A 57,671-nucleotide genomic window follows, 5' to 3' on the forward strand; every position below is an offset into this window, starting at 1 on the left:
GAAGATCTCGGTGGGCGCCGTATGTGTGGCATCATCCCGGGGCGAGCGCACATGGCACGGTTGAAGCTGGGGTACCGGGAGGCTGTGGCGCTGACTGATTCTGTGCTGTGCCCGGTAGGAACGCGCGTGCGCGGTCACGAGTTCCACAAGACAGCCCTCACCGATGACACCGCAAGTGTCGCTGCTGCGGCCGGGTGGCAACCAGCCTGGGGTTGGCGTGGATATCAAGGCGAAACAGTTCGCGACGGCTTCGTTTCCGAGTCTGGGCGGATTCATGCCGGTTACCTGCATGTTCATCCGGCGGGTGCGCCGGGGAACGTCAGTCGCTTTGTCGCTTCGTGCGCCGGGTAAAGTGTTAGCTATGAGTTTGCTTCTCAAAGACTACGGTGTGTTGGTGATTGGCGGTTCCACGGCTGCAGAGCGCGTGATTCCTCGGCTGTTGGACTCTGGCGCTGATGTCACTGTGTGTGAAGGTGGGGAAGTAACAACTGCGATTGAGGCCTGGGCTGCAGACGGCCGTATTACTTTGACCCGCACCGGTTTTACCGAGGCGATGAGCTGGGGCAAGGCTCTCATGGTCTGCTGTGACGAGGCGTTGTTGCGTGAGGTGACTCTAGAGGGACACCGCCGAGGTATTCTCGTCGACGATGAAACCGGGGCTTCCAGCCCGCTTACTCCTGTGGCGCTGACCGGCCGTCGCGCGTCGCGCGCTGGGGACCTCGCTGGTCAGGTCGCACTCGTAGGCGGTGGCCCGGGCGACCCCGGTCTGATTACCGTTGAGGGGCGTCGCTTGCTCCGGCTTGCCGACGTTGTCGTTGCAGACCACCTCGGTCCACTGTCGCTGCTCGGTGACTTGGAGCCGGATGTCGAGATTATTGATGCCGGCAAGCTTCCTTACGGCCGCGCCATGGCTCAGGAGCGCATCAATGAACTGCTAGTTCATCGTGCCCGTGAGGGCTACTTTGTGGTCCGGCTCAAGGGTGGCGATCCGTACATCTTCGGCCGCGGTTTTGAAGAGCTTCAGGAGCTGCAGAAGGCTGGGGTACCGGTTCGCGTTGTGCCGGGTATTACTTCAGCACTGGCGGTACCGGGGACGATTGGCATCCCAGTTACTATGCGTGGCGTCAACCATGAATTCACTGTTGTGTCCGGTCACGTCCCACCGGGGCACAGGAAATCGCTGGTCAATTGGGATGCGCTGGGCCGGATGCACGGCACTATTGCCATCATTATGGGAGTTAAGAACGGGCCAAAGATTGCCGAGGCTCTGATGAAGGCCGGCCGCAGCCCGAAGACTCCGGCTGCGGTCATCCAGGACGGCACGCTGCCGAATCAGAGGTCGCTACGCTGCACACTCGGCGAGCTTGGCGAGAAAATGGTCGAAGAGGCAATCAAGCCGCCCGCGGTTATCGTCATCGGTGAAGTCGCCGGTCTGGATGAGGGCGATGAGTAAGAACAACAAGTTGAGCAACAACAAGTCGAGGAAGCGTGAGCCAGAGCAGCAAAAGGCAGGGCTTGTTACCCGACTGCTTGCCGACGATCAGCTGCGTAGCGCCATCTGGATGGGCGCTGCGACCTTCCTGGTGTTCTACCTCGGAACCATGATCATCTTCCGACTCCTTCTCCTCGGCGGAGAAGGATCGCGATACGACAGCATTTTCATCGCTATTATCGCTCTGATTGCCGCCATTGTGGCAGGCCGAAAGCGCTACAACGACGACATTTAGTTTTCCGGGACGCGGAAGATGAGGGTGTCGTCGTCAAGCGAGACGTCGTATCCTGCGGCGCGTGCGATGTCGACGGCCTCTGTGGGGGAGGTCGGTGTCGTGTCGGAAAGGGCGATGGCGCGGGCAAATAGGCCCTTGTAGTGCTTGTTGAAGTGGCTGACGATTTTGCCCTCGGCGGTGAGCACGGTCATCGTTGTCGCGCTCTTGACTTTGCCCAAATTGGCGTAGGTGCCGGAACGAAGGTCGATGAGGAAGTCGACATCATTGAGAGCCTCGGTGATGGCGGTACCCCAACGGCGCTTCATTGTGGGAGCCGCGTCGGCAGGCTGATCCGCGAAGGGGAGCTTGACCGTACCAGAGAGACGGTAGTGGGGGATGAGGTCGTCCCCGCCAATGACACCGAAGAGCGCTGACCCGATGGCGAGTCGAGCACGGCCGGTTTCCGGCAAATCGCTGGGGGAGAGTGCGTCGTAGAGCACCCCGGTATAACGCTCGAGAGCCGGCATGGTCGGCGACTCTAGGAGCGCGGCATTAGCTGTGACTTCGTCAGCAAGCCGTGGCCCCAGCTTCAGTGTTTCCATCGCGGCTTCCCTGTTCGCACTTAGCGCCACGAGATCGGCTGCAATGCGCTCGCGGATGGGGTTGAGGGAGCCGAAGCTCAGCGAGGAAAAGTCTACTGCGGGATGGCTGCCACCAGTGGCTTTGGTTTCAGAGGGGGGTAGGACTACGAGCATGGGCACCATAGTAATGCCCCGCATGTTGCGAAGAATGATCGACGGGTAAAATCAGCATTCATGATTACGCGAATGTCCCAGCTGTTCCTGCGCACACTGCGCGAGGATCCAGCTGACGCCGAGGTCCCTAGCCACAAGCTGCTCGTCCGTGCCGGCTACATCCGGCGAACTGCCCCTGGTGTGTACTCCTGGCTGCCACTGGGCTTGAAGGTTCTGCGCAACGTAGAGAAGGTTGTGCGCGAGGAGATGGAAGGCATTGGCGCACAGGAGCTGGCATTCCCTGCACTGCTCCCGCGTGAACCGTACGAGGCGACGAATCGGTGGACCGAATACGGCCCCGAGCTGTTCCGTCTGAAGGATCGCAAGGGCGCGGACTACCTGCTGGGGCCGACGCACGAAGAGATGTTCGCGCTGGCTGTCAAGGATCTTTTCAGCTCCTACAAGGATTTCCCGACGACGCTGTTTCAGATTCAGACCAAGTACCGCGACGAGGCTCGCCCGCGCGCTGGTATTCTGCGTGGCCGCGAGTTCGTGATGAAGGACTCTTATTCCTTCGACATGGACGACGAGGGGCTGGAGAATTCTTATCAGCAGCACCGCGGTGCCTACCAGCGAATTTTTGACCGGCTGGGCATTAAGTACGAAATCTGCCACGCCACCTCCGGCGCTATGGGCGGTTCGGCCTCCGAGGAGTTCCTGGCTGTTAGCGAAAGTGGCGAAGACTCCTTCGTAGTCTCCACCGACGGTGAGTACGCCGCCAATGTGGAAGCCGTGAAGATTCCGGCAGTTGAACCGCAGCCGATTGAGGGACAACCGGAGGCGAAGGTTTACGAGTCTCCGAACTGCACCACAATCGCAGCACTTGTTGATTGGGCCAATGGTGCGGACCTCGGACGCGAGGTCACTGCTGCCGATACTTTGAAGTGCGTTCTCGTCGCCGTCGACCCGAAGAAGGTCGATAAGGAGAGCAACGCCCTGCCGGAACAGCTCACCGCAATCCTGGTTCCCGGTGACCGTGAGGTCGATGAAAAGCGTCTTGAAGTCGCATTTGAACCGGGTGAGGCGCGCTTGCTGGAGGACAAGGACTTCGCAGCCAATGACTTCCTGATCAAGGGCTACGTCGGCCCGCAGGGGCTCGCCGATCGCGGTGTGAAGGTCCTAGCTGACCCCCGCGTGGCGGAGGGCACAAATTGGATTACAGGAGCCAACGAGGAAGGCAAGCACATCGTCGATGTGGTCGCTGGTCGCGACTTCCAGATTGATGGTATTTGCGATGTCGCAGAGGTGCGTGACGGCGACCCGGCTCCGGAGGGGCATGGCACGCTAAAGATCGAGCGCGGAATCGAGATCGGTCACATTTTCCAGTTGGGCCGCAAGTACACCAACGCCTTTGAAATCGACATCCTCGATGTCAACGGTAAGCGTGCTCGTCCGACGATGGGGTCCTACGGCATTGGCGTGTCCCGCCTGGTCGCTGTCCTCGCGGAACAGCAGTTGGATGAAAAGGGCCTCAAGTGGCCAGTTGCCGCGGCACCGTACAAGGTTCACATCGCTGTGGCCGGCAAGAACGCCGAAGCAGCTGAGGCCGCTGAACAGCTGGCGGAAGACCTCAGCCAGCAGGGCATTGAGGTGCTTTTCGACGACCGTCCGAAGGTCAGCCCCGGTGTGAAGTTCAAGGACGCCGAGCTGCTGGGTATGCCGTTTGTGGTCATCTTTGGCCGTGGCTACGCGGACGGCAAGGTGGAGCTGCGTAACCGCCTGACCAACGAGACCGACGAGGTCGCCGCTGACGGCATTGCAGCTCACGTCGCGGAGCTGGTTCGCAAGGCTTAGAGCCCGGGCAACGGCTCCAAGTTGTTGCCACCTAGCGCTGCCGCTCCGGCGGCAGCCACGCCAGCTGCCTGCAGCGCGAACATACGCATCCGAGGGTTATTAGCAGCGAGCAATACGTCTTCCCACGCCTGGGCACAATAGCGCTCCAATGCAATCATGTAATCGACGGGTGCCGTATCTGGCGAAGGAGCGCCTTCCGGCATATAGCCAGGTGCGCTCTCCGGCACCTCAACGTCGGAATCCTCCAAAATTAGTCGGGCACGATCGCGCAAAATTCGGTGGCGCTCGCCACGGGCCAAAAGTGCAGTAGTGGTATCGCCTCCGACACGTGGTGCGGCTACGCCGACACCGTAAATCATCATGTATTCGGCTTGCAGTGCCTTAGTCATCTGTTCTTCGGCACCCGAGATTTCATCCCTGTCACTGGGAATCAATGGGACAAGCTCCTCCCACTCAGCGCCCGCAACACGCAGAGCGAGGACGATACCGCCATCGACAGCCGTGGCGAGGCGCGCAGTGTGCTCCTCCCGCAATGCAGTGCGTGAATCCAGGGCATTCGTCAGTACGGGATTGTTTCGCGAGTCCGTGAGCAGTAGCTTCGCGTCGGAACCGGTAACCAGGGATCCTGGGACTGCTACGTCCGAGCCACATTCATCGACAGGTTTACCGTCCTTGTGGGTGCCGCAGGCGCGTGTGATTTCCTTATCCAGTTCGGTAACCTGCGCGGAGCGCACCGCTGCGAGGTCAGGATTGGCGTCGCTAAGCGACTGTGCATCGCGCGCCGCCAGCGCATGGAGAACCTCAATGGCGTAATCGGGGCGCGGTGCCACCAGATGCGAGCACGCGGAAAGCGCAGGAAGTGATCCCACGGCGAGGGCAGCAGCGAGGAAGCCACGGCGCGAGAGAGTACGAGTGCGATGCGATGCGGAAGCAAAACTGGGGGAGGGAGGTTCAACAATCACCTCACTATGGTGCCACGGCGGGCGGCACTTTGTGTCAATGCGGTATGTGGAAAGCGCCCAGGTGCGCAATTCCTAGTACTTGACCTGTAGACTCTACGACTATGGCGATACCCGCACCCGAGAAAATTGAACAGTTTGTGAGCCCGGCGCTCGCACAAATCGGCCTGGATGTGGAAGATGTCAAGGTCGTTCGCGCCGGCGCAAAGTCACAGGTCATTGTGTTAGTTGACGCAGATGAGCGTCCTGACCTCGATGTTCTGGAACAGGCCACGTATGAAGTATCTTCGGCTCTGGATGCCGCGGAGGCACGTGGTGAAGCGGACTTCGGCGCTCAGGGCTACACCTTGGAAGTTTCCACTCCTGGTATTGACGCACCGCTGACCCAGCCTCGGCACTGGCGTCGTAACCGTGGTCGTATTGCGGAGATTTCGCTTGCCGACGGTTCCGCGATTGCAGCCCGCATTGGTGCGCTGTCGCCGGATGAAGAATCCATCATTCTCGTTACCTCTAAGGGGCCAAAGGGACGTTTGAAGGCTGTTGGTCAGCGTGTCCAATTAACCAATGTGGCCCGTGCAGTGGTACAAGTTGAATTCTCTAATCCGCCCGCAGCCGAGAAGGATTTTGCGGGACTAGACTATGACGATGCCTTGACCAGGCTGGAGGATAACAAGTGAAGATTGAACTAGCTGCCCTGCGAACCTTGGAAAAGGAAAAGGGTATTCCTGTCGACGAAATGCTGGGACTGGTCGCCCGAGCATTGCGTGAAAGCTACCGTAGCACCACCGCACCGGCACAGTATGCGCGCGTCGAAATCGACCGTGAGACCGGTGACGTCATAGTCTTTGCCCAGGAGCGAGACGACGAGGGCAATCTCATCTCCGAATGGGACGACACTCCGGAGGACTTCGAGCGTACCGCTGCATTCGCTGTTCGTCAGACCATCCTTTCGCGTCTGCGGGATGCGGAGAGCGATAAGGTTCTCGACGAATACGCAGACCTGTCTAATCAGGTCATTTCCGGCGTGGTCCAGCGCGATGTCTATGCCAATGAAAAGGGCATTGTCGTCGTCCACATCGGTTCGGAGGCCAACGGCCGCGACGGTATTCTGATGCCGGCTGAGCAGCTGCCAGGTGAGGAACTCAAGCACGGTGACCGCATCAAGTGCTACGTCGTCGGTGTGAACAAGACTCCGCGGGGTGTTGCGATTCACCTGTCACGCACGCACCCGGAGCTCATTCGTAAGCTCTTCGAACTTGAAGTTCCGGAAGTTGCCGATGGGGCAGTGGAATTGATTTCCATTGCGCGCGAGGCCGGTCACCGCACCAAGGTTGCTGTACGCCCCACGGTCAAGGGCCTCAACGCTAAGGGCGCCTGCATTGGGCCCCGCGGTCAGCGTGTGAACTCGATTATGAATGAGCTCAAGGGCGAGAAGATCGACATCATCGACTACGACGAGGATCCGGCGAAGTTCGTTGGTAACTCGCTGGCGCCCGCCAAGGTAGTTAGTGTCAAGATTCTGGACATGGACGAGCGCCGTGCACACGTTGTGGTGCCCGACTACCAGCTCTCTCTTGCTATCGGCAAGGAGGGACAGAATGCCCGTCTGGCGGCTCGTCTGACCGGCTGGCGAATCGATATCCACTCCGACGCGGAGTAGACACAACGTCAGCGTCCCAGCGGTTGCGAAAGTGGCGGGAAAGTGCCTAGGGGGTTGGCACTTTCCCGCCTTTTCGGGTTATGCTGGGAGGTGGCCAAACGACAAGGCGTGATTTTCCTATGCGAATTTTCGCGCTGAATTTCTTAGCAGGAAGGTGGGTGCGTCAGGAGTATGACGACTTCGCGGGTGCTAAACCCGAATTCGACAACTCATACGCCTGCACCCACACGTACCTGTATCGCAACTAAGCAGCGCCACAATTGCTCGGAGCTGCTGCGCATTGTCGCCACCACCCGTTCAGATGGCTCAGTAGCCGTCGTTGCTGATCCGCATCGTCGGATGCAGGGGCGAGGTGCCTGGATCACCCCAACACTAAAGGCTTGGGAGATCGCCGACAAGCGCCGTGCATTTGGCCGCGCACTGAAGGTATCTACGCAGGTAGATGCGTTTCCGGTTAAACAGTTTATCGCCACGCACTACGAAGCGGCGGAGGGTTTCGCCCCCGCTGACGATGTGCGTGTCGCTAAGCAGGGAGGCAGGAAAAATGACAACAGAAAGACCTGAACACTGATGAGCACACGATGAAGCATCAGCGATGAACGGCAATAGATAAGAGGGAGCCCTGCAGGCGCTCTCGGTGCGCGGACGAATCCGCCATCGGGCGCTGCTCGGCCCCCACTAGTGAGGAGAGCAGTGTCCGGAAAGCTACGTGTCCATGAGCTCGCTAAGCAGCTCGGGGTCACCAGCAAAGAACTACTCGCCGAGCTGAAGGCTCAGGGCGAGTTTGTTAAGACCGCTTCTTCGACGGTGGAACCACCCGTCGTCAGGAAGATGAAGAAGGTCTACGAAGAGAAGAATGCTGGCGCAGGTGCTGACGCGTCTGCCCAGGCCCCAGCGACCAAGGCTGCAGCTGAGTCTGCTGCTAAGTCGGGTGCCAAGCCAGCAGCTAAGCCAGGCGCTAAGCCTGCTGCACCAGCTGCAGCAAAGCCGGGTGCCAAGCCAGCTGCACCGTCCCGTTCGCCGAAGCCGGGACAGGAAATGCCACGCCCGCCGAAGCCTGCTGGCCCGAAGCCGGGGCCGAAGCCAGGCGCACGCGCACCGCGTGTGGCGAACAACCCATTCTCGACCGGCGGATCCTCCCGCCCGGCACCGCGGCCGTCCAACATGCCGCGTCCGCAGGGCGGAAACGGCCGTCCGGGCCCGAAGCCGGGAGCACGCCAGGGTGGCCCTCGCCCGCAGGGTGGACAGGGCCGCGGTAATAAGCCGAGCGGCAATCGTCCGACTCCGGCAATGATGCCTTCGCACCCGAACCCGGGGCAGATGCCTGCAAAGGCAAGCCGCGGTGGCGGTGGCGGTGGCTTCGGCGGCCGTGGTCGCGGCCCGGGTGGCCCGGGTGGCGGACCGCGCGGTGGCCGCGGCGGACGTCGCGGTGGAACTGCAGGTGCATTCGGGCGACCAGGAGGCGCCCCGCGTCGCGGACGTAAGTCGAAGCGTCAGAAGCGCAACGAGTACGAGGCAATGCAGGCACCATCCGTGGTGGGCGGCGTTAAGCTGCCTAACGGTAAGGGCACGACCATTCGCCTCGCACGTGGTGCATCCCTGTCTGACTTCGCTGAGAAGATTAACGCCGATGCAGCATCGCTGGTCCAGGCGTTGTTCAACCTCGGCGAAATGGTGACGGCAACTGCATCGGTCTCCGACGAGACCCTGCAGCTGCTCGGCGACGAGATGGATTACAAGGTCCAGGTCGTCTCGCCTGAGGATGAGGACCGCGAGCTCCTCGAGTCCTTCGACCTCCAGTTCGGTGAGGACGAGGGCGACGATGAGGACCTGGAGCAGCGCCCGCCAGTGGTAACTGTGATGGGTCACGTCGACCACGGTAAGACGCGCCTGTTGGACACGATTCGTAAGGCCAACGTCGGTGGCCACGAGTCCGGTGGTATTACCCAGCACATCGGTGCCTACCAGGTGCCGGTGGAGCTCGACGGTGAGAAGCGCAAGGTTACCTTCTTGGATACCCCGGGTCACGAGGCGTTTACCGCCATGCGTGCTCGTGGTGCCAAGTCGACCGATATCGCGATTCTGGTTGTTGCAGCTGATGACGGCGTCATGCCGCAGACGGTTGAGGCTATTAACCACGCCAAGGCCGCTGATGTGCCGATTGTCGTTGCAGTCAACAAGATTGATAAGGAAACTGCAGATCCGCAGAAGATTCGTGGTCAGCTGACTGAATACGGTCTCACTGACGAAGAGTGGGGCGGCGACACTATGTTCGTCGATATCTCCGCTAAGCAAGGTCTCAACATCGATCAGCTTCTCGAAGCAGTGCTGTTGACTGCCGATGCTTCGCTGGATCTGCGCGCCAATCCGGATATGGACGCTCAGGGTGTCGCCATTGAGGCTCACCTTGACCGTGGCCGTGGTCCGGTGGCAACCGTTATCGTTCAGCGCGGTACGTTGCGCGTCGGTGATTCCATCGTTGTCGGTGACGCATATGGTCGTGTTCGCCGCATGGTCGATGAGTACGGCAACGACGTCGATGAGGCCGGTCCTTCCCGTCCGGTTCAGGTGCTCGGCCTGACCTCCGTACCGGGTGCTGGTGACAACCTCCTGGTTGTTGACGAGGATCGTACGGCCCGCCAGATTGCAGACCGCCGCGACGCACGTCGTCGTAATGCGCTGCAAGCACGTCGTCGCAAGCGCGTCTCCCTGGAGAACCTGGACGAGATTCTGAAGGAGACCAACACCCTCAACCTGATCCTGAAGGGCGACAACGCCGGTACCGTCGAGGCACTGGAAGAAGCCCTGCTCAAGATCGAGGTCGACGACGAGGTCGCTCTGAACATCATCGACCGTGGTGTCGGTGCTGTCACGCAGACCAACGTCACGCTGGCTGCTGCGTCTGACGCCGTCATCATCGGCTTCAACGTTCGCTCCGAGGGCAAGGCCACCGAGGTTGCCAATGCTGAGGGCGTTGACATCCGCTACTACACGGTGATCTACCGTGCTATCGAGGATGTCGAGGCTGCTCTGAAGGGCATGCTCAAGCCGGTCTATGAGGAGAAGGAGATTGGTCGTGCAGAGATTCGCGCCATCTTCAAGTCCTCCGCAGTTGGCCTCATTGCCGGCTGTATGGTCGAGTCCGGAAAGGTCCGCCGCAACGCGAAGGCTCGCCTGGTTCGTGACGGCAACGTCATTACGGATTCGGCGACTATCGAGTCGCTGAAGCGAGAGAAGGACGATGCCACCGAGGTCGCAGCCGGTTACGAGTGCGGTATGGTGCTGTCCTACCCGGACATCCAGGTGGACGACGTTATCGAGGTCTACGAGATGGTCGAGGTTCCGCGCACGTAGCAACGTAAGCTAAACACTGCGTGAACTTTGATAAGGCGCTCCCTTCGGGGAGCGCCTTTTTGCGTATCGTGTTCGTTATGGGCTTCAAAACTAATCTCTTTGCACTCTCAGATGAACTGCCGCGAACGAATATTTTGAATTATCCTCCTGCGAGCGCAGAGGAGACTCTTGCGCAATTGGACAAGATTTGGCCAGGGAAATTCGCCTTTGATTCCGAAGAAACCATTGAGGATGGTCATAATTGGTACTTCCACGCGGTAGCGTTTGGGCCAACGCTGCTTTTCGGGACCGACGACGTATACGACCTTATTGAGGACCCAGCGTTGGCGAACGATCCTCGCGAAAGTTGGTCACTGTGCATCAATAGTGTTGTCGATTTCTGCCACTATAAGACTCCTACCAGGGAATTAGAAGCAAGCTGCGAAGACTATGATTTTGACATGCAGCGGTTTTTCAGCTCTGGACGACTGTTGGATTTCGAGGTACCGTTCGCTAACGGTGAACACGTCGAGGTACTACATCCGACGGATGTGGCTGAATGGGAACAAACCCATGGCAGTGTGGCGCCCAAGGATAAAAATGGTGAGGTAAGTTACCTTTTCCATCCGCTGGAGCTAGGTAATGCTGCGGTTAAATGGATTTTCGGCATCGAGGGAGAAACACCATTGCAGGACAGTGTGATGGATTCACTGCCTGACTGCTCCCATGTTAATGGGTTACCGATGTACAACTTCGTGGAGCGCCGTTAAGAGCGTACGGGTAGGCTGCGTTTCAGCTGCGCAATTCCGTAGTAGCGACTCCCCATGCCGTCGATGACATCGATGGTGGTGGCAGTGTTGTCGTGATGATTAATGGGTTAATAACAAAGGGCGAGCGTGCGGCGAAGCAATTGACTGCACGCGGTAAACGGGTGCGGGCGAAGTCGCGAAACATGCGGTTCGAAGTTGAGTAGTGTTTTGCGTGTTAGTATTAGCAGTCCTTTGTATTGAACCGTTTTGCCGGATCCCAGATGGGTCTTTGTCAGCGAAGGGGCACTTCAGGCCCCACGCTAAATGGGGTCTAGCTACGAATCGTTACGCACAGGTAGAGATAGATAGGGAGTAGCCAAAAATGGCAGATCCAGCACGCGCGCGCAGGCTGTCCAAGCGTATTCAGGAGATTGTCGCCAGCGCAATTGAGCGTGAGATTAAGGACCGGCGGCTGGAGTTTGTGACTATCACCGACTGCCGCGTCACCGGCGATTTGCACGACGCCACAGTTTTCTACACTGTGCGCGGACGTACGCTCGACGAGGAACCGGACTACGAGTCGGCAGCAGCAGCGCTGGAAAAGGCGAAGGGGCAGCTGCGTTCCCTGGTCGGTCGTGGCACCGGTGTGCACTACACACCGACGCTGGCTTTTGAGGTTGACACGGTGCCGGAGATTTCCGCGCACCTTGAGGAGCTGCTCGATAAGACTCGCGCGCGCGACGCGGAATTGGCTGAGCAGGCTAGAAACGCAAAGCCCGCAGGCGATGCCAACCCATACCGCGACGAGGAGTAAAACTCTCCACCGGCCACATCTATCGATGAAAGGGGCACCCACGTGACCACTTCTCCGCAGGCTCAGGAGCAGGCAGCTCACCAGCTTTCCCAGGCGATTAATCGCCGCATGTCCAAGCCGATTCAGCAGATGCAGGATATGCTTGCCGACGCCAAGAAGGTCGGCGTCATTGCCCATGTTCACCCCGATGCGGATGCGATTGGTGCTGCATCTGCGATGGTCATGGCACTTGTACAGCGTGGCATTTCGGCTGTAGCCAGCTACGGTGAGAGCGATTTGCCAGCCAAGTCGCTGCTGACCATCCCCGGATGGGAGCGATTTGTCGAGTACACGGACTTGGATGAAGACATTGACACGTGGGTGACTGTCGACTGCGCAAGCCCGGGGCGCCTCGGTGCGCTGGAAGATCGCGTGATGGCCTCCGACCGCGTTATCAATGTTGACCATCACGCGACCAACACTCGCTTTGGGTCCGTCAACATGGTTGACGAACGCGCAGAGTCCTCGACCATGGTGCTCCTGGACTTCTTTGGTGTCTGGGGTATCAAGCTGACCACGCCGATGGCTCATGCTCTCTATGCAGGGCTGTTGACGGACACCGCATCGTTCCAGTTCGGCCATTCCCGCATGCACACTGCAGCGGCGCGCCTGCTGGATAAGGGGCTCAATCCGCGCACGATTGGTGCACAGCTGCTGGAAGAACATCCGTTTGCCTACCTTCCATTCCTGGGCAAGGTGCTTTCCACCGCGACATTGGTGCCCGAGTGGGGCGACGGCGCTGGCCTAATCCACGTCGTCATTGAGCACGACCAGACCGCCGAAGTTGGCCACGATGAGATTGAATCGGTCGTGGACATTGTGCGTACGACTAATGCGGCCGACGTCTGTGCCGTGCTTAAGGAGTATGAGCCAAACCAGTGGGCCGTCTCGCTGCGTTCTCGCGAGCTTGTCGATGTCTCCCAGGTCGCCCTGGAAATTGGCGGCGGTGGCCACGAGCGTGCCGCCGGTCTGACTCGGGAGTGCAGCAAGGATGAGCTGCTGCAGGCCATCCTGGACACCAGCGATGTCGCAGCCCAGGCACGCCGAGGCACGAGCGAGGCCTAGGGGATTGTCGGACTCGCGAGAAACTCAGGAGCGCACTGAGATTGAGCGAACCGGCATAGAGCGAACCGGGCACAGTGCGAAGTCAGATGTCAGCCTTCGCGCAATCGTTTCGCTTGCGCTGCCAGCGTTGGGTGTTCTTGCCGCGCCCGCACTCTATGTGCTGCTGGATACGGCTGTCATCGGTCGGCTTGGAGCTGTTCAGCTTGCGGCGCTTGCCGCTGGTTCGACGGTTTTTTCTGTGGTAACTACGCAGCTTACTTTCTTGGCTTACGGCACGACCGCCCGATCAGCGCGAGCCTTTGGCAGGGGCAACGTGGACGAGGCGGTTGAAGAGGGACTGCAAGCGACGTGGGTCGCCATCTTTGTGGGCCTTAGCCTCTTTGCCATCATCGTGGGGTTGGCACCAGTATTTACCGGTTGGTTAGCTCCTCATCCGGAGGTCGCTCATGATGCCGGGCAGTGGTTGCGAGTTGCTGCCTTCGCCATTCCGCTGACGTTGATTGCGCAGGCTGGAAATGGTTGGTTGCGCGGTATCCAAAACACCCGCGCGCCGCTGCTATTTGTGCTCTCAGGCCTTGTTCCGGCCGCCATTGTGATTGTGCCGCTGGTCCGCGCCTTCGGTCTCGAGGGCTCTGCGCTGGCCGTTCTCTTCGGCGAATTGATTACCGGCGGACTGTTCCTCCGCAGTCTTTTCAAAGAGTGCTCTAGCCGCAAGCTTTCCATGCGCCCGAATGGCGCCATTATCAAAAGCCAGCTGGTCCTCGGCCGCGATCTCATCGTTCGCTCCTTGTCCTTCCAGGTAGCGTTCCTCTCCGCCGCAGCGGTTGCTGGCCGCGTTGGGCCGACCACGCTCGGTGGGCACCAGGTCATGCTGCAACTGTGGAATCTGATTTCGTTGGTGCTCGACTCGCTAGCGATTGCTGCACAGACGCTCGTCGGTGCAGCGTTGGGCGGTAGCTCCACGGCCGTTGCCCGCTGGACTGGCAAGCGCGTGACGGTCTGGTCAAGCGTCATTGCCCTCGGCCTAGCGGCTGTTTTCGCAGTAGGTAATGCCAGCATCGTCCGCATTTTTACCGACGCAACAGGCGTGATTGACGCAGTCACCGCCGGACCATGGTGGATTCTTGTCGCAATGATTCCTATCGGCGGTGTCGTCTTCGCGCTCGATGGCGTGTTGCTCGGCGCCGGCGACGCAGCCTTCCTCCGTAACGCCACCGTTAGCGCGGTCCTGTGCGGATTCCTCCCACCGGTCTGGCTGGCGCAGGCATTTGGCTGGGGGCTGACCGGCGTGTGGTGCGGTCTCTTGGCCTTCATGATTCTGCGACTAATCTTTGTCGCTACCCGTTTCCGTGGAGAGAAATGGTACGGCATCAGCGCATGAGTGTGCTTGCCGACGTCCAGGAGTATCTGGCCAGGCATTTGCCCGCCGGTAGCCGGCTAGTTATTGACTCCAATGCCGAGCGTCCGTTTAGTGATGCGGAATTGCAGCAGCTCCGTAGCGCTGAGTTGAGGCTGTCTGATAGTGCAGCACCTGTTCGAATCCGTGATTTCACCCGAGGGCGCCTCGCTGCGCATGAGGCGGTGCAACGGCTAGGAGAGCCTGCCCCACATGGGATTGGCATGTCGACCACCGGAGCGCCGCTGTGGCCGCGAGGAGTCGTGGGGTCAATTAGCCATTGCGACGGGGCCGTGGCAGCCGTGTCCGCGAGCGCTGAACAGCTGCAGGGGATTGGCATCGATGTCGAGGTCGAGCAGACTCTAGAGTTAGGAATCATCGAGGCAGTCTTGCGCACTGACGAAGCACGCCTTGACCCGCTGGTGCAATTTAGCGCCAAGGAATCAATGTACAAACTCTGGGAGCCGATAGTCGGGCAGTGGCTGGACTTCGACGAAGTCTCCGTGCAACCGAGGAAGAAACGGATAGCAGCGCGAGGTTTTTCCCGAGGACTCACAGGGGGACCTTTACAGCTAACGTTTCACCGTGAGATTCCCGGCGCCTTCCGCGGAGTAAAGGGCTTCTGGGCTCGCGGTGCAGGCATCGTTGCAACCGCGGTGTGGCTCGAGCAGTCTTAAAATCCTTGAGAGGTAGTCATAGCGTGGCCGGGCGCACCACGAAGACCGTCTTAGCCCGTTTGCCAGATTCTGTGAGTAGCGCCGGAACCTTTCCCGTTGGTGACACCGCCGCATAGACTCCAGGTTTTCCGATCGGCTCCAGCCACTTGCCCTGAGCCAAATCAGCCGCCTGCTGTTCAGTAATTTCGCGGGTATCAAAGCAACGCAGGCAGGCCTCGTCCAGACTCATCGGCAGCAAGGAAGCGGCGCGCTCCGGGACTGGGCGTCGCATCTCCACAATTTCTGGATGGGCGGTGTCGAACTGCTCGGCCTTCGCCGTGAGCTCGTCGATAGTCAACGCCTCATCAATAGTGAAAACGCCGGCGGCAGTACGCCGCAGAGCAGTGAGATGACCACCGACTCTCAGTGCATCCCCCAAGTCACGAGCTAGGGCGCGGATGAAAGTGCCGGCAGAGCAGTCGACCTCCACGTCGATATCGATGCACTCCCCGGGGCGCGAAGGATCGGAGTCGTGGCGGATGTCCAGAACCTCATAGCGGGTGATTGTCACTGGGCGCGCAGGGATATCGACCTTCTCACCACGGCGGATGCGCTCGTAGGCGCGGACACCGTCAATCTTCACCGCTGATACCGCCGCGGGTTTTTGCATGATTGTGCCGGTGAACTTCGCAATTTCCGCTCGAACCATTTCATCAGTCACCGATGCCGCCGAGGATTCGGAGAGCAACTCGCCCTCGGCGTCGTCGGTAAGCGTGGCAGCGCCGAGTCGAATGGTGGCTTGGTAGGACTTCGTGTCGGCGTGGACATGTGGCAGGAAACGGGTGCCGCGGCCGATGCCGAGGACGAGCACACCGGTGGCCATTGGGTCGAGGGTACCGGAGTGGCCGACCTTCTTGGTGCGGAAGATGCGACGGAGTTTGCCCACTACATCGTGGCTTGTCCAGCCTTGGGGCTTGTCGACGATGACAATGCCGGAGTCTGCAATCGGATCGAAGTCGGTCATAGACGCAATCCTATGTTGCGCTATATGCGGTGTGTTAAACGGTGACCAGTTACACTGGCTCTCTGTGGAGATTTGGTATGGCTTGGACAATGCACCCGAAGACCTGGGGGACACGGTCGTAACCATCGGAGTGTTCGATGGTATTCATCTTGGGCATAAGCGCCTGATAGCTGCTGCGGTCAGTGACGCTCGCGCTCGTGGCGTGAAGTCGCTGTTGATGACTTTCGATCCCAATCCCGTAGCGCTGTTTGCCCCGGATAAGGTGCCGCCGGCACTGTCCACCGTGTCCCGTCGCGCCGAGCTGGCAGAAGCGGAGGGAATCGATGCCATGCTTGTCGTGCCTTTCGACAAGAACTTCTCCAGCATCCCCGCAGAAGACTTTGTACGCACCGTTGTCCGCGACAAGCTGAATGCTCAGGCCGTCTTCGTTGGCCAGAACTTCACCTATGGGCAGAAGGCCGCAGGTACCGCCGAGACTATGCCGGAGCACGGCCGTAAGTGTGGGGTCGACGTCACCATCGTCGACCTTCTCGACGTCACTGCCGCGGACTCGACCGAACGTGTTTCGTCGACACGTATTCGCGGTTTGCTTGCCGACGGTGCGGTGTCCGCAGCCGCCTCGTGTCTCGGGTACTTCTACCGTGTCGATGGTGATGTTATTCCAGGTCAGGGGCGTGGGGGAGTGCAGCTGGGCTTTCCGACCGCCAATATTGACTTCGCTGAGGGCCTAGCAATCCCGGCTGATGGTGTCTACGCGGCATGGTTCACGGTTCAGCCGACGGCAGCCCGCCCGGAGCCGGACCCGAAGGGCGATATCGAGTTTGGGGTGCGCTACCCAGCGGCCGTGTCGGTGGGCACTAATGTGACCTTTGGAGACACTGATCGAACGGTCGAGGCCTACGTGATTGACCGTCATGCGGACCTCTACGGCACCGCCGGGCAGGTTGAGTTTGTCGACCGGATTCGCGGAATGGAGAAGTTCGACTCGGTCGAGGAGCTCATTGACCGGATGAGCCAGGACGTGGCAGACACCGAGGCCATTTTGGCTAAGACCGATTAGCTGTTAGAGTAAAACGTCGGCTGTGACTGCGGTCCACAAGCAGTTGCGAGGAACCAGCTGCCAGACGCTGTTTGGTTCCGGAAAAGCCGAGAATGTGGACTGAAAAAACGACCATAATTTGATTCAAGGAGTTAGATTTACATGGCTTTGAACACTGCAGAAAAGGCTGAGATTCTCAAGGAGTTCGGCCTGCACGAGACCGACACCGGTTCCCCGGAGGCTCAGGTTGCACTGCTGACCGCACGTATTCGTCAGCTGACCGAGCACCTGAAGTTCCACAAGCACGATCACCACTCCCGTCGTGGTCTGCTGCTGCTGGTCGGTCGCCGCAAGGGCCTGCTGCAGTACCTGCAGGACAACGATGTTGAGCGCTACCGTAAGCTGATCGAGCGCCTGGGGCTGCGTCGCTAAGGTTCTCCTTAAGGTCCTGTTTGACAGAGCTTCATTGGTGTAAGTTGCTCTGTTAATTCAAGGCTTTTAAGCTTTTTAGACCCGCCGTTTGGGTTTCCATTGGATGGAAGCTCACGGCGGGTCTTTTTTTGATCACTTGTCGTTGTGGTATTCACTCATCGATGCGCTGTAGCGTGGCCACAAGTGAATCCCTCATCGACATGTGGAGGGGCTGATCGAAAGCGTGCGCACAAGTGCCGGGCACCATCGATAAGACACGGTAATTCGTCGATAAGACACGGTAAACCATCGATGAGTCAAGAAAAGTCATCGATAAGTGCCCCCCCCCGCCCCGCAAACTCCTAGAACCCCGCGTAGGTGCAAGAACCCAGATGCAGTGAGAGATCTCCGATCCGTCCAATACAAGAACTTTCCGCGTTAGCTGGTAGAATGCGTGACGCAAACGAAGTTCATTCGATCTTTTACAGGCGACATCGATGATCGCCGCTATTTCTAGGAGTAAGAAACCTATGGCCAACAGCAAGGCTGTTGAATTTTTCTTTGATGAGGATTTCGGTATTACCGAGGCCGTTGCCACCATCGACAATGGTGATTTCGGCACCCGCACCATTCGCTTTGAAACGGGCCAACTGGCTCGTCAGGCCGATGGTTCGGTGACCACCTACTTGGACGAGGAGACCATGCTCCTGTCCACCGTCACCGCTTCCAACCAGCCCCGCGAGGGCTTTGATTTCTTTCCGCTGACCGTCGACGTTGAAGAGCGTATGTACGCCGCGGGCAAGATTCCGGGTTCGTTCTTCCGCCGTGAGGGCCGCCCGTCCACCGACGCCATCCTGGCATGTCGTCTGATTGACCGTCCGCTGCGTCCGACCTTCGTCAAGGGCCTTCGCAACGAGGTACAGGTTGTCGTCACCGTCATGTCCTGGGATCCGAAGGACCGTTATGACGTTGTCGCAATCAACGGCGCGTCAGCTGCAACTCAGCTTTCCGGGCTGCCGGTTTCCGGCGCTGTCGGTGGCGTCCGCATCGCGCTCGTTGCTGATGACAAGCACCCAGAGGGTGCATGGGTCGCTTTCCCGACCGAGGAGCAGCACGAGCAGGCTCTGTTCGAGATGGTCGTCGCTGGCCGTATCGTCACCCGCAAGCGTCGCGGCAAGAACGTCGAAGATGTCGCCATCATGATGGTGGAGGCCGGAGCAGGGGAGACCGTCGTCAAGCGTATTGCTGACGGTGCACCGGCGCCGACCGAGGACATCGTCGCCGCTGGCCTCGAGGCAGCAAAGCCGCACATCAAGGTTCTGTGTGAGGCACAGAAGGGTCTGGCTGAGCGCGCAGCGAAGGAAACGCAGGAGTTCCCGCTGTTCCCGGCATACGGCGATGAGATTTTTAACGCAGTCGAGAAGAAGTCCGCTAAGAAGCTGGCCAAGCTGCTCACCATTCCGGGTAAGCAGGAACGAGATGACGTCACCAATGAGTACATGGAGGACGTCGAGGGGCAGCTGCTGGAGCGCTTCGTATCCGATGATGTCGACGAGCAAGCTGCATCTAAGCAGATTCGCGCTGCATACAACGCAGTGATGAAGCAGATTGTCCGTGAGAAGATTCTCGCTGAGGGCTTCCGCATCGATGGTCGCGGTGTCACCGACATTCGTGACTTGGGCGTTGAGGTCGGCTTGATTCCGCGTGCCCACGGCTCTTCGCTGTTTGAGCGCGGCGAGACCCAGATTCTGGGTGTCACCACTTTGGACATGCTGAAGATGGAGCAGCAGATTGACTCGCTGACTCCTGTTACCTCCAAGCGCTACATCCACCACTACAACTTCCCGCCGTACTCCACCGGCGAGACCGGTCGTGTTGGCTCTCCGAAGCGCCGCGAGATTGGTCACGGGGCACTGGCTGAGCGCGCTTTGCTGCCGGTCGTGCCGTCCCGCGAGGAGTTCCCGTACACCATTCGCCAGGTCTCCGAGGCGCTTGGATCCAATGGTTCGACCTCCATGGGCTCGGTCTGTGCTTCGACTCTGTCGCTGTACAACGCCGGTGTGCCGCTGAAGGCTCCGGTTGCCGGTATCGCCATGGGCCTGGTTTCCGGCGAGGTTGACGGTGAGAACCGCTTCGTCGCACTGACCGATATTCTCGGTGCCGAAGACGCATTCGGTGACATGGACTTCAAGGTCGCTGGTACTGCGGACTTCATTACCGCACTGCAGCTGGACACCAAGCTCGACGGTATTCCGTCGAAGGTTCTGGCCGATGCTCTGTCCCAGGCTCGTGATGCACGTCTGGCCATCCTGTCCACCATGGCTGAGGTCATCGAGTCTCCGGACGAGATGAGTGGTCTCGCTCCGAAGATCACCACCGTTAAGGTTCCGGCTTCGAAGATCGGTGAGCTCATCGGTCCGAAGGGCAAGACCATCAACGGCATCACCGAGGAAACCGGTGCTGATATCTCTATCGAGGACGACGGCACCGTATTTGTCTCGGCAACTTCCGGTAAGGCCGCGGACGCTGCAATCGAGCAGATTAATGCCATTGCTAACCCGCAGCTGCCGAAGGTCGGCGAACGCTACCTGGGCACTGTCGTGAAGACTGTCGCTTTCGGTGCTTTCGTCTCCCTGACTCCGGGCCGTGACGGTCTGATCCACATCTCCAAGCTCGGTGGCGACAAGCGCATCGAGAAGGTCGAGGATGTCATCAACGTCGGCGACAAGATTCAGGTCGAAATCGCTGATATCGACAACCGCGGCAAGATCTCGCTGGTTCCGGTCGAAGACGACTAATGCTTGGCGACGGAGGATGTGCTGTAGGTAGCCTCTGACAACGCGTGTAGCGATGGCGCGGTTAGGTCACAAATTGACCTAACCGCGCTTTTGTTTTGGGTTAATCTCGGGTTTCGAAGGGATTAATTTTCGAACCCACGTGGAAGGTAATTTGCGCATGCAACTTGTCGCGCACGATCATGAATTCATCGACATTGCGGCCGGTGGCTATGTCGCAAGTATTTCCCAGTTCGGTGGTGGACCGAGATCACTGGAGTACTGTGGCCTGCCACTGCTGACTGACTATCCCAAAGGGTTCAATCCACCGTTGTCCGCAGGTACGCTCCTGGCTCCGTGGCCGAACAGGGTCGCTGACGGAGTATTCATCTTTGATGGGGAAGTACATCGGCTAGATATTTCGGAGCCGTCCCGGGCGAATGCTATTCACGGGTTTGTTGCAGATCGCGTTTGGTCTGTGGTCGATTCTGATGACAGCAGCGTCACCTTGGGCGTGGAAGTTGAGCCGCAACCGGGCTGGCCTTGGGAACTCGGTATGACCGTGCGCTGGCAAGTCACGTCTGCAGATGGCCTATCGGCGGAGTTCACAGTGCATAATCGCAGCGATAGGGAGTGCCCGTTTGGTCTGGGCTGGCATCCCTATTTAAGCGCGTTGGGCGCTGACTTCGGCAGTTGCACACTACGGTTGCCCGTTGATAACAACCTGCCACTGGAGCCAATTCGAAACTTGCCCGCCGGCCCAGCGGTGCCAGCCGAGACGGTGGTTCCCAGCCTTCGAGAGGGAGTATCCCTGGATGGACTGTGGCTGGATCACTGCTTCTTTGCTGCCGAGGAGACAGCGGGGAGTGACTCGCCGCGCCGTCGTGAAGCGCATTTGGTTGGGCCAAATGGCAAGGGTGCTGTGCTCTGGGCCGATGATGAATTCCGGTTCTTCCAGGTCTATGTTGCGGACGCCGGACGACGAGAAGGATTTCCTGGGCACGGGAATGCGATTGCGGTGGAGCCAATGACATGTCCGCCGGATGCGCTACGCTCCGGTACCGGTTTGCTGCGAGTTCAGGCTGGAGAGACAACAACTCTTGCCATGGGGCTGCGCGCGGAAACGGGCGGAAAATAGTTTTCCCAGCGCAGAAGAGTGCAGCCCCCTCAATGGAAATCCCGGGCCGGGAGCAAGCCGCCTAGTTTAGGCGGTATTCCCCCCCCCGGTCTTGGGGGGGGCTACTGTAATGCAATCTTCTTCCGCTGCGGCTTGAGCAGCGTGGTGAGGAAGATTAGCACCACGGCAAATCCCGCGGCGGTAAACATCGCAATGCTATAGCCACGAATCAAGTCGTCGGCGGCAGGAGCTGCTGCACCAGTGCCGGACAGGCCAGTGGCAATAACAGCTGACAGCGCCACAAACAGTGCGGTACCGACAGCGCCGGCAACCTGCTGTAGCGTGTTCATGATTGCTGAGCCATCCGGGTAGAGGCGCTTCGGAAGATCACCAAGACCGAATGTGAACAGCGGAGTAAACAGCAGCCCCAGGCCAATCTCAAGGACGATGTGGCAGGCGACAATCCACCATAGCGGAGTCGATGCTGAGATGAAGCCGAGCCCGAAAAGACCGAGGGCAAGGACAATGGAGCCGGGAATTGCCAGTGGGCGCGGACCATAGCTGTCAAAGAGCCGGCCGACAGCCGGTCCCATCAGACCCATAACCAGTGGACCAGGCATCACAATCAAACCAATAGTCTTGACGTCGACACCTCGCAGATTGAGGTAGAGCGGCAAAATGATGATCACACCGAACATCAGCATGAAACCAATGGTCAGAATGATTGTGGACAGCCTAAAGCTCTTTGTGCGGAAGGTTCGAAGATCCAGCAGAGCTCGGTTGTGCGGTGCCAAACGGCGCTGGCGCATGATGAAGAACACCAACAGCACGATGCCGACTGCGCACAGGATTCCGTCGATAAGCGAAAACTCTGCGCCTACGCGGCTCAGCGCGTACACCAGCGGGCCGAATGCGCCGGCACTGAGGAACACCGAGAGGATATCGATGGGCTTCGCGGAGTTTTCCTCAATATTGGGAACGAGGATGACGCCCACTACCAGCACAATTAGGCCGAGCGGCAACATCGTGTCGAAAAGCGCATGCCAATTGTTATTGGCAATCTCCAGAATGAGACCGGAGATGGTCGGTCCGATAGCAGGCGCGACAGCGATGACCACGCTCATTCGTCCCATCATGCGCCCGCGCTCATGCTCCGGTACTACGTTGAGCACCGTGGTCATCAGCAGCGGCAGCAGCACTGCGGTACCGGACGCTTGGACAATGCGTGCGAGCAGAACGATCGCGAAGTTTGGCGCGAAAGCACCGATGAGAGTGCCCACGACGAATAGTCCTTGACTGACCGCGAAAAGAATGCGGAACGGCACTGCCGAAATGAGAAATCCAGTGACCGGAATGACAACTGCCATGGTCAGTAGGAACGATGTTGTCAGCCAGCCTGCGGTAGCTGCGCTGATTCCGAGGTCCGCCTTGACGACGGGAATTGCGACGCTCATGACCGTCTCGTTCAAGATAGCCATGAATGCCGCAGCTAGTAGCACGTAAATGGCCATATAAGCACTTTTGGGCGCATCGGCCTGTGGTGCCTCCGAACTTGGGCTGAGTTCGGAATCTTCAGATTCAGAAACCAATTGAAGTCTCTTTCTATATATCGGTACAGAAATAGGTAATTGTCGAAGATATGGAATCTTAGCGCAACAAAAACCCCGTCGTAAGTCGACAAAAAGGCAAAGCGGACGGGGGCATTGGCACACAAGTTGGCCAACACATTCTAAGGTAAGGGAGAAAGATAAACCCGTTGGGAAAGGACAATAGCTGTGAGCAATATCAAGGTCGGCGTACTTGGCGCCAAGGGCAAGGTAGGGTCCACCATCTGCGAGGCAGTCGAAGCCGCCGACGATTTGGAGCTGGCAGCGGGTCTCGACTCTGGCGATGACCTGAATGAACTTGTCACCGCTGGTGTGCAGACCATTGTTGACTTTACTCAGCCCGACGCTGTGATGGGCAATCTTGAGTTCTGCATTAAGAATGGCATCAACGCCGTCGTGGGTACTACGGGTTTTACCAAGGAGCGCCTCGATCAGGTGCAGCGCTGGCTTGACGACGCCGCCGGTGAGGCCAATGTTCTTATTGCACCGAACTTCGCAATCTCCGCGGTACTGACGATGAAGATGGCGGAGCTAGCCGCTCCGTACTTCGATTCCGCTGAAGTTATCGAAATGCACCACCCTTTTAAGAAGGATGCCCCCTCGGGCACCGCTATCCACACTGCTGAGGCTATTGCTCGTGCTCGCAAGGAAGCCGGCATGGGGGAGCAGCCGGACGCCACTGAGCAAACTCTCGATGGTGCTCGCGGTGCTGAGGTCGAGGGCATTCCGGTGCACGCAGTCCGTATGACCGGTTCGGTGGCTCACGAGACCGTTATCTTTGGTGCAGAAGGGCAGTCGCTCACCATCAAGCAGGACTCCTACTCGCGCACCAGCTTCGTACCAGGCGTTCTGCTGGGTGTGCGCAAGATTGAGGATTTTCCGGGCCTGACTGTGGGACTGGAGCCGTTCCTGGGACTTTAATGGCCGGGAGTTAACTGAAAATGTCTGAAAATGTCACTCTCAAGGCGCAGCTAATCGCCGCGACCAACTTCTTCCCGCCGGAGGACATCGACTTTGATACCGATGCCGATGGTGGGGAAGCATTGATTGAGTTCTCCGGCAGGGCTTGTTATGAAACGTGGGACAAGCCCAATCCACGAACGGCGACGAATAGGGGATATCTGCGACATGTGCTTGAGGTAGGCCACACCTCACTTTTTGAACACGCAAGTGCAAGCATCTATGTTCGTGGGCTGTCGCGCTCGTGTGCACATGAACTCACACGGCACCGCCACTTTTCCTTTTCGCAGTTGTCGCAGCGGTTTGTGCCGGCCAGTTCCAACAATGTTGTGGTTCCTCCCGCAATTGCGGAGGACCCGGATCTGTTGCGAGTTTTCGAAAGCGCGGTTGATCAGTCCCGTTTCGCCTATGGTGAGTTATTAGACGCACTGGAAGAGAAGTGGGCCGACGAGCCCAACGCTATCTTGCGGCGAAAGCAGGCACGCCAGGCAGCCCGGGCGGTTTTGCCCAATGCCACCGAAACTCGAATCGTGGTTACTGGTAATTTCCGGTCTTGGCGCCACTTCATTTCGATGCGTGCGACTGAGCATGCCGATGCTGAAATTCGGGAGTTGGCAGTGGCTTGCCTGCGGGAGCTGCAGCGCTGTGCTCCTGTTGCTTTTGGGGATTTTGAGATTAACACTCTGAAGGATGGGTCGGTCGTCGCGTCGAGTCCTTACGCCTTCGAGGGGTAATCGCACGTACAGTGTGAAGATATAGTCGATTGAGATTTTTAAGAAAAGGTAGTCAACAATGAGCACAGGAATTGCGTCAACTCGCGGTGCTGACATTTTCGGCACCGTCGCCGTAGCTATGGTGACCCCTTTTGATAAGGACGGAAACCTCGATGTCAAGGCGGGTGTGCAGCTCGCTGGTCATCTTGTAGACGGTGGCTGCGATGCACTCATTCTGGCCGGTACTACCGGCGAGTCGCCTACTACGACGGTTGAGGAAAAGCTTGAGCTTCTCCGAGCTGTCCGTGCAGAGATGGGTGACGAGGTTAAGCTCGTGGCCGGTGCCGGCACCAATGACACGGCCGGGTCCATCGAGCTGGCAAAGGCTTCTGTGGAGGCGGGCGCGGATGCGCTGCTCGTCGTCACGCCGTATTACTCCAAGCCGTCCCAGGAGGGGCTGTACCGTCACTTTACGGCAGTGGCTGACGCAACCGAGGCGCCGGTGTGTCTGTATGACATTCCACCGCGTTCGGTTATTCCGATTGAAGTTGATACCATTTACCGGTTGGCGGAGCACCCGAGAATCCAGGCTGTTAAGGACGCCAAGGGGGATTTGGGAGCTGCCGCCGGCATTATCGCTAATACTGATTTGGCGTGGTACTCCGGTGACGATGTGCTGAACCTTCCGTGGCTGTCTATTGGCGCCACCGGGTTTATTTCCGTTATTGGACATGCAGCCCCGCAGCTGCTGGCTGAGGTGCGCTCTTGCTTTGACAAGGGAGACCTTGCTGGTGCGCAGGCTGCCCACGCGAAGATGACTCCGCTGTTTGCCGCTCAGGCTGCACTTGGCGGTGTAAGTTTTGCTAAATCCGCTCTGCGTCTGCAGGGCATTGAGATAGGAGATCCACGCTTGCCGCAAATTGCAGCAAATGACCAGCAGCTTGAGGTGCTTGAAGAAGCTATGCGGAAGGCAGGTGTTCTGTAGTGGCTGAAGGACGCAATCGCGCCCGCAAGGTAACTCGTAAGGCTGGTCCGCCTTCCGAGTCCGACGTGGCTGCAGCAGAGCAGTCCAATAACTCTGCATCCAAGGGTTCCGACAAGGGTGGAGCTAAATCCAACGGCTCGAAGTCCTCGCAGCGTTCCGGTGAGCGTAAGAACTCCGGTAACGCTAAGAAGTCCCAAGGTTCCTCGAATTCTTCCAACCGCGGTTCCCGCGGTGGTCGCGGTGGCCGTGGAGGTAATCGCGGAAATAGTTCGAGGGATGGCCGTGGCGGACGCGGTGGCAACCGTCGTAACGTAGTCCAGTCGATGCAGGGTGCGGACTTGACCCAGCGTCTTCCTGCACCGCCGAAGGCCCCCAAGGACGGCCTGCGCGTGGTTGCACTGGGCGGTATTTCCGAAATCGGTCGCAATATGACCGTGTTGGAGTACAAGAACCGCCTGATCATCGTCGACTGCGGCGTGCTGTTCCCGAGCTCGGATGAGCCGGGTGTTGACCTGATCCTGCCTGACTTCTCCTACATGGAAGACAAGTGGGATCGCGTGGAAGCTCTCGTGGTCACCCACGGTCACGAGGACCACATCGGTGCTATCCCTTGGTTGCTCAAGCAGCGCGCGGACATCCCGATTATTGCTTCTCGCTTTACCCTGGCACTGATTCAGGCCAAGACACAGGAACACCGTCAGCGCCCGAAGGTCATCGAGGTCAACGACACCAGCCACATTCAGCGTGGCCCGTTCGATCTGCGTTTCTTCAATGTCAACCACTCGATTCCGGAGTGCCTTGGCATCGTCATTAAGACCGGAGCCGGCATGGTCGTCCACACCGGTGACGTGAAGATGGATCAGACCCCGCCGGACGGAAAGCCGACTGACCTGCCGGCGCTGAGCCGCTACGGTGATGAGGGAATCGACCTCTTCTTGTGTGAGTCCACCAACGCTACGATTCCGGGCTTCTCGGGATCCGAGGCGGAGCTGGCTCCAACTCTGCGCCGTCTGATTATGGATGCCAAGCAGCGCGTTATCGTCGCGGCCTTCGCATCGAATGTTTACCGCGTGCAGGCGGTCATCGACGCAGCTGTTAAGGCTGGCCGCAAGGTTGCCTTCAACGGTCGCTCTATGATTCGCAACATGCGCATCGCGCAGGAATTGGGGCTGCTGACCGCTCCGGAAAATACCATTGTGGAAATGAACGAGGCCGCTCGCATGGCGCCCCACAAGGTCGTGCTGGTGACTACCGGTACGCAGGGTGAGCCAATGGCTGCGCTGTCTCGCATGGCCCGCCGTGAGCACCGTCAGATCACCGTCCGTGATGGCGACCTGATTATCCTCAGTTCTTCGCTGGTACCCGGTAACGAAGAGGCAGTCTTCGGCGTTATCAACATGCTGGCCCAAATTGGTGCCACGGTTATCACCGGTAAGGATGCGAAGGTTCACACCTCCGGTCACGGCTTTGCCGGCGAGCTGCTGTTCCTCTACAACGCAGCTCGTCCGTCGAACGTCATGCCGATTCACGGTGAGTGGCGCCACCTCCGTGCCAACAAGGAGCTGGCTGTGTCCACTGGCGTGAAGCCAGAGAACGTTGTCCTGGCTCAGAACGGTGTGGTAGTCGACCTCGTTGATGGCCGCGCTCGTGTAGTTGGCCAGGTTCCGGTCGGTAACCTCTACGTCGATGGCGTCACCATGGGTGACGTCGACGCTGACGTGCTGGCAGACCGTGCTGAAATGCGTGAAGGTGGTCTTATCACCGTCACAGCCGTCATTGATAACCGCACTGGCCGCCCGTTGGAGAAGCCACGGGCTCAGGCTCGCGGTTACTCGGACGACGCCAAGGAAGTGCTCGAAACCGTCGAGCAGGTCGTTGACGATACTCTCTTTGACCTGGCTGGCAGTGGCGAGAACAACCCGTACCGTATGGCTCAGGAAGTTCGTCGCCGCACCGAGCGTGTCATTAACCAGAAGTGGCGTCGCAGCCCGATGGTTGTTCCGACAATCGTGCCGATGTCCTCTGAGGCAGCCGAAGAGGTTACCGATGAGGAAATCCAGGAGTCGCGCGAAAGTATCTAAATTTCTAGAGCGTCTTTTAGCGTAAGAGCCCGCATCCACCTAAAGCCGTGTGGATGCGGGCTTCTCCGTGCCTGGTCTAGTCTGGAGCTATGACTTTTGCTGAACGGGAACGTGAAGACCTAGCTAATCTACTGCTCAGCGTCGGCCCCGACGCACCGACCTTGTGCGAGGGCTGGACAACCCGGGATTTGGCCAACCACCTTTACATTCGCGAAAACCGTCTGGATGCCGCTGGCGGGATGTTCGTCAAGGCGCTTTCGGAACGCCTCGTTGCTGTTACCGCTGAGGTCAATCGAATGCCCTACGTCGAAGTGGTGGGGAAGTGGGGCAGTGGTGCTCCGCGATGGAATCCAATGAACTGGGCAGACCGCTATGTCAACACTGCGGAGAACTTCGTTCACCACGAGGACGTCCGTCGTGCCCAGGAAGGTTGGACCGTTCGTCAGCTGCCACCCTCCGGAGTTTCAGACCTGTGGCGCCTGGTCACTACTGCCGGCCGTATGATGTTGCGCGGTTCGACCTCGACCGTGGTGCTAATGCGCGACGACGGGGTTGCGGTGACCCTAATCGACAACAGTGCTAAGGGTGCTCCGGTTGTGACTGTCCGCGGAAGCGTCGGGGAACTGGTGTTGTGGCTCTATGGCCGTGACGAGGTACGCGTCACCATCGACGGCGATGAATCGGGCATCAAGCGCAACAGCCTTTAAGATCACGTTCTCAGTTCTGGACAGTCGTGGCAGCCCGCCTGTTAAACAATGACACGCGTGTGACTAATGTGAAAACGATCCGGTGTTAGCTGTAAGGTTATGGTCATGTCTGCGACCAGCCGAACCAGAACTGACAATCGTCGTGGATCTTCCCGCTCTGCGGAGACAGATGCCACGCGGCGATACCCCGTGCACAGTGCCACGGAGGAATTCGAGCGCACTCCTAGCGCCATGTCGTTCGTGGGCAATAGCTTGGCCAGCGCCTGGACTGAAACTGCCCGCGGCGTGGCCGGTCTTGCCCGTCGGGTAGGCGGTCGCAAAAATAAGCGAGATGAAGAGGAGAATATGTCGCGGCGCGAAAGTGACGCCGATTTTTCGACGAAGCCCCGTAGGAAGCGTCGTAAAGCAGCTAGTGGCTATGACGATGTAATTGAACCGCCGGCACCGGCCTCCGTGCCAGCTGACGAGTTCGACGCAGACTTCGATGAGGGTGGCGAACCGGGATCGAAGGATGGCCTCGCACTACTCGTGCTGGCGTTGGCGATTGTGCTCGCTGGCTCGACATGGTTCCACCTGGCAGGGCCAGTGGGGGAGTTCATTGAAACGGCAGTGCGCACGCTCATTGGTATCGGCGCTTTTGTACTTCCGGTGCTGCTCGGTGTTGTTTCCGTATTAATGATGCTGGATGCTATGCCGCGCCGTGAACGTCTGACACCTACCATCACTGGAGCTTCGCTGATCGTGGTGGGGCTGCTCGCAATTGTGCATATCGGCTCGGGTCGTCCTGCGGACTGGCAGGGGCGACGTGCAGCTGGTGGCGCAATTGGTGGTTATATCGGTTCGCCGCTAGCAGCCGGGTTTACCTCGTGGGTCGCCGTGGTTTTGTTGCTGGGTATCGTTTTTTACGGCGCTCTGGTGCTCTCTGGCGCGACGGTGCGCCAGCTTATCGATGCCACTAAGGAATACTTCAACTTTTCCGAGTGGTCTTCGCGTCGTGCCGGCGACGAGCCGGAATCGGACGATCCCTACGGCAATGTCGATGACATGCTGGAACGTCGTGCGAGCTGGGATTCCGATACCGCATATGCCGATGAGGACTTTGACCAGCCGACGCAGCTAATTGAGCGTCGCCCAAGCCACAGCAGCCGCACGCAACATTCCTCGTCTCGTTCGACCGGTCGCCCTGCTTACCGAGCGTCCCGCCGTGGCGCGGATAGCCGTATATCCGCACCCGAACCCGCGCCTTACGACGAACCGGATACTGACGGTAACCTCTACGATCTTTTGGACGAAGAGCCGCAGAGGAACCGACAGGCTCCGCGACGTGCCCGTCAGGTTGAGGATGTCGACTACGATTCGGCAAAGACCACAGTGTTCGATGTCCGGAATGGGGCACCGCACTCCAATCGAGTTTCCCCAGTGGAGCCGGCGTTTCCGGCAGCTGAGTACGTGGAGGAAGCTCAGTCGGATGCAGTACATCGCGACACCGCTGAGACAGAATCGACTATTCCAGCTGTCGGGGGCACGAACTACCACGCTGTCGACGAGGATTATGACGAGTACTCCGAGTACCCGACGCAGGAGGCTGCTGCAGCTAATAACAGCGAACGGAATTGTGTTTCCGATTCCCGAGCTCCGAAACAGCCCGCTGTTCAACCTGAGGCCGTAGAGCCGGCGAGCGCGCCGCAGGGCGAGTCGTCTGTCGATGATTCGCGGGATGCAGTGTCTGAGGCTACCCGCCGCACAATGGATGCCATTGCCGCTCGTTCTGGTATCGATGCCTCTAAGATTCCGGCCACAACTCCGAAGTCTGAATTGGAAAAGGATGCCGAGGGTACTTCCGGTTCGTCGGCACGCACGCCGGAATCTGACTACCACCTGCCATCGACTAATTTGTTGATTCCAGGTGAGCGTCCCAAGACACGTACGGCGACGAACGACCGCATGATTGAGGCGATTACTGAAGTATTCGCAGAATTCAAGGTCGATGCTGCGGTGACTGGTTTCTCTCGCGGTCCGACGGTGACTCGCTACGAGGTCGAGCTTGGCCCGGGCGTGAAGGTCTCGAAGATCACGAACCTGCAGTCCAACATTGCCTACGCGGTAGCGACCGACAATGTCCGCTTACTGACTCCGATTCCGGGAAAGTCGGCCGTTGGTATCGAGGTGCCGAACAACGACCGTGAGATGGTTCGGCTTGCCGACGTACTCAACGCGCCCAAGACCGTTGCGAACGATGACCCGATGCTGATCGGTCTCGGTAAGGATATTGAGGGCGAGTTTATCTCGCACTCCATCCAGAAAATGCCGCACCTTCTCGTTGCCGGTTCGACCGGTTCGGGTAAGTCCGCGTTCGTAAATTCGATGTTGGTTTCGCTGCTGACTCGTGCGACCCCGGAGGATGTCCGCCTGATTCTGGTGGACCCGAAGATGGTCGAGCTGACTCCATATGAGGGGATTCCTCACCTGATTACGCCAATCATCACTCAGCCGAAGAAGGCCGCGGCGGCTCTGCAGTGGCTGGTTGAAGAGATGGAACAGCGCTACATGGACATGAAGGCCGCCCGCGTCCGTCACATCAAGGACTTCAACCGTAAGGTCAAGTCCGGTGAGATTACGACCCCACTTGGCTCGGAGCGCGAGTACCGTCCGTACCCGTACATTGTCTGTGTCGTTGACGAGTTGGCAGACCTGATGATGACCGCACCCCGCGATATCGAAGATGCGATTGTGCGCATCACGCAAAAGGCCCGTGCTGCCGGTATCCACTTGGTGCTGGCTACGCAGCGTCCGTCTGTGGATGTGGTCACCGGCTTGATTAAGACGAACGTGCCATCGAGACTGGCATTCGCTACCTCGTCGCTCACGGACTCCCGCGTCATTCTTGACCAGGGCGGTGCTGAAAAGCTCATTGGTATGGGCGATGGCCTGTTCATCCCACAGGGTGCAGGCAAGCCGCGACGTCTTCAGGGGGCCTTCGTCACAGACGAAGAGATTCAGGCAGTAGTCGATGCAGCTAAGGCGCAGGCCGAGCCGGATTACACCGAGGGTGTCACGGAGGATAAGAGTGCTGAGGCTGAGCGCAACATTGACCCCGATATCGGAGATGACCTGGAAGATTTGCTTCAGGCAGTCGAGCTGGTGGTCACCGCACAGCACGGATCGACCTCGATGTTGCAGCGCAAGATGCGAGTCGGTTTCGCCAAGGCCGGTCGACTGATGGATCTGATGGAAACTCGCGGAGTGGTTGGACCGTCAGAGGGATCTAAGGCACGTGAGGTGCTGGTCAAACCAGAGGAGCTCGAAACCATTAAGTGGATGATCAAGGGCGCAAACCCGGAGGATGCTCCTAAGGAAGAAGTAAACGTAGTCGACGCTGATCCGAATCAGTCTATGGCGTAGGACGACCCAGCCTTACCGCCGTTTCTGATTGCGTGTATAGTCGGCACACGTGGAGGGGAGTATCCCCGGTAAAAGTGGATGTTTTCCGCTAGCCCGTGACGGTTATCGTCAGCACGGATTGGACGCACAGACTCGTCTTGCGCACATCGAATCCCGGTGCCGTCACTTTTGCCACTATGGCAGAAGCAGGAGAGACCTCCGGTTCATGTTCGCACGACCGGAGGTCTTTTTTTAATATGCATGTCCCCGCATTGGTATGGATTATCACCATTGTGGTCGTCATGGGTTTTATCGCCTTTGACTTCTATGCACACGTTCGCACGCCGCATAACCCAACTATGAAGGAAGCCGGCATCTGGACCGCTTTCTACGTAGTCTTGGCATTAATTTTCGGCGGAATGGTGTGGTTGTTATGGGATCACCACCGAGGCATTGAGTTTCTATCGGGCTATATCACCGAAAAGGCGCTCAGCGTAGACAATCTATTTGTCTTTGCACTCATCATCGGCGCATTCAAGATTCCGCGCCAGTACCAACAAAAGGTTTTGCTGTTCGGTATTGCGATGGCGCTGGTATTCAGAGGCCTGTTCATTTGGGCTGGTGCGGCAGTTATTGCCAAGTGGTCTGACGTTTTCTACCTGTTTGCAATCTTCCTGATTTACACGGCTATCAAGACGGTGTACGACGAAGCCGTCGATAAGCCGGAACCCGATCCGTCGGATATGAAGCTGATTCAATGGCTGCGTCGAATCGTCCCAATTTCGGACCATTACAACAAGGACAAGCTGACCGTTAAGGAAAACGGCAAGCGTTACTTGACTCCACTTGCCATCGCGCTGGTGTCCATCGGTTTTATCGATGTGATGTTTGCGTTTGACTCTATCCCGGCTATCTACGGCCTGACGGATGAGGCATATATCGTCTTTACTGCAAATGCCCTTGCTCTCATGGGGTTGCGACAGATGTACTTCCTGCTCGACGGTCTGCTGGATCGCTTGGTGTACCTGGCTTATGGCCTGGGTGTCATCCTGGCCTTTATTGGTGTGAAGTTGCTGTTGCACGCACTGCATGAAAACAACCTGCCGTTTATCAACAGCGGTGAGAACGTGTCGGTGCCTGAAGTATCGACCTGGGCGTCGCTGGCGGTCATCGTCATCGTTCTGGTGGTGACTGTCCTGGCATCGTGGCTCAAGAGCAAGCGTGATGAAAACATGGGTGCGATTGCCCTTCCGCGTGTTCACCACGATGATGATGGAAGCCGCGATGGCCTCGGCTCTCACGCCTCCTCTACTTCTGTCAGTGAGGGGTCAACGTCGGCCGGAAGCGAAACTAACGGTTCACACACCGGTAAGAACGAGCCTGGGCGTTAATCGAACACGATTGTGAGATAAGGTAACAACTGTGACTGCTCCAAGTGCTGATACAAGCCGTGTTTCCAACTGGAACTTGCCCAATTTCCTGACCGTGCTTCGCATCCTCGGAGTACCGGTGTTCCTGTGGGTACTTCTTCAGGAGGGCGGCGAAGCCACCAATTGGCGCTGGTGGTCGTTTGTCGTATTCGCGCTTCTGATGGCGACTGACAAGTTGGACGGGCACCTCGCACGTAGCCGTAACCTCATTACCGACTTTGGCAAGATTGCCGATCCGATTGCCGATAAGGCTCTAATGCTGGCTGCGCTGATTGGTATGAACATCATCGACATTCTGCCGTGGTGGGTGACTGTCATCATCGTGATTCGCGAAGGTGGCATCACCATCTGGCGTATGTTCGCCCTGCGTCAGGGGCGTGTTGTTCCGGCTTCTCGGGGCGGCAAGATAAAGACGGTCCTGCAGTCTGTAGCAGTGGGGCTCTTCCTGATGCCAGTGGACTGGTTGTTCTGGCCGTCCTGGATTGTGATGGTTGCCGCCATTGTCGTCACCGTCGGTACTGGTATCCAGTACATTGTGGATGCGCGAAAGGTCTCGTAGAGAAATTAAGTGGAGGGTAAAGCTGTGAACACAGTCGAACGCCTCGCCCAGAGCGACGAAAACGCTGACGGTGTCGATGGCGTTTCGCTTCAACTCGTCCAAACGCTTACGGCTCGTGGCGAGACTTTTGCAGCCGCAGAATCACTTACCGCAGGTCTTCTCTGCGCTACAGTTGCCTCCGTACCGGGAGCCTCCGCCGTTCTCCGCGGTGGCGTGGTCACTTACGCCACTGACACGAAGGCGTTGCTTGCCGACGTGCCAAAGGATGCTTTGGCCGCATATGGCCCCGTGTCCGAGTTGACGGCCCGGTATATGGCACTTGGAGTGGCAAATAAAGCAGTGGCGGACTGGGGGATTTCGCTAACTGGCGTTGCTGGTCCAGCGATGCAGGATGGGCACCCAGTAGGTGAAGTCTGGTGTGGTCTGAAACCGCCGGGAGTTTCGTACCTTGATGGGGTAACCGCTGTTAGGTTGCCGGTGAATAAAGAGGGTTCGCGCGCGGAGATTCGTCGTCAAGCAGTGGTATTGGCGTTAGAACTGTTGTTGCAGAATCTCGACGGTGAGTAGAATTTTTGAATATTGGGAACAGGTCGGCCCTCTAAAGCGTTAGAGAGAGTGATGACCAACAATACTGCACTTATGACCATTCGCTACCCAGAGGTAGATAGCGCTGCCGCTTTGGAGGCTTCCATGGACGCCACAGCACCGTCGGCGCGAGTGGCTGTAGCGGAGCAGCCTGGATCGGTTGCAAAGTTAACGGCACAGGATTTGGCGGAACGCGGAGAATCCCGTGAGCCACTCCTGCGAGAGGCACTGGGGGAGACGCTGCGTGATATCCGTTCGCGCAGTGGACAGACGCTTCGTGAGCTTTCTGAAAATGCGGCTATTAGCCCTGGTTATTTGTCTGAGCTTGAGCGTGGACGGAAAGAAGTCTCATCTGAGCTGCTGGCGTCGGTATGCGCGGCGCTTGGTGTGACGGTGTCGGATTTGATGATGGAAGCAGCCACAGCGATGGCCCTGCATTCGGCGAGCCCAGAATTGGCAGCGATGTAGAAAATGGTTGCGGCGGTGGAATTTCATTCCATTGCCCCGGTACTTAGCACCCGAAGACGCTCGGCTTTAGTTAAGATTGGGTGCGCGATAAGCACAGACCTGCTTTGAGGTAGTTGCAATAAGAAAGGTGTATGGGACGCTATGGCTAATCCATTTGTAAAGCTGTGGAATTACTTGATGGCCGCTTTTGATTCCAAGATTGAGGAAAACGCTGATCCGAAGGTGCAGATTCAGCAGGCTATCGAGGATGCTCAGCGGCAGCACCAGGAACTATCGCAGCAGGCAGCGGCGGTGATTGGTAATCAGCGCCAGCTGGAAATGCGCCTTAACCGTCAGCTCGCTGAGATTGAGAAGCTGCAGGGGAACACTCGTCAGGCATTGCAGCTCGCTGACAAGGCTCGTGCTGAGGGGGATACCGCCAAGGCTACGGAGTATGAGAACGCAGCTGAGGCTTTCGCAGCTCAGTTGGTTACTGCTGAGCAGTCGGTAGAAGATTTGAAGGCTCTGCACGATCAGTCGCTGCAGCAGGCAGCTCAGGCTAAGAAGGCCGTCGAGCGTAATTCCATGCAGCTGCAGCAGAAGGTCGCGGAGCGCGCAAAGCTCCTCAGCCAGCTGGAGCAAGCAAAGATGCAGGAGAAGGTCTCTGAGTCCCTGCAGTCGATGAATCAGATTTCTTCGGGGGCTACACCTAATCTGGATCAGGTTCGTGACAAGATTGAACGTCGTTACGCTAACGCTCTTGGTCAGGCTGAGCTGGCTCAGAACTCGGTTCAGGGGCGTATGGCTGAGGTAGAGGCCGCAGGCGTTCAGCTTGCTGGGCACTCTCGCCTGGAGCAAATCCGCGCAGAAATGAACGGTGGCAACGAGCTCTCTGGTGGCGCGGCTCAGAAGTCCATCGAGGGAAGCGCTGCCTCCAACGTTGACCCTGCTGTTGCTGAGCGCATGCGCCAGCTGCGTGAGGGCAATTAATTCTCCTACTCACCTTCGCCACGTGCGATTAGCGAATCGCCCATTGCCTTCGAGCGATTAATGGTTCGGATGACCACAGGTACGCCGAAGGCAATGATTGAGCCGGTAGCCCCTCGGGCTTTTCGAGCCTCCAGTACCTCGGCAGCGGCCATAACCTGAAGCGGAATCATACGCAGCGTCAGCGATAGTGCGAGCGCGATGGTGTCGACTGGTAGGCCGAAACGGGCGAACGGCTGCATCGCAGCGGTCAAAGTATCCATGATGTCGCTGACGCGGGTCGTCAGCGTTAGCAATATTGCCGCTGCGATTGTGGCGAGAAGTGCGAGGAAGGTCGTCAGCGCTTGCTCACCTCCGGCGCGCCACCACAGGAGAAGCGAAAGCAGCGCCAAAATGACTACGGCTCCACGGAGCTGTCGGAAAGCAACCATGGGTGGCACCTTGGCCACCGCATAAGCGAGGGTGACAATTGCCAGGGCAATCGCCCCGCCTAGCCAGGTATCCACGAGAATCCCGGTGAGCAATAAAAATGCGATGACAATGATGAGTTTGGGGGCCGTCGGGAGCCTGTGCACAGGGGACTTATGGTTTAGGTAAAGCCCTAACGGGACATCGGCTGGATGAATCATGAGCGGCCTTCTTCCGCACGAGTCATATCGCTGACGTATCGGTCAATAACTTCCTTCGGCGCACCGTCGTCGACGATTTCTCCTGCGCTTACACGGATAACTCGGTCGAAGTCCATAAGAAAATCCAGATCATGAGTGACCACGATAATTTGCTGCTCAAGCTGGGCGAAAATATTCCGAATGTGGAGACGATTGCGCAAGTCGAGGAGCGTAGTGGGCTCATCGGCAATAATGGTCGTGGGATTAAGAATTAACACTGCCGCCAGCGCCAGTAGCTGTTTTTGTCCACCCGAGAGCAAGTGTGGCGAGGCGTCAGAATGATTGGCGAGCCCAAATCGCTCAAGAGCTTCCTGCACCAGCTGGTTGCGCTCATCCTTTGGCAGTTTTCGCTTGCGTAGTGAAAAGGCAATGTCCTCTGCGACTGTCGGCATCACAATTTGGTTATCCGCATCAGAAAAGATGAAGCCGACATTCTTGCGAATTGCCTTTGCCTGCTTTGCGACATTCATGCCCTCATACGTGACCGTGCCACCAGTGACCGGGCCCAGGCCGTTAATGAGTCGCACCAGCGTGGACTTACCGCCACCGTTTTCGCCGATAATGCCAATGCGGTTCTCTGTGAGAGTTAGCGTGGTCGGCTTCAGTATCTGGCGTCCCGAATAGGTTGCGGACGCGCGGTCAAAAGCGATGGTGGGCATAGTGCGACTCGAGACCCTTTCTAATTCTGTGGGGTTAATTGCCCGAGGTGGCTGCTTCCTTAACCAAACGACTTTGCTTACGGTTGGCAGCGTCGGGAAGCAAATCAGGGAAAGCCTGCAGTACGGCAGTAGCAATAAGCGCGGCTACGACAACCTTTGCCACGTCGCCTGGGATAAACGGGACGTTGGTAATCAGTGCGTCGGTGAAGCTAAGTCCCATACGCCAAGTCAATCCGACAGATCCGAAGAAGTACTGTAGTAGAACTCCGACGAGGCCTGCGCCGATGAAGACGCTGATTCGTGAAACCTTCGCCCGTGGTGCTTGCTGGGCAATCGCGCCGATTGCGAAACCGGCAATTAAATAGCCGACAATGTAACCCACGGTAGGGCCGGGGAGTGCGGCGAGAAGTGGTTTCCAGCCCGCCATGTTTGGAACACCCACGAGACCAACAGCCAGGAACAGGGTAGTGGCGAGGCCGCCACGTTTGAATCCGAGAATCATCCCGGCCAGTGCGATGCCCATGTTCTGTAGCACGATTGGCACGCCGAGGCCGCCAACGGGAATGGCAATGCCGCCGAGCACGATGATCAGTGCTGCGAAAGCAGCGATAAGAGTGAGGTCATACACCTTGGAATTATTCACAGCTCTCATCTTAAACCCCTGGGTTGAGCACTGTTCAGGCAGGGGACCGGGGATTTGTTTATGCAAAAAGGCGGCCAGGTAGGTATCAGTGACAGGTATCTTGTACGTTGGTCTCATGCGATTGGCCGATTTTCACAACTTCGTCAACCACGAATTTGGGCCTCAGCACGGCCCGTGGCTGTTGCATTCCCACGTACTGATGGAATATGGAAAAACTCCCGCGGAATTGCTCGAAGACGGGGTCGAACCTCGGGATATCTGGTGGGCGCTGTGTAGGGAACACGATATTCCCGAAGACCGCTGGTACGGTCCTGACGAATAGGTTCCGGCGTAGACGACGGTGAATGCTTGCCGACGGCTCTTGCGTGTCGTTGCCATTCGAACAGGGTTTCGCATATTATCGAAAGTGCTGATGAAGTCAATCCGTCTGATTCGGTATAACTTCCGGGTGTAACCGGCAGTAGAGGTGTCGCGGACCAATTTGGAACCGGAACGGCTCGTTTCGCGCCTAATTAAGTGTGAGCGAAGTTTCTGTTTTGGATGAAAATCGGGACACACATTCTCTGAGTACGGCTCCAGAACCCGATACCGTACGCGACAATGACCGCGACAATGACAATGAGGAAGAACAACGAACTATGGCTCGTAAGAAGGCTGCGGCTTCGAACCAGGGCAATGATCGCCTGAAGGCGCTCGATGTAGCTCTGGCGAATATTGAGAAGGACTTTGGTAAGGGTGCAGTTATGCGCCTGGGGGACGACAATCGTCCTCCAATTCAGGTTATTCCCTCCGGCAATATCGCTATCGACGTGGCCTTGGGCCTGGGCGGGTTCCCGCGTGGTCGTATCGTAGAAATCTATGGTCCAGAATCCTCAGGTAAGACCACAGTCGCACTGCATGCTATTGCAGAGGCGCAGCGGCAGGGCGGTATTGCCGCATTTATTGATGCGGAGCATGCGCTGGATCCGGTTTATGCGCGCAAGCTTGGAGTAGATACGGACAACCTTCTGGTATCCCAACCAGATACCGGTGAGCAGGCACTTGAGATTACAGATATGCTGGTGCGTTCCGGTGCTATTGACATCATCGTGGTTGACTCGGTAGCCGCGTTGACTCCGAAGGCTGAAATCGACGGTGAAATGGGCGATTCCCACGTTGGTCTGCAGGCGCGGTTGATGAGTCAGGCGCTGCGAAAGATGACTGGTGCGCTGTCCCACACCGGCACCACTGCCATCTTCATTAACCAGCTGCGTGAAAAGATTGGCGTCATGTTCGGCTCTCCTGAGACCACCACGGGTGGTAAAGCACTGAAGTTCTACGCTTCCGTTCGCTGTGACGTACGCCGAATTCAGACGTTGAAGGACGGCCAGGATGCGGTGGGTAACCGCACGCGCTTGAAGGTAGTCAAGAACAAGGTGTCGCCGCCGTTCAAGCAGGCAGAGTTTGACATCATCTACGGCGAGGGCATTTCGCGTGAGGGCTCGTTGATTGACATGGGCGTTGATAACGGCATTGTCAAGAAGTCCGGTTCGTGGTTTACCTACGAGGGCGATCAGTTGGGTCAGGGCAAGGAAAAGGCTCGTATGCACCTGCGCGAGAATCCAGAAATTGCCCAGGAAATCGAAGTCAAGATCAAGAAGAAGCTCGGTGTCGGGGAATTCGCGGAGGTCGAGGACGAGACCGATATCGATGCCCCTGTCGATGTCGTGCCGGACATCGACTTCGATGATTTGGAAGACTAGCTAGCTCGAGGCGTAGTGCCGCGACACACGAAAAGTGAGGACCGTGGAGGATCGTAACGGCCGCGATGTGCGGGAGACTATCGAAAAGCTTGCTCAGCAAATTGCGGAAGCTGACGGTAGTTCGCTCTACGATGCGGGTCGTGAGGAATCCAAGGCCCCGATTCGTGCTAAGGCACTGCGCTTGCTCGATCAGCGAATGCGTTCCCGCAAGGAACTCGTAGAAAGGCTCGAGGCAGTCGAGGAGTTTCCAACCTCGATGATTGAAGAAGTCGTTGATGACCTGACCCGAAGTGGATTGGTTAACGACGAGCTTTTCGCATCCGAATGGGTGCGGCAGCGCTTTGCCAGTCGTGGCAAGTCGAAGATGGTTTTGAACCGGGAGCTGCAGAAAAAGGGCATTGATGCTTCGCTTCGTGCAGATGCGTTGGAGCAGATTACGCACAACGCGGAAGAAGAAGTCGCCCGGAAGCTAGCGGCGAAGAAAGCGGCCACTATTAAAACAGTGGCGCCTGACTTCAACTCCAAGCAAAAGGATTTACGCAAAGTCGTCGGTGTGCTGGCGCGGCGCGGTTTCCCCTCTGAATTGTCCATGAGCATTGCTCGGGATCAGTTAGAAGAGCGATACCGAGAACTTGAAGAGGACACAGATTAGCGCCGGTGCCACCACACGCCGGATTAGCACGCCGGCTGCGGACCGGTCAGGTTTAAAGGGATCGCTGATTGGGGAAATGGGCCATAAACAGCTAACCTAAACTGCCGTGACTACCCCTTCTTTGAACTCTCAGCAGCAGTCTTCGCCTCGCACATATGAGGTACGTACGTTCGGTTGTCAGATGAACGTCCATGACTCGGAACGACTGTCTGGCTTGCTGGAAGAAAACGGTTATGTAGCGGCTGCAGAAGGCGAGAATCCTGATCTGGTCGTTTTCAACACCTGTGCCGTTCGAGAGAATGCGGACAATCGCCTTTATGGCACGTTGGGACAGCTCAAACCAGTCAAGGATGCTCACCCAGGCATGCAGATTGCCGTCGGTGGCTGCTTGGCCCAGAAGGATAAGGACGTCGTCGTAAAGAAGGCCCCATGGGTGGACGTCGTCTTCGGTACACATAACTTGGGTTCGTTGCCAGCACTGTTGGAACGCGCCGCCCATAATGACCGGGCTGAAGTCGAGATTAAGGATGCTCTGGAAGAATTTCCCTCGGTGCTGCCGGCCAAGCGCGAATCCACTTACGCAGGTTGGGTGAGTATCTCCGTAGGCTGCAATAACACGTGCACCTTCTGCATCGTCCCCAGTTTGCGTGGTAAGGAACGCGATCGTCGTCCAGGCGAGATTCTCGCTGAGGTGCAGGCACTCGTGGAGCAGGGCGTTACTGACGTCACCCTCCTCGGTCAGAATGTCAACGCCTATGGCGTTAACTTCGCCGACCCTGACATGGAACGCGACCGCTCGGCTTTTTCCAAGTTGCTGCGCGCCTGCGGCCAGATTGAAGGGTTGGAACGTGTGCGCTTTACGTCTCCGCACCCAGCTGAGTTCACCGATGATGTCATCGACGCCATGGCGGAGACACCGAACGTGGTTCATCAGTTGCACATGCCACTACAGTCCGGTTCTGACCGAGTGCTGAAAGACATGCGCCGTTCCTACCGCACCAAGAAATTCCTGGGAATTCTGGAGAAGGTTAGGGAAAAAATGCCGGATGCGGCCATTACCACTGACATCATTGTCGGCTTCCCAGGCGAGACTGAAGAGGACTTCCAGCAAACTCTCGACGTGGTGGAAAAGGCTCGCTTTAGCTCGGCTTTCACCTTCCAATACTCGCCTCGCCCGGGAACTCCGGCGGCGACCATGACTGATCAGGTTCCACCAGAGGTTGTGAAGGAACGCTATGGCCGTCTGTTAGCGCTTCAAGAGCGCATTTCCGAGGAAGAAAACGCCAAGCTAGTCGGTAGGGAAGTAGAGCTGCTGGTCAGCCAGTCCGATGGCCGTAAAAATGCGGAGACTCATCGCATGTCAGGTCGGAGTCGGGATGGCCGCCTGGTGCACTTCAGCCCGTCGGAAAGCGAACCAGGCGTCGTCGACCGCAAGATTCGCCCAGGTGATTACGTGACAGTGCGTGTGACCGACTCCGCACCGCACTTCCTCATTGCTGACTCCGGTGTGCTCACACACCGCCGCACTAAGGCGGGGGATAATGTAGAGGTCGGTCAGACTCCGACGACCGCTCCGATTGGAGTTGGTCTGGGCTTGCCAAAAATTGGACGCCCGGAGAAAACGAGTGTAAGTGAGGGATGCGGCTGTGAGTAGTGACAAGGCTTCGCCGGAAAGTGATATGGAATCCACTAGCGAGCAGTCGGTGGAATCCGCGCAGGCGTTGCGGATTCAGGAGCGCAAGGCCGCTGGCGAGCTGGATCTCGGCCGTGCGGTGATTCCGATGATGGTTGCCGTCATCGGCCTCATTACGAGTTTCTTCCTTCCGCACTCTGGCGTCGTTTTGGGCTTTGATGTGTTGCTGGATACGGATGTTGCGCATCAGTACTTCACGACTCGACCGGAGCGAATTTACTCCATTCTCGTGGTGGTAGGTGTCTTGCTAGCTATTGCCACGCTGATTACGCGGACGACGATTCTCGCATTTGTCACCTGGTTTTTTGCCTGTATTCAGATGGTCTACTCAGTCTTCGCTGGCTGGATGCGTCAGTCTCGTCCACAGGAACTGGCCGGCGAGGGTATTTCCTTCGGCCTGATGCTCGGTATTTTCTGCAGTTTTCTACTGGCCATCTCCGTGACTTTCATCGCTTTCCGACGTAGTAAGGAGCAGCTCGCAATCGCGACGAAACGTCGCAAGCACGCTGACACCGATCCGGTACTGCGCGCGCAGCAGGTTTACCTGCGGGCGGGCCTGACACCGAATACGACTACGGATGTTGAGGTCGTCGACGACCGCCGTGAACGTGCTCGCCGACGCAATCGCGGCCAGCAGGGCAGTAGTACGGACAATGTCTCTCAGCAGACCGGCGAACAGGACGAACAGGTCAGCGACGAGTAGTGAGACTTTTTCACTAGCGCAGTAAGTAAAGGGGCTCTCTTCCACTCCGGAAGAGAGCCCCTTTTCGTTTAACCATCGACGCGTTGCCAGCGCCCAGCTGAGCCAGATTCGGTTGAGGAAGCCGGAGAGCGAGAACCTGCTTCCCGACGCAAAACTAGCTTCTGTTAGAGCTCCTTGAGAGTCTCCGCGGCCTGCTCTGCCCACTGTCGCCACTGTTCGGCCTGCTCCCGAGCCTTGGCTGCCTGAGAAGTCTTGCCCTTCGCCTCGAGTTCGGCGGCCTTCTGCTCAAACTCCGCTGCGCGGTCGGCGAACTGCTGGACGCGAGCCTGTGCTTCGGGGTCGGTACGGCGCCACTGCGAATCGGCAGCATCGGAGACGCGCTTTTCCAGTGCGCCAATGCGGTTTTCATACTCACGCACACGACCACGCGGCACAAAGCCGATGGCCTCCCATTTCTCCTGCAACTGACGCAGTTCGTTGCGAGCGTGATCGAGGCCCTTGGACGGATCAATGCGGTCTTCGTATTCAGCCAGCAGTGCGTCCTTGGCCGCAGCGTTTTCCTCGAACTCCCTGTCTCGAGCTTCGTTGACCGCGTTGCGAGCACCAAAGAACTCATCCTGGGCGGCCTTGAACTGCGCCCACAGCTTGTCATCGACCTCGCGTGGGGCTCGACCAGCGGCCTTCCACTCAGCCATCAGGTCACGGAAGGCAGCAGCGGTGCCACCCCAATCAGTGGAGGTCTTCAGGGCCTCAGCTCGCTCAATGATGTCCTCCTTAACGCGGCGAGCAGCCGCACGGTTGCGGTCCAGTTCCGCAAAATGGGCACCGCGGCGGCGGTTGAAAGAATCACGCGCGCGAGAGTAACGGCGCCAGAGTTGATCATCAGTTTTGCGGTCGATGCCGCGAATCTGCTTCCACTCCGTGAGAATCTCGCGGATACGGTCGCCGGCGACCTTCCACTCGGTGGAGTTCTCTGCGAGCTCCTCGGCCTCTGCGGCGAGCTCTTCCTTACGTGCGATGGCGTTCTTACGGCGCTCTGCCTTGTCGTGAGCGACTTTCTCCTCTGCGACGTGGGAGGTGGCAATGACCTCTGCAAGGCGCTTATCCAGCGCATCGATATCGCCGAGAACCGTGGCGGTGGCAAGGCTCTCACGCAGTTCAACTGCGTTGTGAGAAATGGTCTTTGCCTCCTGCGGGTGGGAGACTACACGAGATTCCAGTAGCTCGACCTCGGTGGCCAGATCCTCGTAGCGCTTGCCGTAGTGGGCATAACCCTCTTCTACGGTGCCAGCCTGCCAGGAACCAATATTGCGCTCGCCGGCGCTGGTGACCAGCCAAACAGTGCCGTCTTGATCAATGCGGCCAAACTTCTTTGGATCATTGTGGACGGCATGTGCCACAGCGGCCGACCCCGCAGGCGCTGGAGTAGCTCCAGGGGCCTTACGATGAGCCGGCATTGCGCCTGGTCGAGGTCCCGGACGTGGACCCGGGCGTGGACCTGGCTTAGGGGAATTGCTGGTACCGGTCATAGTGGGTAAACCTCTTCCAATCTTCATGCAGAACTGCCGCGCGACACGGCTGCCATCAAACACTTACGGTATGTGCTCGAGTATCCCAAAAATTTTGGCACAGCGCGCGTAACACCGCCGGAATAAGGCATCGACTAGCCCCTCACGGTAGCGTTGAGGACGTGAATTCGCGTTTGCCTCGGCTTGTTATCGTTCCGCGTGCGCTTCTCATCGTCGAGGAGCTGGGTGGTTTTGCGCCCACCGCCACGGAATTGCGCCGTCATGCCCGTGAAACGGTCGCGACGCTGTGGAGACATGACGAACCCGGGGAGCCCGGCGCGGTCGCTATTATCACTGGCAGGATGCAAGCGAAGTCCCCGCACCAGACCAGCGCACCCGGCAGTTTTTCTCCGTATGGGGTTGATGTCACGGTGTCAGGCGGAACCGAATTACCTGAGCTGCTGGGACGCTGGCTTATCGAAGACTACGCGCGACGGAATTCTGAAGGACCCACTGGCCGCGTCATTCAGGCAACGTGCTTCGACTCTATCGCTGAGGCAATCGCTGCCGGTCACACGCGCCTGCTTGTGCTTGTCGACGGCGCATTCGGCCTTGCGGACGATTCCCCGGTCGGCGTAATTGAAGGTGCAGCGGAGGTTGATGCGCTGTGCAGTCTGATTGCTGGTCAGGACTGCTCAAGCATTAACGTGGAAAATATTGTGTTTCCAGCTCCCGGCGCGTACGCGGCCGAGTTATGGCAGCAGCTGAGTAAAGCTGCTGAAAGCTGGAAGGGGTCTGGAATGACCGTCGTAAAGCGTTCTTACTATGACGGGGCGCCTTATGGAATCGGCTACCACGTGGCCAGCTGGCGGTGTGTTGCGAAGTAAGAGCGCGCGTTTTTAGTTTTTGTGCAGGAGTGTGAACTGGGTAGTGACGGCTTTCGAGAGTGAGAGCTTGCCGGTGCCGATTGCGGTGGTAGGGCCGACGGCGTCGGGAAAGTCGGATTTGGGGCTGGTACTTGCGGAGCAGCTTGGCGGTGAGGTCGTCAATGTTGATTCGATGCAGCTCTATCAAGGAATGGATATCGGAACAGCGAAGCTGTCGGTGGACCAGCGGCGGGGGATTCCGCACCACCAACTCGATGTGCTGAACGTGACGCAGCCGGCGAGTGTGGCGACGTATCAACGTGAGGCGGTCGCGGATGTTGAGGCCATTCGCGCGCGGGGGAAAGTCCCCATCCTTGTCGGCGGGTCGATGATGTATGTGCAGGCGTTGGTGGACGACTGGCAGTTCCCACCTACGGACCCTGAAGTACGTACGAAGTGGGAGACAGTGCAGGACGAGATCGGTCCGGCGGCGTTGCATGATCGGCTGGCAGAGATTGATCCGGATGCGGCGGCAATTATTGAGACCAATGACCCGCGGCGCACCGTCCGCGCCCTGGAGGTCATCGAGCTCACGGGCAAACCTTTTGCAGCGTCGAAGCCGTCGATTGATAAGCCACCGTGGTGGAACACTCGCATATTGGGGTTGCGCACGCAGGCGGAATGGCTAAATCCGCGGATTGAACAGCGTACGCGGGGCATGTTTGCCGCTGGCCTGGTGGAAGAAACTGAGAGTTTGATTGCGCAAGGGTTGCGCGAAGGTGTGACCGCTAGTCGCGCGATCGGCTATGCGCAGGTGTTGGACTACTTCGATGGGGTTTACGACCTGGATACGGCTTGTGAACGCACGATTACTGGTACGCGCAGGTATGTGCGACGTCAGCGCTCCTGGTTCAACCGTGATCATCGGATCATGTGGCTAGACGCTGCCGGTGACGTGCCGGGACAGGCGTTTTCCGCACTTGGTCTGTAAGAGATTCGGACCTCCCGCTAGCATCAAGGGCATGGTTTCATTTGCCAAAGGCCACGGTACGCAAAACGATTTCTTGATTTTTCCAGATGATTTGGTGTCGATTGATTTGACCGAATCACTGGTCGCAGCAGTGTGCGATCGACAGCGAGGTCTTGGCGCTGACGGCGTCCTGCGGGTTGCCCGTGCGGGGAAACTCGTCGATGCCGGTGTTTTGGCGGCATTGCCGGAGGGCGTTAAAGCCGACGATTGGTTTATGGACTACCGCAATAGTGACGGTTCTATTGCCGAGATGTGCGGGAATGGTGTCCGCGTCTTTGCACACTATATTGCCGCGATTCACAGCCCGGACAGTGTCGTCGACGGAGCTTTGCGGGTGGGCACTCGAGCAGGGCTGCGCGCTGTTTCGATTGATGAGCACAGCCGCAGGCACGCGGTCGTTGGGGTGGATATGGGCCAGCCGGAAGTCCTCGGCCTCGCTACTGCGTTCATTGGTTCGGGCAACAATGCCCAGAAATTCGCCGGGATTGGTGTCGACGTGGGAAATCCGCATTTGGCCTGCGTCATGCCTGGCCTAAATGCCGCCGCTCTGGCGGAGCTGGAATTGGAAGCGGCGGGTAGTGTCGCGAAGCCAGTGCGTGCCGACGAAGCCATGTTCCCGAACGGCCTCAATGTGGAAATTGTCACCCCGCTGGATGCCTGTGATTCGGTGTCCATGCGAGTAATTGAACGTGGAGTTGGTGAGACCCGCTCGTGTGGCACCGGTACGGTTGCGGCAGCTATTGCCGCGCTGGCCGATGCCGGCCGGACTGAGGGGGTTGTGACAGTCAAGGTGCCCGGCGGTGTGGTGACTGTGGATGTCCACAAGGCCAGCAATGCGGATGGGGACTTCTCGGCGACCTTGACCGGGCCGAGCGTGATTCACACGCTCGGCGATATTGAGCTGGAAGCCCTGTGACTGGTAGCTAGTGCAGCAGGAGCCCTAGCGGGGTAGTGGAAGCGGTGGGGAGTTAGCGGACTAGTGTCCGCCGCAGCCACCGTCGCCACAACCACAGCCGCCATCGCCACAGCCGCCTCCGCAACCTTGAGGCGGAATGATCTCACCGGTCAGTGAGAAAGTGCCGGAGACGACCATACCTGGCTGGGGAGCTTCGTCGCCGCCGGGGACAAGTACGTCCATGGGGGTCGGAAGAGCAAGGTTGAGCACCCAGAACTTCTTGCCGGTCAGCTCATTGACATGCTTGCGGGAGTTATTGATAACACCAGCCAGTTTGACGGTTGTGCTAGGCGATGCCTTGCCGACCTGATCTCCGACAATTGCCTTAGCACCTTCGAAGTCCAATGTTGTCGGGGTTGCCCCAGTGCGCTTTTCGTACTCCTCAGCGGATGCGTCGAGGGTGAAATCAGTTGCCAGAGCTGATAGCGCGACATGCTCAAAAGTCTGAGTTCCGGCATCAACAATCATTGGCCCCTGTGACAGCAGGCAGGTAGCGACCTCGATGACCTTGTCAAAGTTATCCGAGGAGGGATCATCCTCGACGATTTCCACGAGCGCCAAGACATCGTCCACGCTGGATACATGGGCAGTGACGGTCGGGCTGCCCGCGAAGCCGGCGTAGGTAGAAAATGGTTCAACACCCAGGATGTGCAGACGCGCACCAGAGGAATCTTCGAAACGGACCAGCTGGCCACCGCGGACCTCGCCGATGACCGACAGATTGTCACTGGCAATCGCGGCTTCCATCGCGTCTCGCCAGCTGGGGTAGTCCATGCCAATGCTTCGCAAGTCAGTAGTCATACTTTTCGATGATACTTCCCATATCTTCATCTGCGAACTAACGAATCGCACGTGAGCACATTGTGCTCTGGGGTACCTAGAACCATTCCTCCACGCCGCGGCAACTATTCGGATGGGACTAACAATTCTGCCACGCTAAATAGGCAAATATTAAGTGTGGCATAAATAACTTTCCTTAGGTGTGCCCGGTTTATTCCATTTAGGCATGCCTAAGAGTAAGCTCATCTCCGTAAACACGATTTGCTTAGCTTAATTCTTATCTATATAAGCGAGGTTTCTCATGCTCGGATTGCGGTCTCGAAAACAGTCGGATGACATTCAGTCGCTTGCCGACGTCCCGGTGGGGGTAACCGTCACTCTGGGAGCGTCGCATGTGGATGAGCGCCTGTGCCGCAGGCTTTCGCAACTGGGGCTTCGCCCTGGAATGAGTGTCACTGTGGGACGGAGCACCAGCGGCGGTGGGCGAATCGTCCATGCTGGCGCAACGCGCTACGCCATCGATGCCAGCACGCTGCACAAGATGTCCGTCGTGGGTTAGGTCCCCTACATCTCTTTTCTCACCTCCCTCCTGAAAGTAAACAATGACAACACCTACGGATTCCTCAACGCGAAAATTCGCATCCACGCCCAGCTGCCATGCATGCAGTGGCGGAGCACCAGCAAAGGATGGTGCACCTGTTGTCGCAGTAGTCGGCGCACCGAACTCCGGTAAGTCAACACTGTTCAATAGTTTGACTGGTGCGAAAGCGCAGATGGGCAATTGGCCTGGTACGACCGTAGAGGTCAGCCGCGGCGCGTGGAAGACCGATGCCGCTGAGTACGATGTCATCGATTTCCCGGGTGCCTACTCGCTGGATGCCATGAGTCCGGACGAAGAGCTCACTCGCGAGATGCTCATCGAGAAACCGGAAGAAGAACGCCCGGATCTCGTCGTTGTCGTTGTCGACGCCACGGCACTGGGCCGTGGTCTCTACATGGCCGCGGAATTGGCGGAACAGCCCCAGCGCATCGTTCTGGCTCTGACCAAACTAGATGTTGCCAAGGCCAAGGGCATCGATGTGAATCCGGACGCATTGCAGTCAGCTATGGGGATGCCGGTGGTGGCGCTGGATCCCCGTCGTAAAGCGGGAATGGCGCGGTTGGCCGACGCGGTAGCAGCGGCTCTGGACGGATGTAGTTCGGTGTCGTCACCGATTCGCCAGGTCGATGGTGAATCGATTGAACGCCTGGACGACGCACGCTTTGCCGCGATTGATGCGGCGGTTGCGGCATCTACGGGCGGGGTGGAAGATCGCCAGACTTTCTCCGACCGCATTGATAACGTGGTTCTTCACCCGGTGCTCGGACCGATTGTGTTCCTGGCAGTTATGTGGGCAGTCTTCCAAATCACGACGACGGTAGCAGCACCGTTGCAGGACGGTTTGGAAACCCTTATTACCGGTAATTTCGCAGATTTGGTTACTCGTGGATTAGAAGCGGTGGGATGGGACCATCCGATTGTCACCGGGCTGCTTGTAAACGGCATCATCGGTGGTGTCGGCATGGTGCTGACCTTCGTTCCGCTGATGGCACTCATGTTCCTGTGCCTCGCAGTACTCGAGGATTCAGGGTATATGGCGCGTGCAGCCGTGGTGGCTGACCGTGTCATGCGTGCAATTGGTCTTCCGGGTAAGGCATTTATTCCGCTGATTGTTGGCTTTGGTTGTAACGTGCCAGCGATTTCGGCAACACGTGTGCTGAGTAATCCGCGCCACCGCATTTTGACGGCACTACTGGTTCCGTTTACCTCCTGCTCGGCGCGTCTAACCGTGTATGTCATGTTGGGTGCGGTGTTCTTCCCGGAACACGCGGGCACAGTCGTCTTCGCTATGTACGTGATCTCGATTCTGCTGATCGTTCTGACCGGCCTTGCACTGCGTAAGACCTTGTGGCGCACCATGCCGTCGGAACCGCTGGTCATTGACCTGCCAACCTACCAGCTTCCGACCGCACGGCTGGCACTATCTGTGATGTGGATGCGTCTGAAGGGCTTCCTGCAGACCGCTAGTGGAATCATCGTCAGCACCGTCATCGTCGTATGGCTTCTGATGTCTATCCCGGTTGTCTCCGGGCACTCCTTTGCCGATGAAGACCTGGCACCGCAGGACTCCGCATACGGTGCAGTCAGCGAAACTATTGCTCCTGTGTTTAACCCGGCAGGTTTCGGTACATGGTCTCTGACAGGTCCGTTGGTGACGGGCTTTGTGGCCAAGGAAGCCGTCATTTCTACCTGGGCACAGACCTATGCAGTGGAGGACGTCACCGACTCCGATTCGAGCGAACAGGCCTCCAGCCCGCTCGCGGAGAATATTCGACGTGACTTTGACAATGCATCCGATGGACATGGATTGGCAGCAGTCTGGGCCTACATGATCTTCCTGCTGGCTTACACACCGTGCGTGGCTACGCTCGCGGCACAACGTCGAGAGATCGGCGTGAAGTGGACGGGCTTCGGTTTGCTAGCGCAGCTGGTCGTTGCATGGGCACTGGCCGTGATTGTTTTCCAAGGGTTGAAGCTGTTCCTGTAAAGCCTCGTTGATTCCTAGTAGCTTCGGCAAAGCTACTAAGTCACACTTGCGAACTAGAAATCAGATCCAACAAGAATCGCGATACGGAAAGGAGCTATCGCCGTGGGACTCTTTAGAGCCAGGAAGAATACGACGGTTACTCGTCGGCCTTCAGAAGCCGTTCAGGATGCAATTGCGCAGGGCATTAGCTCCCGACGCAAGATTTGCGAAATCACCGGATTGCAGCGAGCAACGGTAGACCTCATCCTTGACCGCATGGAACACACCGGCCAACTGCGCCGGGAATCCCTCGGTGGCATGTGCCCAGGCGGAGGTTGTTCCAACTGCGGAATGTCCGACAGCGGTACGTGTACTGGTGGTAGTTCTAAGAGTGGTCCGGTCGCACTGGTTCTGACACGCAGGCCACCTTCTGCAGCCTAAGTCTTGAGCTTCGGCTCGGTATTCTCCGCACACAATGCGGAGAATTTGGCTTGTCATGCGACAATAGCAGCTAGTATGACGAATTTTTCCAACAACTTTGATGAGGTCAGCGACGAAACGTCGCAGCAAGCTCGCACCTCGCACGAGATGGACGATTTTTTCATCGACGCTAACGATGCTGGCGAAAACGCCGATAGTGCCTCCGGGGATGCGTTCGCAACGGACGTCGGCACGCAAAGGGAACCTACCGTCGGTGATTTGGATCTGGAGGCGCGTTCCTCTCTGCGCCGGCTGACCAGGTCAGTAGCACATACTGAGTCTGAAGAAGTGATGGTCGAGTACCGTCAGCTCCGACTGGAACGCGTGGTGCTGCTCGGTGTCTGGACATCCGGGACCCTTCAGGAAGCTGAAGTGGCGATGGAGGAGCTCGCCGCACTGGCAGAGACTGCAGGTTCGGAAGTTTTAGAGATGGTGCTGCAGCGCCGCGATAAGCCGGACCCTGGTACTTACGTGGGATCCGGCAAGCTCAACGAGCTTCGCGATATTGTCGCCTCTACCGGCGCAGATACAGTTATTTGCGACGGTGAACTGTCTCCCGGTCAATTGGTGGCGCTGGAGGATCGCCTTGACGCCAAGGTTATTGACCGCACCATGCTGATTCTGGATATCTTTGCTCAGCACGCGAAGTCCAAGGAGGGCAAGGCGCAGGTCTCGCTGGCACAAATGCAGTACCTGTACACGCGTCTGCGCGGCTGGGGCGGCAACCTATCGCGTCAGGCTGGTGGTCGCGCGGGCTCCAACGGCGGCGTGGGTCTGCGTGGTCCGGGTGAAACTAAGATCGAAACCGATCGTCAGCGCCTACGCCAAGATATGGCGCGAATCCGCAAGGAATTAGCTGGCATGAAGACTGCGCGTGAGATTAAACGCGCACGTCGTAAGGCTGGACACCTGCCGCGCGTGGCAATTGTCGGCTACACCAACGCGGGTAAATCTTCGTTGCTCAACGCACTGACAGGCGCTGGTGTGCTGGTGGAAGACGCGCTGTTTGCAACGCTGGATCCGACGACTCGTCGCACCAAGCTTCGCGACGGTCGCACGGTGATTATGACCGATACGGTCGGATTTGTTCGCCACTTGCCGACGCAGCTCATTGAAGCTTTTCGCTCGACCTTGGAAGAGGTGCTCGAAGCCGACGTCATCATGCACGTCGTAGACTCCTCTGACCCATTCCCGCTGGAGCAGATTAAGGCTGTCAACAAAGTCATCAACGAAATCGCGGAGGAAGAAAAGGCCGAGATTCCGCCCGAGCTGTTGGTAGTCAACAAGGTGGACAAGGCCGATGGCATTACCCTGGCGCAACTGCGCCACCAGCTCGATGATGCGGTCTTTGTCTCTGCGCGAACGGGTGAGGGGATTGGTGAACTGGAGACCCGACTCGAGCTTGCTCTCAATGAGTTGGAGTCTCACGTCCATATGTTGATTCCCTATGACAAGGGCAATATTGTCTCCATGCTCCACGAAGATGCGACCGTGCTGTCGGAGACATGGACAGAGCAAGGCACCCAGATGGATGTGCGTTTGCCCACTAGCCTCGCGGATGAACTGTCGGCATACCGCATCGAACCTGCAGCGGATCCTCACTTCACGGCGGATGCGAATGAGGATAGTAGCAACGACGCCTAGTCGGAAAAGGGAGAGCGGAGTTGGAATAGGGAGAGCGACAAAGAGCTCCGGCAGTCCTGGGTTTAATGCGGTATCCGTGGCGTGATCTGCGGTGGGCATCCACTAGCATTACAACCATGAATTCTACTTCTGACGCGGAGACCCAACAGGGAACCTCCGCAAATCCGCCTGCTGAAAACGCCGAACGTGGCCGTCTTTTCGGTTGGGATATTCACGGTGACGGTCGAAAGATTGCACCGGGAGCCGTGGTGGCTCCCAACGAACGCCTCGATTGGCCTCGTACAATTGGCATTGGCGCACAGCACGTCATTGCCATGTTTGGTGCAACTCTTCTGGTGCCGCTGTTGACTGGTTTCCCAGTCAATACCACACTGCTGTTCTCGGGTATCGGCACGATTGTCTTCCTGCTAATCACCCGAAACCGCTTGCCCTCTTACCTGGGCTCGTCGTTTGCCTTCATCGCACCACTGACCGCGACACAGGCGCAGGGTATTGGTGTTCAGCTCGGTGTCGTGCTCTGCGCCGGCATCGCGCTCATGCTCGTTGGCTGCGTTGTAAAGTTCGCCGGCAAGCGTGTCCTCGATGCAGTGATGCCACCTGCAGTAACCGGTGCCATCGTCGCTCTCATCGGACTTAACCTGGCGCCTGCCGCCACGGAGAACTTCGCCACTCAGCCGTTGGTCGCATTTGTCACGATGGCATCCATTGTCTTCGCAACCGTCGCTGGCCGCGGTATGGTCAGCCGTCTGGGTGTCCTTATCGGCGTACTAATCGGCTGGGTCTTCGCCGCTGCCACTGGAAATCTCTCGCCCGAGGCTACAGAAACTGTCGGCAATGCCGCCTGGATTGGTCTGCCCGCATTCCACGCGCCGGAGTTCCACTTCAATGCGATGCTGATTGGTCTGCCCGTCATCGTAGTACTCATCGCAGAGAATGTCGGTCACGTCAAGGCTGTTGCTGCCATGACCGGCCGAAACCTCGATGACATCGCTGGCGATGCTCTTATTGCAGACGGTCTAGCCACCACCATCGCCGGTTCAGCTGGTGGTTCTGGTACCACTACCTACGCTGAAAATATCGGTGTTATGGCCGCTACCCGTGTCTATTCGACCGCAGCTTACTGGGTGGCAGCTTTCACCGCCATTGCACTGGCTTTCATTCCAAAGTTCGGCGCACTCATCTTGACCATTCCTACCGGCGTGCTCGGTGGGGCAACGATGGTGCTCTACGGCCTGATCGGTTTGCTCGGTGTGCGCATCTGGATGGACGAAAAGGTCGACTTCAACAACCCGGTTAATCTCACCGCTGCCGCCACCGCGCTGATTGCGGGTATCGGCAACCTCACCCTCGACATTGGTTCGCTGACGCTGGAGGGCATTGCTTGGGGTTCGGTCGGCATTATTATCGGCTATCCAATTTTGAACTGGCTCTACAACCGCATCGGTGAGAACCGCTCGTAGGCTACCCGTCCAGGGCAGAATCTCGCACGAATGCTTAACGACGGAACCACGTGACCGTTGCCACGATGTTTCGTCGTTAAGCTCTTTTGCTTTTTAATCGCTCAGATCTTGGGCGATGAGTTCGGCGATTTTCTCTACCGCAACCGCGTTGCTACTGGTCACAGTGACTTCATCGCCGAATTCGGCACCGAGTGCCATGAGCATCAACGAGGATGAAGCATCGGCCGGTTCGTTGTCGGGCTCGTCTGAGTCAAGGAGCTCGACCAGAATTTCTTCCTGAAAACGGGAGGCACGCTCAGCGATGACCGTTGCAGGGCGGGCATGAATACCCACCTTGGAGCCGACGTGGACATGTTGAGTAACCATGCGAGCGGCATCCTGCCTTTCTGATTCTCGATTTCCTCGATGCCATTTCTGAGCTTAATAGGTTGCCCGGATGGGTTGGGGAATGTTTGCTGAAAATCGTAGAAATGCTCGTTGGGATAAACCAGCCGGTGCGGTAAAAACTACGCTTCCGCTGAAATGTTTGCTTCTAGGTTTTGATTATCGGTGCTGACTTGCCGCGGCCACAGGCTTTTAGCTGCCACAACGAGAATTGCTGCCACTATGCTGCCCAAGACGATTGCAGCAAGCCATGCGACAGGGTTGTCGATTGCAAACAGCACAAAAATACCTCCGTGCGGAACACGTGTGGCCGCAGCCAAAGCCATTGAGGTGCCACCGGTGACGGCACCGCCAATCACAATCGACGGAATCACACGTAGCGGATCTGCGGCGGCGAAGGGAATCACTCCCTCTGAAATGAAGGCCGCACCGAGCACCCAGCCCGCTTTGCCGTTTTGACGCTCCGCCGAACTGAACAGCTTTGGTCGGAGCACAACTGCCAGAGATGTAGCCAATGGAGGTACCATGCCCGCCGCCATCACAGCGGCCATGACCTTCCATGATGCGGGATCTGCTGAGGCGATGTTTGCGACGGCAAAAAGATAAGCAGCCTTGTTGATCATTCCGCCCATATCCACGCACATCATTGCGCCGAGAAGACCACCGAACAGGAACGCCGCCGTCGTATCCAGTGATTGCAGCCACTGCTGCAGAGCCGTCATCAGCCACGCCAGCGGCATCCCGAGCAGCAGGTACATGGTGAGCCCAACGGCCATAGCTCCGAGCATAGGAATCACGACAACCGGCATCAGCGGTCGCAGCCAGTCCGGGACTTTCATCCTCAACAGTAGGGCTACAACTAGTCCCGCCAGGATGCCTGTCACCAGGCCCCCAAGGAAGCCGGCGCCAACCGTGACCGCGATGGCACCGCCAATAAAGCCTGGTGCAATGCCGGCTCTGCCAGCCATGCCAAAGGCGATATAAGCACTCATTACAGCCACAATGACCTGCATGCCGTGGTTGCCAATGGCAAAAAGCGCCGAGCCCAGATACAGCCACAGCCCACTACGATCTATTAGCACGGTGCCGAGATCTTTTGTCGGCACAGCAATCGGGGCATCGAGTCCGATAATCTCCGGCAGCCGCAAATCCCTAGTCACGGCGTCAGCTACTACACCAACCTGATGACCGCCGACGAGGAATCCCAGCGCAATCAACAACCCCGATGCGGCCACGAACGGCACCATATAGCTGACACCGGTCATAATGGCATCACGAACCCAGTGTCCGAAGGCTTTGTCACCGCCTAACGATGATTTATGTGCCCCCACCTTCGTAGTTGCTTGTACCCTCTCAGATGAAGGGTCCGCGCCTGTAGTACCGGTTTGCGGACCGGCCTCCTTGTCGTGGTCATCCTTAGGTTGCGGCGCCTTTCGGTCGTAGGCGCGAACCCGTGATTGTTCTGCTTTTGCCTTCGCTTGTTCAATAACCGCAGTAGGTTCATTGACTGCCTTACGAATTGGCACTTTGACCTGTGGTTTATCGCTGAAGCGCTTAAGCCCCGTAACCCCAATATCGGCTGCGATTACTAGCACGTCGGCCCGGGCAATTGCCTCTGCGGGGGCTTCCTGGGTTCCTGCCGAGCCCTGCGTCTCTACAGTTAGTGTGACATCAGACATGCTTTCTGCCGCGCCAGTAAGCGCTTCGGCTGCCAAATAAGTGTGAGCGATGCCCGTGGGGCAGGCTGTGATGGCGACGATATTGGTCTTCGTCGGAGGTTTTTTCGCTTTCCGACGCGGCGCTTTGGTGATGTGCTCGCTAATGATCCGGGCGGCCTCTTCATCGCTTTCAGCTCCGCGAAGAGCTGCGCGAAACCCCTTATCGCGAAGTGCCTTTGCGAGTGCGGCCAGAATGTCGACGTGGACATCGCTGTTAGTAGATGGGACACCGATGAAAAAGAGCAGGTCCGCCGGCCCGTCTGGTGTGGTGAATTCCGTAGCGCTGGTTAAGCGGGCAAACATCAGGGTCGGCTTCGACCAATCCTCATGGCGGCAGTGGGGGATGGCTATCCCGCCCGGCAGACCTGTCGGGGCCTTCTCTTCGCGTTCGAGGGCTGCTGCGACGATACCGTTGCAGTTGGTGGCGCGGCTGGTCTCTACAGCTTTAGCGATGAGGTAGTTAAGGATCCTCTCCTTTTGCGGACCGACATCTAGGTCAAGGAACACTGTCGACTCATCGGCTAAGTCTGATGCAATAGCGGAAAAATCTGCCGAAGAAGACATGGTTTTCTAATGCTCCTTATCTAGGCATCGAAAAGCTAAGCGTCGAGCTGCCATAACCGGCCGGCCTCGGGGTGCACCTGTTCTGGATAGGGGATGGTCGTACCGGGAAGACTGGTTGCCGCCGCCCCATAAGCTACGGCGGTGGTTAGTGCATCTTGGTAGCTATCACCGCGTTCGCGGGACATAACGTAGCCGGCCAAAGCACAGTCTCCAGCACCGACCGTCGACTGAGCGACTATCGAGGGGGAGGTAGCAGCGAAACAACCGCCTGACTTCACTGAAAGCACCGCTCCTGCTTCGCCGAGAGTGGCCAGGACTTCGGATACGCCAAGCTCGTTCAGCGCACGAGCAGCCTGCGCTACGGGAAGATAGTTCCCTTCGGCTGCAGCGGCCTCAAGTTCTTCGCCGTCCTGATTAATGATTTGACCAAGTTCGTAGGCGTTCGGCTTCATCAAAAAAGGTCGCACCTTTGGAAATGCGCGAACGACCTCAGTCAGTGGGCCGTCGCTCGTATCCATAGCAACACGAATATTCGGGTTGACCGAATACACCGCCTCGGTGCATTGAACGTAAAAATCCCTGGGGACACCAGGGGGCAATGAACCTGCGAAAACTACCCACGTGGCGTGTTTAGCATGGTGGATAAGTTTCTCCAGGACACGCCTACGGTGCGCTTTCGTCAATGTCATGCCAGGGGAATTGAGCTTGGTGGTCGTCCCATCTGGCTCTGCGAGTGTGAGATTAACGCGGGCTTCGTTAGTCGTGTTGATGGCTTCATGAGGTATGCCAGAGACTTCCAACAGGCGCGTGAATTTTCCGGAGTCCGATGCCGGGTAGAGCGCGAGCGTCTTTTCTCCGGCGTAGTGCAACGCCTTGGACACATTAATTCCCTTGCCACCAGCCATGTCCTCAGCCATTGGTAGACGGAACACGCCACCTCGCTTGAGCTCCGTATCGAGTCGAGCAAGTCGATCGATTGACGGATTTACAGTCAAGGTCAGGATCATGAAGCAACCACAACCTCGACACCTTGCTCCCTGAGGTCATTGACGAACTGTTCCGGGGCAGAGGAATCTGTAATCACGACGTCGATATCTTCCAATGCTGCAAAGCTGACGAGGAAGTCGCGGCCAAGTTTCGTCGAGTCCGCCATAACGATGACCTTGCGCGCATTCGTAATCAT

At 57.8% G+C, this 57,671-nt stretch carries 53 protein-coding genes and 1 pseudogene (1 of these 54 running past the window's edge); 41 read left to right on the forward strand and 13 right to left on the reverse strand.

What is annotated here, in order from left to right:
• From HMPREF2849_RS05455 to HMPREF2849_RS05465, 3 genes and pseudogenes are all read left to right on the forward strand, one after another.
• Window positions 1–351: pseudogene (locus HMPREF2849_RS05455) on the forward strand (cobyrinate a,c-diamide synthase); the annotation flags it as partial.
• Window positions 352–361: 10 nt separating this feature from the next.
• Window positions 362–1,453, forward strand: coding sequence for a uroporphyrinogen-III C-methyltransferase (gene cobA, locus HMPREF2849_RS05460; protein WP_049170808.1), 1,092 nt, complete (start codon window positions 362–364; stop codon window positions 1,451–1,453).
• Window positions 1,446–1,727: a hypothetical protein gene (locus HMPREF2849_RS05465; RefSeq protein WP_016422579.1), complete on the forward strand. Its 282-nt coding sequence runs from the start codon at window positions 1,446–1,448 to the stop codon at window positions 1,725–1,727. Before cobA ends, HMPREF2849_RS05465 begins: the two co-directional genes overlap by 8 nt.
• On the opposite strand, the gene HMPREF2849_RS05470 is transcribed toward HMPREF2849_RS05465, so the two are convergent.
• Window positions 1,724–2,461 carry a YaaA family protein gene (locus HMPREF2849_RS05470; RefSeq protein ID WP_042389272.1) on the reverse strand — a complete coding sequence of 246 codons (738 nt, stop codon included), beginning with the start codon at window positions 2,459–2,461 and terminating at the stop codon, window positions 1,724–1,726. The two genes, HMPREF2849_RS05465 and HMPREF2849_RS05470, sit on opposite strands and share 4 nt — an antisense overlap.
• Window positions 2,462–2,521: 60 nt before the next feature.
• Between HMPREF2849_RS05470 and HMPREF2849_RS05475 the strand changes: the two genes are divergently transcribed.
• Window positions 2,522–4,294, forward strand: coding sequence for a proline--tRNA ligase (locus HMPREF2849_RS05475; protein ID WP_070439004.1), 1,773 nt, complete (start codon window positions 2,522–2,524; stop codon window positions 4,292–4,294).
• Here HMPREF2849_RS05475 and HMPREF2849_RS05480 read toward each other — a convergent pair.
• The gene (locus HMPREF2849_RS05480) at window positions 4,291–5,256 is read right to left on the reverse strand and encodes a DUF4439 domain-containing protein (RefSeq protein WP_049189652.1); all 966 of its coding nucleotides are present in this window, start codon (window positions 5,254–5,256) and stop codon (window positions 4,291–4,293) included. The genes HMPREF2849_RS05475 and HMPREF2849_RS05480 overlap by 4 nt on opposite strands.
• 101 nt (window positions 5,257–5,357) lie before the next feature.
• Between HMPREF2849_RS05480 and rimP the strand changes: the two genes are divergently transcribed.
• The 9 genes from rimP to HMPREF2849_RS05525 all read left to right on the forward strand — a co-directional run bounded on the left by rimP (window position 5,358) and on the right by HMPREF2849_RS05525 (window position 14,986).
• A complete protein-coding gene (rimP, locus tag HMPREF2849_RS05485) occupies window positions 5,358–5,930 on the forward strand; it encodes a ribosome maturation factor RimP (protein ID WP_016422583.1) in 573 nt (190 codons plus the stop codon).
• Window positions 5,927–6,913 (forward strand): transcription termination factor NusA, encoded by a 987-nt coding sequence (gene nusA, locus HMPREF2849_RS05490; protein WP_070862709.1) that lies wholly within the window; start codon window positions 5,927–5,929, stop codon window positions 6,911–6,913. Before rimP ends, nusA begins: the two co-directional genes overlap by 4 nt.
• Before the next feature lie 171 nt (window positions 6,914–7,084).
• Window positions 7,085–7,477, forward strand: a complete 393-nt coding sequence (locus HMPREF2849_RS05495; RefSeq protein ID WP_016422585.1) for a YlxR family protein — start codon at window positions 7,085–7,087, stop codon at window positions 7,475–7,477.
• A gap of 129 nt (window positions 7,478–7,606) precedes the next feature.
• A complete protein-coding gene (gene infB / locus HMPREF2849_RS05500; protein ID WP_070862710.1) occupies window positions 7,607–10,267 on the forward strand; it encodes a translation initiation factor IF-2 in 2,661 nt (886 codons plus the stop codon).
• Window positions 10,268–10,287: 20 nt separating this feature from the next.
• Window positions 10,288–11,016: a hypothetical protein gene (locus HMPREF2849_RS05505; RefSeq protein ID WP_048733528.1), complete on the forward strand. Its 729-nt coding sequence runs from the start codon at window positions 10,288–10,290 to the stop codon at window positions 11,014–11,016.
• 361 nt (window positions 11,017–11,377) lie between these two features.
• Window positions 11,378–11,809 (forward strand): 30S ribosome-binding factor RbfA, encoded by a 432-nt coding sequence (gene rbfA, locus HMPREF2849_RS05510; RefSeq protein WP_070862711.1) that lies wholly within the window; start codon window positions 11,378–11,380, stop codon window positions 11,807–11,809.
• Window positions 11,810–11,851: 42 nt separating this feature from the next.
• A complete protein-coding gene (locus tag HMPREF2849_RS05515) occupies window positions 11,852–12,913 on the forward strand; it encodes a DHH family phosphoesterase (RefSeq protein WP_049170820.1) in 1,062 nt (353 codons plus the stop codon).
• Between the two features lie 4 nt (window positions 12,914–12,917).
• On the forward strand, window positions 12,918–14,294 hold the full coding sequence (locus HMPREF2849_RS05520) for an MATE family efflux transporter (RefSeq protein ID WP_083327270.1): 1,377 nt from the start codon (window positions 12,918–12,920) through the stop codon (window positions 14,292–14,294).
• Window positions 14,273–14,986: a 4'-phosphopantetheinyl transferase family protein gene (locus HMPREF2849_RS05525; protein WP_070862712.1), complete on the forward strand. Its 714-nt coding sequence runs from the start codon at window positions 14,273–14,275 to the stop codon at window positions 14,984–14,986. Before HMPREF2849_RS05520 ends, HMPREF2849_RS05525 begins: the two co-directional genes overlap by 22 nt.
• Before the next feature lie 16 nt (window positions 14,987–15,002).
• On the opposite strand, the gene truB is transcribed toward HMPREF2849_RS05525, so the two are convergent.
• Window positions 15,003–15,989, reverse strand: a complete 987-nt coding sequence (truB, locus tag HMPREF2849_RS05530) for a tRNA pseudouridine(55) synthase TruB (protein WP_070862713.1) — start codon at window positions 15,987–15,989, stop codon at window positions 15,003–15,005.
• A 64-nt stretch (window positions 15,990–16,053) separates the two neighbouring features.
• Here truB and HMPREF2849_RS05535 point away from each other — a divergent pair, with 64 nt between their 5' ends.
• From HMPREF2849_RS05535 to HMPREF2849_RS05550, 4 genes are all read left to right on the forward strand, one after another.
• Entirely contained in the window at window positions 16,054–17,049 is a 996-nt protein-coding gene (locus tag HMPREF2849_RS05535; protein ID WP_070862714.1) for a bifunctional riboflavin kinase/FAD synthetase, read from the forward strand.
• A gap of 141 nt (window positions 17,050–17,190) precedes the next feature.
• Entirely contained in the window at window positions 17,191–17,460 is a 270-nt protein-coding gene (gene rpsO / locus HMPREF2849_RS05540; RefSeq protein ID WP_016422594.1) for a 30S ribosomal protein S15, read from the forward strand.
• 509 nt (window positions 17,461–17,969) lie between these two features.
• Entirely contained in the window at window positions 17,970–20,237 is a 2,268-nt protein-coding gene (locus tag HMPREF2849_RS05545; protein ID WP_070862715.1) for a polyribonucleotide nucleotidyltransferase, read from the forward strand.
• 157 nt (window positions 20,238–20,394) lie between these two features.
• On the forward strand, window positions 20,395–21,351 hold the full coding sequence (locus HMPREF2849_RS05550; RefSeq protein WP_070862716.1) for an aldose 1-epimerase family protein: 957 nt from the start codon (window positions 20,395–20,397) through the stop codon (window positions 21,349–21,351).
• Between the two features lie 101 nt (window positions 21,352–21,452).
• Here the strand turns inward: HMPREF2849_RS05550 and HMPREF2849_RS05555 are convergent, their stop codons facing one another.
• Window positions 21,453–22,841: an MDR family MFS transporter gene (locus tag HMPREF2849_RS05555; RefSeq protein WP_224433133.1), complete on the reverse strand. Its 1,389-nt coding sequence runs from the start codon at window positions 22,839–22,841 to the stop codon at window positions 21,453–21,455.
• A gap of 264 nt (window positions 22,842–23,105) precedes the next feature.
• Here HMPREF2849_RS05555 and dapB point away from each other — a divergent pair, with 264 nt between their 5' ends.
• The 11 genes from dapB to HMPREF2849_RS05610 all read left to right on the forward strand — a co-directional run bounded on the left by dapB (window position 23,106) and on the right by HMPREF2849_RS05610 (window position 35,775).
• Complete coding sequence (gene dapB, locus HMPREF2849_RS05560) at window positions 23,106–23,858, forward strand: 4-hydroxy-tetrahydrodipicolinate reductase (protein WP_049170836.1); 753 nt, start codon at window positions 23,106–23,108, stop codon at window positions 23,856–23,858.
• Between the two features lie 20 nt (window positions 23,859–23,878).
• Window positions 23,879–24,631, forward strand: a complete 753-nt coding sequence (gene thyX, locus HMPREF2849_RS05565) for an FAD-dependent thymidylate synthase (RefSeq protein ID WP_049170838.1) — start codon at window positions 23,879–23,881, stop codon at window positions 24,629–24,631.
• Window positions 24,632–24,689: 58 nt separating this feature from the next.
• A complete protein-coding gene (gene dapA, locus HMPREF2849_RS05570; RefSeq protein ID WP_049170841.1) occupies window positions 24,690–25,595 on the forward strand; it encodes a 4-hydroxy-tetrahydrodipicolinate synthase in 906 nt (301 codons plus the stop codon).
• Entirely contained in the window at window positions 25,595–27,676 is a 2,082-nt protein-coding gene (locus HMPREF2849_RS05575; RefSeq protein ID WP_070862717.1) for a ribonuclease J, read from the forward strand. Before dapA ends, HMPREF2849_RS05575 begins: the two co-directional genes overlap by 1 nt.
• A gap of 89 nt (window positions 27,677–27,765) precedes the next feature.
• Complete coding sequence (locus tag HMPREF2849_RS05580) at window positions 27,766–28,383, forward strand: TIGR03085 family metal-binding protein (RefSeq protein ID WP_070429436.1); 618 nt, start codon at window positions 27,766–27,768, stop codon at window positions 28,381–28,383.
• A 105-nt stretch (window positions 28,384–28,488) separates the two neighbouring features.
• The gene (locus HMPREF2849_RS05585) at window positions 28,489–31,785 is read left to right on the forward strand and encodes a DNA translocase FtsK (RefSeq protein WP_070862726.1); all 3,297 of its coding nucleotides are present in this window, start codon (window positions 28,489–28,491) and stop codon (window positions 31,783–31,785) included.
• Between the two features lie 236 nt (window positions 31,786–32,021).
• Complete coding sequence (locus HMPREF2849_RS05590) at window positions 32,022–33,155, forward strand: TerC family protein (RefSeq protein WP_016422604.1); 1,134 nt, start codon at window positions 32,022–32,024, stop codon at window positions 33,153–33,155.
• Between the two features lie 31 nt (window positions 33,156–33,186).
• Window positions 33,187–33,753: a CDP-diacylglycerol--glycerol-3-phosphate 3-phosphatidyltransferase gene (gene pgsA, locus HMPREF2849_RS05595; protein ID WP_016422605.1), complete on the forward strand. Its 567-nt coding sequence runs from the start codon at window positions 33,187–33,189 to the stop codon at window positions 33,751–33,753.
• 24 nt (window positions 33,754–33,777) lie between these two features.
• Complete coding sequence (locus HMPREF2849_RS05600; RefSeq protein ID WP_016422606.1) at window positions 33,778–34,320, forward strand: CinA family protein; 543 nt, start codon at window positions 33,778–33,780, stop codon at window positions 34,318–34,320.
• Between the two features lie 51 nt (window positions 34,321–34,371).
• On the forward strand, window positions 34,372–34,806 hold the full coding sequence (locus tag HMPREF2849_RS05605) for a helix-turn-helix domain-containing protein (RefSeq protein WP_048733491.1): 435 nt from the start codon (window positions 34,372–34,374) through the stop codon (window positions 34,804–34,806).
• Between the two features lie 141 nt (window positions 34,807–34,947).
• A complete protein-coding gene (locus HMPREF2849_RS05610) occupies window positions 34,948–35,775 on the forward strand; it encodes a PspA/IM30 family protein (RefSeq protein ID WP_048733488.1) in 828 nt (275 codons plus the stop codon).
• A gap of 5 nt (window positions 35,776–35,780) precedes the next feature.
• Here HMPREF2849_RS05610 and HMPREF2849_RS05615 read toward each other — a convergent pair whose 3' ends face one another.
• Genes HMPREF2849_RS05615 through HMPREF2849_RS05625 form a run of 3 tightly spaced genes read right to left on the reverse strand, consistent with a single transcriptional unit; the run spans window position 35,781 to window position 37,751 of the window.
• Window positions 35,781–36,401, reverse strand: a complete 621-nt coding sequence (locus HMPREF2849_RS05615; protein WP_070602473.1) for an energy-coupling factor transporter transmembrane component T family protein — start codon at window positions 36,399–36,401, stop codon at window positions 35,781–35,783.
• Window positions 36,398–37,099: an energy-coupling factor ABC transporter ATP-binding protein gene (locus HMPREF2849_RS05620; protein ID WP_070602475.1), complete on the reverse strand. Its 702-nt coding sequence runs from the start codon at window positions 37,097–37,099 to the stop codon at window positions 36,398–36,400. The genes HMPREF2849_RS05615 and HMPREF2849_RS05620 overlap by 4 nt, the downstream gene beginning before the upstream one ends.
• A 34-nt stretch (window positions 37,100–37,133) precedes the next feature.
• Entirely contained in the window at window positions 37,134–37,751 is a 618-nt protein-coding gene (locus HMPREF2849_RS05625; protein WP_049189630.1) for a biotin transporter BioY, read from the reverse strand.
• A 79-nt stretch (window positions 37,752–37,830) separates the two neighbouring features.
• Between HMPREF2849_RS05625 and HMPREF2849_RS05630 the strand changes: the two genes are divergently transcribed.
• The 5 genes from HMPREF2849_RS05630 to HMPREF2849_RS05650 all read left to right on the forward strand — a co-directional run bounded on the left by HMPREF2849_RS05630 (window position 37,831) and on the right by HMPREF2849_RS05650 (window position 42,532).
• Entirely contained in the window at window positions 37,831–38,064 is a 234-nt protein-coding gene (locus HMPREF2849_RS05630) for a DUF3046 domain-containing protein (protein ID WP_005509697.1), read from the forward strand.
• 316 nt (window positions 38,065–38,380) lie between these two features.
• Window positions 38,381–39,484 (forward strand): recombinase RecA, encoded by a 1,104-nt coding sequence (gene recA, locus HMPREF2849_RS05635; RefSeq protein ID WP_049189631.1) that lies wholly within the window; start codon window positions 38,381–38,383, stop codon window positions 39,482–39,484.
• 43 nt (window positions 39,485–39,527) lie between these two features.
• Window positions 39,528–40,136 (forward strand): regulatory protein RecX, encoded by a 609-nt coding sequence (locus tag HMPREF2849_RS05640; RefSeq protein WP_070566274.1) that lies wholly within the window; start codon window positions 39,528–39,530, stop codon window positions 40,134–40,136.
• A 106-nt stretch (window positions 40,137–40,242) separates the two neighbouring features.
• On the forward strand, window positions 40,243–41,790 hold the full coding sequence (gene miaB, locus HMPREF2849_RS05645) for a tRNA (N6-isopentenyl adenosine(37)-C2)-methylthiotransferase MiaB (protein ID WP_070862718.1): 1,548 nt from the start codon (window positions 40,243–40,245) through the stop codon (window positions 41,788–41,790).
• The gene (locus HMPREF2849_RS05650; RefSeq protein WP_246822120.1) at window positions 41,783–42,532 is read left to right on the forward strand and encodes an Rv2732c family membrane protein; all 750 of its coding nucleotides are present in this window, start codon (window positions 41,783–41,785) and stop codon (window positions 42,530–42,532) included. The genes miaB and HMPREF2849_RS05650 overlap by 8 nt, the downstream gene beginning before the upstream one ends.
• A 164-nt stretch (window positions 42,533–42,696) precedes the next feature.
• Here HMPREF2849_RS05650 and HMPREF2849_RS05655 read toward each other — a convergent pair whose 3' ends face one another.
• Window positions 42,697–44,061 (reverse strand): DUF349 domain-containing protein, encoded by a 1,365-nt coding sequence (locus HMPREF2849_RS05655; RefSeq protein ID WP_070862719.1) that lies wholly within the window; start codon window positions 44,059–44,061, stop codon window positions 42,697–42,699.
• A gap of 161 nt (window positions 44,062–44,222) precedes the next feature.
• Between HMPREF2849_RS05655 and HMPREF2849_RS05660 the strand changes: the two genes are divergently transcribed.
• Genes HMPREF2849_RS05660 through dapF form a run of 3 tightly spaced genes read left to right on the forward strand, consistent with a single transcriptional unit; the run spans window position 44,223 to window position 46,852 of the window.
• Window positions 44,223–44,927, forward strand: a complete 705-nt coding sequence (locus HMPREF2849_RS05660) for a class III extradiol ring-cleavage dioxygenase family protein (RefSeq protein ID WP_070862720.1) — start codon at window positions 44,223–44,225, stop codon at window positions 44,925–44,927.
• A gap of 43 nt (window positions 44,928–44,970) precedes the next feature.
• On the forward strand, window positions 44,971–45,897 hold the full coding sequence (gene miaA, locus HMPREF2849_RS05665) for a tRNA (adenosine(37)-N6)-dimethylallyltransferase MiaA (RefSeq protein WP_371259589.1): 927 nt from the start codon (window positions 44,971–44,973) through the stop codon (window positions 45,895–45,897).
• 31 nt (window positions 45,898–45,928) lie between these two features.
• Entirely contained in the window at window positions 45,929–46,852 is a 924-nt protein-coding gene (dapF, locus tag HMPREF2849_RS05670; protein ID WP_070862721.1) for a diaminopimelate epimerase, read from the forward strand.
• 60 nt (window positions 46,853–46,912) lie between these two features.
• Here dapF and HMPREF2849_RS05675 read toward each other — a convergent pair whose 3' ends face one another.
• Complete coding sequence (locus tag HMPREF2849_RS05675; RefSeq protein WP_070862722.1) at window positions 46,913–47,692, reverse strand: hypothetical protein; 780 nt, start codon at window positions 47,690–47,692, stop codon at window positions 46,913–46,915.
• 280 nt (window positions 47,693–47,972) lie between these two features.
• Between HMPREF2849_RS05675 and HMPREF2849_RS05680 the strand changes: the two genes are divergently transcribed.
• From HMPREF2849_RS05680 to HMPREF2849_RS05695, 5 genes are all read left to right on the forward strand, one after another.
• A complete protein-coding gene (locus HMPREF2849_RS05680; RefSeq protein ID WP_016422620.1) occupies window positions 47,973–48,230 on the forward strand; it encodes a FeoA family protein in 258 nt (85 codons plus the stop codon).
• A 43-nt stretch (window positions 48,231–48,273) separates the two neighbouring features.
• A complete protein-coding gene (gene feoB, locus HMPREF2849_RS05685; RefSeq protein WP_070601518.1) occupies window positions 48,274–50,259 on the forward strand; it encodes a ferrous iron transport protein B in 1,986 nt (661 codons plus the stop codon).
• Window positions 50,260–50,361: 102 nt separating this feature from the next.
• Window positions 50,362–50,679, forward strand: coding sequence for a FeoC-like transcriptional regulator (locus HMPREF2849_RS11125; RefSeq protein WP_016422622.1), 318 nt, complete (start codon window positions 50,362–50,364; stop codon window positions 50,677–50,679).
• A 75-nt stretch (window positions 50,680–50,754) separates the two neighbouring features.
• Window positions 50,755–52,362, forward strand: a complete 1,608-nt coding sequence (gene hflX, locus HMPREF2849_RS05690) for a GTPase HflX (protein WP_049189640.1) — start codon at window positions 50,755–50,757, stop codon at window positions 52,360–52,362.
• Between the two features lie 116 nt (window positions 52,363–52,478).
• Window positions 52,479–53,822 carry a uracil-xanthine permease family protein gene (locus HMPREF2849_RS05695; RefSeq protein ID WP_224433128.1) on the forward strand — a complete coding sequence of 448 codons (1,344 nt, stop codon included), beginning with the start codon at window positions 52,479–52,481 and terminating at the stop codon, window positions 53,820–53,822.
• A gap of 93 nt (window positions 53,823–53,915) precedes the next feature.
• Here HMPREF2849_RS05695 and HMPREF2849_RS05700 read toward each other — a convergent pair whose 3' ends face one another.
• From HMPREF2849_RS05700 to HMPREF2849_RS05715, 4 genes are all read right to left on the reverse strand, one after another.
• The gene (locus HMPREF2849_RS05700) at window positions 53,916–54,188 is read right to left on the reverse strand and encodes an HPr family phosphocarrier protein (RefSeq protein WP_016422625.1); all 273 of its coding nucleotides are present in this window, start codon (window positions 54,186–54,188) and stop codon (window positions 53,916–53,918) included.
• 140 nt (window positions 54,189–54,328) lie between these two features.
• Window positions 54,329–56,488 (reverse strand): PTS fructose transporter subunit IIABC, encoded by a 2,160-nt coding sequence (locus HMPREF2849_RS05705; RefSeq protein ID WP_083327268.1) that lies wholly within the window; start codon window positions 56,486–56,488, stop codon window positions 54,329–54,331.
• Window positions 56,489–56,523: 35 nt separating this feature from the next.
• Window positions 56,524–57,495 (reverse strand): 1-phosphofructokinase family hexose kinase, encoded by a 972-nt coding sequence (locus HMPREF2849_RS05710; protein ID WP_070601517.1) that lies wholly within the window; start codon window positions 57,493–57,495, stop codon window positions 56,524–56,526.
• Window positions 57,492–57,671: the 3' portion of a DeoR/GlpR family DNA-binding transcription regulator gene (locus HMPREF2849_RS05715; protein WP_016422628.1), read on the reverse strand. The gene runs 600 nt beyond the window's last position; the window shows 180 of its 780 coding nt (coding positions 601–780); its start codon lies off the right edge, out of view — the gene reads right to left on this strand; the stop codon is at window positions 57,492–57,494. The genes HMPREF2849_RS05710 and HMPREF2849_RS05715 overlap by 4 nt, the downstream gene beginning before the upstream one ends.

It is taken from the genome of Corynebacterium sp. HMSC073B01 (assembly GCF_001838255.1).
GTDB classification, from domain to species: domain Bacteria; phylum Actinomycetota; class Actinomycetes; order Mycobacteriales; family Mycobacteriaceae; genus Corynebacterium; species Corynebacterium jeikeium_D.

Bases quoted from the DNA above. Each gene is read 5' to 3' on its own strand.
- cobA (WP_049170808.1), top strand. From the start codon at position 362: ATGAGTTTGCTTCTCAAAGACTACGGTGTGTTGGTGATTGGCGGTTCC.
- HMPREF2849_RS05465 (WP_016422579.1), top strand. From the start codon at position 1,446: ATGAGTAAGAACAACAAGTTGAGCAACAACAAGTCGAGGAAGCGTGAG.
- HMPREF2849_RS05470 (WP_042389272.1), bottom strand. From the start codon at position 2,461: ATGCTCGTAGTCCTACCCCCCTCTGAAACCAAAGCCACTGGTGGCAGC.
- HMPREF2849_RS05475 (WP_070439004.1), top strand. From the start codon at position 2,522: ATGATTACGCGAATGTCCCAGCTGTTCCTGCGCACACTGCGCGAGGAT.
- rimP (WP_016422583.1), top strand. From the start codon at position 5,358: ATGGCGATACCCGCACCCGAGAAAATTGAACAGTTTGTGAGCCCGGCG.
- HMPREF2849_RS05495 (WP_016422585.1), top strand. From the start codon at position 7,085: ATGACGACTTCGCGGGTGCTAAACCCGAATTCGACAACTCATACGCCT.
- rbfA (WP_070862711.1), top strand. From the start codon at position 11,378: ATGGCAGATCCAGCACGCGCGCGCAGGCTGTCCAAGCGTATTCAGGAG.
- HMPREF2849_RS05525 (WP_070862712.1), top strand. From the start codon at position 14,273: ATGGTACGGCATCAGCGCATGAGTGTGCTTGCCGACGTCCAGGAGTAT.
- truB (WP_070862713.1), bottom strand. From the start codon at position 15,989: ATGACCGACTTCGATCCGATTGCAGACTCCGGCATTGTCATCGTCGAC.
- rpsO (WP_016422594.1), top strand. From the start codon at position 17,191: ATGGCTTTGAACACTGCAGAAAAGGCTGAGATTCTCAAGGAGTTCGGC.
- HMPREF2849_RS05545 (WP_070862715.1), top strand. From the start codon at position 17,970: ATGGCCAACAGCAAGGCTGTTGAATTTTTCTTTGATGAGGATTTCGGT.
- HMPREF2849_RS05550 (WP_070862716.1), top strand. From the start codon at position 20,395: ATGCAACTTGTCGCGCACGATCATGAATTCATCGACATTGCGGCCGGT.
- HMPREF2849_RS05555 (WP_224433133.1), bottom strand. From the start codon at position 22,841: ATGGCCATTTACGTGCTACTAGCTGCGGCATTCATGGCTATCTTGAAC.
- thyX (WP_049170838.1), top strand. From the start codon at position 23,879: ATGTCTGAAAATGTCACTCTCAAGGCGCAGCTAATCGCCGCGACCAAC.
- dapA (WP_049170841.1), top strand. From the start codon at position 24,690: ATGAGCACAGGAATTGCGTCAACTCGCGGTGCTGACATTTTCGGCACC.
- HMPREF2849_RS05580 (WP_070429436.1), top strand. From the start codon at position 27,766: ATGACTTTTGCTGAACGGGAACGTGAAGACCTAGCTAATCTACTGCTC.
- HMPREF2849_RS05585 (WP_070862726.1), top strand. From the start codon at position 28,489: ATGTCTGCGACCAGCCGAACCAGAACTGACAATCGTCGTGGATCTTCC.
- HMPREF2849_RS05590 (WP_016422604.1), top strand. From the start codon at position 32,022: ATGCATGTCCCCGCATTGGTATGGATTATCACCATTGTGGTCGTCATG.
- HMPREF2849_RS05605 (WP_048733491.1), top strand. From the start codon at position 34,372: ATGACCAACAATACTGCACTTATGACCATTCGCTACCCAGAGGTAGAT.
- HMPREF2849_RS05610 (WP_048733488.1), top strand. From the start codon at position 34,948: ATGGCTAATCCATTTGTAAAGCTGTGGAATTACTTGATGGCCGCTTTT.
- HMPREF2849_RS05615 (WP_070602473.1), bottom strand. From the start codon at position 36,401: ATGATTCATCCAGCCGATGTCCCGTTAGGGCTTTACCTAAACCATAAG.
- HMPREF2849_RS05620 (WP_070602475.1), bottom strand. From the start codon at position 37,099: ATGCCCACCATCGCTTTTGACCGCGCGTCCGCAACCTATTCGGGACGC.
- HMPREF2849_RS05625 (WP_049189630.1), bottom strand. From the start codon at position 37,751: ATGAGAGCTGTGAATAATTCCAAGGTGTATGACCTCACTCTTATCGCT.
- recA (WP_049189631.1), top strand. From the start codon at position 38,381: ATGGCTCGTAAGAAGGCTGCGGCTTCGAACCAGGGCAATGATCGCCTG.
- HMPREF2849_RS05655 (WP_070862719.1), bottom strand. From the start codon at position 44,061: ATGACCGGTACCAGCAATTCCCCTAAGCCAGGTCCACGCCCGGGTCCA.
- dapF (WP_070862721.1), top strand. From the start codon at position 45,929: ATGGTTTCATTTGCCAAAGGCCACGGTACGCAAAACGATTTCTTGATT.
- HMPREF2849_RS05675 (WP_070862722.1), bottom strand. From the start codon at position 47,692: ATGACTACTGACTTGCGAAGCATTGGCATGGACTACCCCAGCTGGCGA.
- HMPREF2849_RS05680 (WP_016422620.1), top strand. From the start codon at position 47,973: ATGCTCGGATTGCGGTCTCGAAAACAGTCGGATGACATTCAGTCGCTT.
- feoB (WP_070601518.1), top strand. From the start codon at position 48,274: ATGACAACACCTACGGATTCCTCAACGCGAAAATTCGCATCCACGCCC.
- hflX (WP_049189640.1), top strand. From the start codon at position 50,755: ATGACGAATTTTTCCAACAACTTTGATGAGGTCAGCGACGAAACGTCG.
- HMPREF2849_RS05695 (WP_224433128.1), top strand. From the start codon at position 52,479: ATGAATTCTACTTCTGACGCGGAGACCCAACAGGGAACCTCCGCAAAT.
- HMPREF2849_RS05700 (WP_016422625.1), bottom strand. From the start codon at position 54,188: ATGGTTACTCAACATGTCCACGTCGGCTCCAAGGTGGGTATTCATGCC.
- HMPREF2849_RS05705 (WP_083327268.1), bottom strand. From the start codon at position 56,488: ATGTCTTCTTCGGCAGATTTTTCCGCTATTGCATCAGACTTAGCCGAT.
- HMPREF2849_RS05710 (WP_070601517.1), bottom strand. From the start codon at position 57,495: ATGATCCTGACCTTGACTGTAAATCCGTCAATCGATCGACTTGCTCGA.